Raw genomic sequence first — 46,434 nt, forward strand, 5'->3', positions numbered from 1 at the left:
TCGTCCACGCCGTCGCCGTCGGTGTCGGTGTCGCAGACATCGCCGGTGCCGTCACCATCCAGGTCTTCCTGGCCGGCGTTGGCGGTATCCGGACAGTTGTCGATATCGTTGTTCACACCGTCGCCGTCGCGGTCGTCGTCGCAGGCGTCGCCGATGCCGTCGCCGTCCTGGTCTTCCTGGGACGGGTTGGCAGTGGTGGGGCAATTGTCGCTGCCGTCGTCGACACCGTCGCCGTCGTCGTCGTTATCGCAGGCGTCACCGAGCCCGTCGCCGTCCAGATCCTCCTGGCCGGGATTGTCCACCAGCGGGCAGTTGTCGCTGCCGTCGTCCACGCCGTCGCCGTCGTCGTCGTTATCGCAGGCGTCGCCCTGGCCGTCGCCGTCGGTGTCGGTCTGGTCGGCGTTGGCCGTGGTGGGGCAGTTGTCGCTGCCGTCGTCCACGCCGTCGCCGTCGTCGTCGTTATCGCAGGCGTCGCCCTGGCCGTCGCCGTCGGTGTCGGTCTGGTCGGCGTTGGCCGTGGTGGGGCAGTTGTCTGCACCGTCGTCGATGCCGTCGCCATCGTCGTCGTCGTCACAGGCGTCGCCGATGCCGTCGCCGTCCAGGTCCTCCTGGCCGGGGTTGGGCTCTGTCGGGCAGTTGTCGGAGGGGTCGGGGATGCCGTCTCCGTCGGTATCGGTGTCGCTGTCGCAGGCGTCGCCGATGCCGTCGCCGTCGCTGTCTTCCTGGCCCGGATTCGGTGTCAGCGGACAGTTGTCGCTGCCGTCGTCGATACCGTCGCCGTCGTCGTCGTTATCGCAGGCATCGCCCTGGCCGTCACCGTCGGTGTCGGTCTGGTCGGCGTTGGGTACGCTCGGGCAATTGTCGTTGCCGTCGTCGATGCCGTCACCGTCGTCGTCGTCATCGCAGGCGTCGCCCACACCGTCACCGTCGGTGTCCAACTGGTTCGGGTTGGCGGTGTTGGGGCAGTTGTCGCTGCCGTCGTCGATACCGTCGCCGTCGGAATCGGAGTCGCAGGCATCGCCGATGCCGTCGCCGTCCTGGTCTTCCTGGTCGGGGTTGGGCACTGTCGGGCAGTTGTCCTGGCCATTGGCAATGTCATCACCGTCGATATCGTTGTCGCAGGCATCGCCGATGCCGTCGCCGTCGGTATCGGTCTGGTCGGCATTGGCTGCCATGGGGCAGTTGTCATTGCCGTCGTCGACGCCGTCGCCGTCGTCATCGGAATCGCAGGCATTGCCCTGGCCGTCGCCATCCTGGTCGGCCTGATCCGGATTGGAATCGTCGGGACAGTTGTCCTGGTCATCCGGGACGCCGTCGCCGTCGCTGTCGTTGATAGTGCCGGGGGTGGAGTCGCAGGCATCGCCGACGCCGTCGCCGTCGGTGTCTTCCTGATTCGGGTTGGCGACATCGGGGCAGTTGTCTGCGTCGTCCGCGACGCCATCGCCGTCACTGTCGCCACTTCCCGGCTCGTCATCGCAGGCGTCGCCGGTGCCGTCGTTGTCGCTGTCCTGCTGGTCCGTATTGGGGGTCAGCGGGCAATTGTCGCGGTCGTTGGGGATGGAATCTCCATCCGCATCCGCAAACCCTAGCTGCGAGTTGCTGGCCGATCGACCACCATCGTCGTCGCAGCCGGCGAGAGCCATCGCCAGGGCAATAAATAAAAGGATTGGTATTCGCGTCATAAGTGAGATCTCCGGGGCGCAAGCTTCGTTACTTGCCTGTCAATTGCCAGATATGGCTCGGGCGCGAGGTGTGGTCGTGCGTGGAGACCGTGTTTTCCCGTGACCCTCATGAATGGATTGCGGGGAATTGATGTGTTGCTACGGTCGGTATGCGCAATAACCACGGCTCGGCTTCCCTGTTCAGCCGTGTTTGCCCCGCTCGGGCGGGGATCTAGACCAGGGTTTTTCCTGAACGGATGTACTACCTGTATCCAAAGTTCTAGGCCAGCCCGGACCCGTAGTCTAAAAAGGTGGCGGGTAAATTATGGTCTGATCGATAAGTGAGCAAATCTATTGTGGTGTCGCGATTTTGTTTGCCGGACCTGGCCCGGCGAAGCGAGGTGTGATTGTGCGACATGGCAAACCGCGCTTGTGAGTGCTCCGGATAAGCCGGGGCATTACGGTCGGAATGCGACTCGGTTCCCTATCCAGCCGCGTTTGGCCCTTTAGGAGGGAGTAGATAGGGGATCCCGGTACAGAACTGTAATACTTCTAGATCAGTCCGGAATGGTAGTCTAGAAAATAGCGGGAGAGGCTCCATTACTGAAAATACAGGCGCCACCCGGGAAGGGGTGTCTTATCCACTTCGTGATTTGAAAGATATCTATACCGAATCCACCGTTATTGAGTGATTCATTCGCGCTCAGCCTCTGCAGACTTTTCCTAAGAGAGTACGTAATAAACGCTTTCAGCGTTGAGGGAAACCTGATACAGGGTTGGGTTTCGCTGAAAGCTTCTGCTCCATGAGTGAAGACGACAAGGGGTGATGGCAGCGAAGGCTGCAATGCTGAACGTGGTTTTTACAACGAAAGGCGTAGCAATAAAACCCGCGGGTCAAAGTCTGATCCATATGCCAGTAACTACCGGAAATCCCAAGGCTGTGAGGAGAACCTGGCCTGTCTGGAATATTCATTGATGAAAAACTGGAGCGATTTGATAGCCGGTATCGAGATTAGTTGTGCCGACGGGTGTAGAGAATAAGAGACCGCTATCAGAATACTGGTCGTATTACCGGGGAGCACCGGAACGTGGTTGGCTTGATCAAGAACCACGATACCAGAGACGTCGTAGATATTTTCAAGGGCCTGTAAACGAACCTCATATAGCTATGAACACCTCTCGTTGAAGAGGCTCTGTACTCGGCGTACTTGTAACAAAGGTTATGAACTTAGCCAACGGAATCGCAAGAAGGTCAAAGGTTTATTTTTCTGGGACAAGGCTATATAGCTGGTCTGGCCTGTGGCAGGTGCGAGTGCAATGTTTCAGGTGATGATTGGTGGAAAACTGACCGGAGTGAAGGGGTTACAGGTTCAATATGGCTTGTAGATGGGAACAGGAAGCTTTTTTCATTTTCATCTTGAATTACCAGAAATAGTCAAAAATTATTGAGCTCTTGGTCGTTCTCTTATTGAGAATCGGAATTTTTGGGATTTGAGATTCTGCTTTCAATATCTTGATAGTGATTAAACGCCTGTAAAGACCTGATTTTAATATTTTAATTCGTGGTTTTGGGTAATAGCCTGTGTCCGTTTTTCTCCGAACAATATAAATATAATGGCGTCATTGAAAACCCCGGCATTCATCTATAAGAGTACAATGCTTTTTGCAGTAAGTTAAATATTTTCTACTACTGACAATAAGCGATGGAGAGGTGATATGTTTATTTTTAATTCTGGATTTTTTGGCGGGAGAGATAATGAAGCACTGAAAGGAAACGTTATTATAGATGACACAAATATTTTGACTTATGATGATGTTAGAATAAAAAGTAATGCGGTTGCCAATTTCCTAATAGAGGCAGATATAAAGAGAGGGGACCTGGTACCTATAATATCGGAAAGGTCTGCATACTTTGTTATTGCCATGCTTGGCATTGTGAAAGCGGGTGGAATTTATATTCCTGTTGATGACAGGAATCCAGAGCCGCGGAAAAATACTATTCTGGAATGCAGCAAGGCAAGAATATGCCTGTTATCTGGTGGGGCAAAAAGTGGTTATATAGACGATTCTGGATGCAGAGTAGCTTATATAGAAAATATAGCTGATGATTATAATTCAAAACCTGTATCTATAGATGTTTCTGCTTCGCAAGCTGTGTACGTAGTTTTCACTTCCGGTACAACAGGAACCCCAAAGGGCGTTGTCGTTGAATATGGATCTCTTGACAACATAATTAAGTGGCATAATGAAACCTTCCTTGTGAAGGCTGATAGCCGAATGGTGTCCACCGCGAGTGTCGGGTTTGATGTGTTCCAGTGGGAGGTATGGTCTTCACTGGCCAGTGGTGCATGCCTGTATATACCCAGTGATGAGGTTAGATTGGATCCTGGTCGACTATTAGAGTTCTTTTCTGGCAATGAAATCTCACATGCATATGTTCCAACAGCTATGGTTCCAGATATTGTCAAAAACTCAAAGTCAAACAGTTTGAATTTGAAATATCTGTTCACTGCTGGAGAAAAACTACAGCCTTTGAATACAGATCACATATCGTATTCTGTTGTGGATTACTACGGACCTGCAGAGGCAACAATATTTGCTACATGTAATATTGTTGAAAGCTCCAGTAAGGGTGTTCCTGACTCTATAGGGTATCCTGTGGCTGATACTGAAATTTATATTCTTGATGAAAATCTCGATGTATGCCCTGAAAATGAACATGGAGAAATTTTCATAGCTGGAACCTGTTTGGCCAGAGGGTATTTGCATGATCCAGATCTTACTTGTGAGAAATTTTTTAATCATCCATCAGCTGGTAACAAGCGTATTTACCGTACAGGCGATTTTGGTAAGTGGCTCTCCAATGGGAAAATACAGTTTATCGGCCGTATAGATGACCAAATAAAGATTCGCGGTAACCGGGTTGAAATGGGAGAGATTACCTCATTCCTGAATGGGCAGGAAGAGGTTGAAAGAGCTGTTGTTATAGCAGAAGACACGGATAAGGCAGGAAAGCAGTTAATAGCATTTGTTGTAAAAAAATCTGACTATGACTCAATGCTGGATATTTCTATTTCTCTAAGAAATAGAATAAGTGCTTACTTGCCGGGCTACATGGTTCCAGCAGATATCCTTGTAATCGATAGAATACCATTGACTGTAAATGGTAAATCAGATAGGTCGGCATTGCTTGAGATATACCAAGAATATCTGAGAAAATCTGTTGCCGATAATCAGTTTTCTAATCCTGAAGAATTGAAAATAGCAGAGATCTGGAGAAATATTCTTGGAAGAGAAAGGTTTGGACCAGATGACGACTTCTTCAATACAGGAGGACATTCGTTGCTGGCGGCTCGTGTAATGAAATCTATATCAGAGGTTTTTGAGGTTAAAACCTATATCAGGGATATCTATGAATACAAAACGGTAAGAATGTTGTCTGAAGCTATCTCCAACAGGGCGCAAGGCTTTGATACATCGTTGGACCGGGAGCCGGTTATAGCTCTCACTGATGATGTGTTTTTACCTGAAGGTATTGAGTTTGGAGAATACAGTATAAAGCAAATTTCTGACCCGGAGAATATCTTACTGACTGGAGCCACAGGTTTTGTAGGAGCCCACATGCTCGCAGAACTATTGAGCAGTACCGATTCCAGAATACATTGCCTTGTGCGTGGGATTGACAATCTTCACGCAAGAAAAAGATTGGATAATGCTTTAAAGAAATACCTTATAAGACTGAGTTCAGAGGATGTGTCCCGAGTTGAAGTTTACGCTTCTGATGTTTCTGAGTCTTACTTGGGCATGGAGGAGAATGTTTATCGGGAGCTCTCCCGTACTATTGATATTGTTTATCATTCCGCAAGTTCAGTGAACTTTATCCAACCTTATACCTACATGAAGCACGATAATGTCGAGGGAGTCAGGAGAATAATAACTTTTGCATCAGATTATAGAGTTAAGCCTTTGATGTTGTTTTCCACGATATCTGTCTATAGCTGGGGGCATATACACACGGGAAAAAAAGTTGTTTCAGAAGATGATGATATCGATCAGAACTTGCCAGCGGTTGTAACTGATATTGGTTATGTTCGCAGTAAGTGGGTTATGGAAAAAGTTGCTGACCTGGCTGCCGATAATGGTCTGCCCCTGATGACCTTTCGTTTGGGGTATGCAACTTTGAATAGTCAGACGGGACTATGTGCCGATTACCAGTGGTGGGGAAGATTTGTCAAATCCTGTATAGATTACAATGCGATACCGGATTTGGACCAACTGAGAGAAGGCCTAACTACTGTCGATTATATGGTTCGTGCTATTTCATTCATCACTCGAAATCCTGAAGCCATAGGGAAGAAGTTTAACCTGATTCACCGCGATGAAAACAACCTGACGTTAAAAGAATTTTTCAATAAGCTGGATAATTATTTTGATTTTAATTTCAAAGTTATTCCCTATAAATCTTGGCGAAACCTTTGGGAGAACGATAGTGATTCTCCTCTCTATCCGCTTTTAAGCCTGTTTAGGGATAACATGTATGACGGCCTTTCAACTGTGGAGTTATATCAGAATACTTACCGCTGGAAATGTGACAATGTAGCTGAATTCCTTCGAGGAAGTGGTATCGAGGAGCCGGAATTTGATCGAGAGCTAATGTCACTCTACCTGGAAAGGTTGATGGGAGTTTCATACAAGAGTGTCGCTGTGGATTGATGTCAAGGCTCTACCATGAAATTGCAAGCATGGCGGTTTCGTTAATCGCCATGCTCCTGCACCTTTCAATACTGCATTTAAAGCTTAAAGATCACCATTCGATGCGACCAGAGTCGCTATAGAATCTTGACAAGTTCAATAGGATTCACGAATTTACTTTCCTTCAACTAATGATTTGTTAAGGGTCTTGCTAATCTTTACGCGCGGCCTACTATAGCCCAGTGGCATTCACCGTACATTGCAAAGTGAATTCCGCCTGACTACCCACCGGCAGTGATGGAATCGTGACCCCGGCGCCTGTGAGGTCGGCGACCAGTATGGGATCGGCGGGACAGGTTGCGCCGCCAGCGGCGGTACAGGTGACCGTGGTGCTGGGCGTAGAGCAATCCAGGTTGGCGTCCGGAGTGTCCGTGAGCAGCGAGTTGTCGGCGTCCCGCGGGCCCAGGTTTTCCGCTGTGATGGTGTAGGTCAGTACCTCGCCGCTCAGTACGGGGTCCGGCGAGGCGCTCTTGGTTACCGCCAGGTCGGTGTTCAGCCGGTCATTGGTGAAGGTGCACTCGATATCGGAGTCAGCCGCGGTGGCGGCGGCGTCCAGGGTCACGGTACCGGCACCCAGGTCGGTGGTGAAAGTACCGCCGGTACCCAGGCCGGTGCAACTGATATCGGTCAGCTCATAGGTAGAGGGAATCGACTCGGTGATGGTGGTCTCCGTGTCCGGAGCGTCGAGGAACTGGGTGGTGCCGGTCGCTGGAGAGCCGGCAGTGGTGGTGGTAATGTCCTCCGGATCAAAGCCGTTGGTACCGGTAAAGGAAAAGGTGTCCACGCCGTTCTCGGAGATTTTTACGAGGGTAACGGAGGGCACGCGCTGATCGGTATCGGTGGCCGTATTGTTTTCCGGTGTCGGGTCGGTGAAGCCATCGGGCAGCGACGCTGTGACGGTATTGACCAGGTCGCCGGTATAGTCCGGGGGCACGGTAATGGTGAAGCTGTAAGTAACGCTACCTCCCGGTGGCAAGTCGGGGTTGTCATTGATGGCGCCGGTTCCGCCGGCGGTGCCACAGACGCCACCGGCGGAACCGGTACAGGTCCAGCTGGCCGTGGTGATTCCGGCGGGAAGCGGATCGTCAACCATACCGTTTTGTATGCCAAAGGGGCCGTTATTGCTCGCCACTATGTCGTAGGTCACATCGGTTCCGGGCGTATAAATCAGACTGTTGTCGGTTTTGGTTACGGCGATGTCCGTTTCGAACTCTATCGCCGAGGTCAGGCAGTTGGCGCCGTCGTTCAGGGAGGATCCCGGAGAGCTGGAAATCAGGGTCGGCTCGCCGGTGTCGATATCGAACTGGTAGAAGCCGCTGCCGTCATTGCGCGAACCGAAGACACCGTTGGTCGCACTGAACATCGCGCCTGTGGTGCCGAAAGCGCTGGTGCCGATGGTGGTAATTGTCCCCGTGGTGGGATCCAGGGACTTGAATACGTCGTCGGCATTGTCCACGAAGTAAAAGAGGCCATCGTGCCAACCCAGGTCAATCAGGTTTACCGACTCGCTGAGTGGAACCGCGGTGGCGCTCGGGGCGTCTACATCAATGCGATACACTGTGTTGGTGTCGTCGAGGCTGCCACCAACATACATGAAGCCATCCGCGGCAAAGGCACCGGCGAAATAGGCATTGCCGGCCGGCGGGTCGGGCAGGCCGGCAACAGGCCCCAGAGAGGTCGTTGTACCATCGATATTGACTTGCAGGAGTGTATTGGTGCCGCTTTCGATAGCGTAGAGGGTATCGTTTGCCGGCCGAAAGGATAGGGCGTTGTGGGTCAGGGTCGCGGTCCCGAGGGTGTTGAAGACAAAGGGATTGGTCGAGTGATCGATTTCGATCAGGTCGGTGGGGTTATTCTGGCCCAGGTACATGGTGCCGCAGGTCTGTGCCTGGGCTCCGGAACCCCAGAGGCCGGCGAGCAGCAGGGCACATCCCCAAAGCCGAGACTGTTGCCGCCCGCGCGAAAAAATTACTTTTATTGATTGTCCAGCCATTGCCTCAATGCTCCACATTAGTGGTCAGTAGGACCCCACAAAATTGATGAACCCACCCTGGTGGTCGTAATCGAAATCCGTCAGGTCGTCACTGAAATCTGTCAGGTTGTAGCCGATACCCATGCGGAAATGGTCGGTGATCTTGCGGTCACAGCTTACCAGTCCGCCGTCGCGGGTGCCCCCGTCCTCGACATCCAGCCAGCGGTATTCCGCCATCAGGCGGCAGTGGCCCAGGTCGCGGCGCAACTGCACGGCGCTAAAGCTGGTGGCCGAATCGAACCAGGGGCCGCTGCCGCGGCCCATTCGGACCTCGCCCTCGCGCCGGGCGAGTTTGGCGGCAAACTCCCACTTCGGGTTGAATTTATACACGCCCTCGAAGGCGGCGATAGAGGTTTTCTGATCGTAGCCGGCGCCGCCCCACTGTTCCAGGGTCGCCAGATCGTAGAGGTAGGTGGTGCGGCCGAACAGGCCCCAGCGCTGGCTGTCCCAGGGACGCCAGGCAAAACCGAAGTTGCCCTCGACAAACTTCGCGCCGGCTTCCGGGTTCAGGTCGTCGTCGGTTTCCGAGTAGTTCAGGCGGCCGGCCACACGCCAGCTCTCGTTGATCTTGTGCGCGACGCGGTTGGTACTCACCCATTGCGTGCGCCGTTCGAAGCCGGTGTCTTTGCGCCATTCGATCTTGCTCTGCCAGTCGGTGTGGGGAGATCTCCTGCCGCCGCGGATACTCACCGCCTTGCGGTCTACCTTGCCGTTGTCGATATCGACCAAGTCGCCGGATTGCAGGGTGTAGCCGAGGTTCCAGCCTGTTGCCGGGTAAAAGTCCATGCCGAAGGTGTGTGCAAGACCGGTCTGGTTCGGCTCCTTGAGGTACTGACTCTCGTTGAACAGGCTGACCTGGTTCGACAGCCGAATGCGCTGGCCGAAGGTCCAGCCGCTCTCGCGGTCGGGGTGGAATAGCGATGAATATTCGGTGGTGTCGGTGGAGTAGGTGACGGTGTCGATGGCGTAGGTATAACCCGCGTAGATATCGTAGTCCGGGTTGACACGATACTCGCCGTCGAGGGTCACCGCGTCGCCGCGGTCGCCGCTGGTGATCTCGCCGCCTGCGGAGGAGGCATTACCGAATTGGTAGCGGGTGCCGACGCCGGCCAGGTTGTTGTCCTCGTAGTCGCCACTCTCCTCCAGTGAGCCCTGGAGGAGGCCGTAGAGCTCCAGCGAGCTGCCGAACAGGTGGCTGTATTCGACCGCCCCGAGCAGGCCGGAGCCATCCCTGGCGAAGCTGTCTTCGTCCACGTGGCGGATCTCGCCGCCGAGGGCGTTGCGGTCGTCGATTCTCCAGCGCAAGTTGGCCTGGGTCTGGTTAAAGGTGTCGGGGCCGTTTTCCCTGTCGCTGTGGCGGGCGTAGAGGGTGAGATTGGGGAGGATGTCGCCGAGCACCTCGGCGCCGTACTCGGTAATGCCCAGGCCGGTATCGTAGCGCCGCGCGGCAAAGCCGGGCTCGGTCTCCCGCCACCAGGCGCCGGCACTCCACTGCTGTTGCGTCCAGCCCAGCTCGCGGAAGTTGGCACGGGTTTCCACCAGCTTGCCGTCGCCCTCCAGGTGACCCGGTTCCAGCGGGTCGTTGAGCAGCGCGAAGTTGAAACCGCCGTTGTCGGAGAAGAGCGAGGGCGCGGAGAAGGATTCGGTGTGGGAGTATTCCGCCTTGAGGTAAGTGCCCTTGCCCGCCTGCAGGGTCAGGTCGCCGGCGGCGAGTTCGTAGTCTTCCCCGGCGCGGTTCTCGTCCACATAGGTGGCCCCCAGGGCGACATGGTCGCCGAACCACTGCTTGCCGCGGCCGCCGAGGGTCATCTCATCGTCGTCGAAATCCGATGGCACCCACTCGTAATCGACGATCAGTCGCTGTTCGAAGCCGTCCAGCGGTTCGTCGCGGGTGAGGGTGGGGACATTCTGGCGGGTAATCTGCGACAGTGCGCGGGTGAGGATGATGCGGCCCTGCAGCTCATCGATCTCATAGTCGGCGCCGCGCTCCAGGTTTACCCGTTTCTCTACCCGCCCGGTGGTGGGATCGCGGATTTCCAGTACCACCACGTCGGAGCCGGGCAGGATATCGGTGTGTTTCAGGTAGTAGAGGCTGCCGCCAGTGCCGAGAAATTCATTGTGGCCCGGTGCACTTTCCGGCTGCGAGCCGAACACGCGCACTTCGCTGTTGGAGTCGCCCCAGGCATTGATGCCGAGAGAGCTCCAACTGAATGCGGCGCCGTAGAGGGAGCGCACATACTGGGCATAGTCGGTCCCGGTAAGGCCGGTGGCGTAGTTGCCCCAGAGTGCCTGGTTTTTGTCCCAGTCCACGCGGAAATAGAAGCGCCCCTGGGTATCCACATCCCGGTAGGTGGTGGAGTCGTCGCCGTAGGTGGGATAGTAGAGGTCCGGGTCCAGGCGTCGGAACACGTCCCGGGGGTCTGCCTGGGTAAAATCGTCAAACAGGTCTTCCAGCTCTTTTTCGGTGGTGTCGGCCTGGGCGGTGATCAGGTATTTACCGCGGGTTTTGGCCTTCAGGTAGAAAGCCAGGCGCCCGTCGGTGAGTATGTCATCATCGTAGTGCTCGTCCACCAGAAAGGGGTCCATGGAGCCATTGATATCGTTTTCGGCAATGGTGATATCGGCAATGGCAACGCCGAAAAAATAGCGGCCGGTGACATCCACACCCAACTGGTGGTGTGAGGTTTCACCGCCCTCGCCGGTATTTTGCAGGGCGATATCGAATGAATGCCGCCCCACGGGCATCAGAAACTCGGCCACAAACTGGTCCTCGAAGTCCACCGGGTAGCTGTTGCCATTGATAGACAGTCTCTGGTTGCGGGGAATATCGCGGCCCTGGATACGAACGCGGGAGCCATAGACGGGAATGGTCTGCCGGTGCAATCCGTTGGCGGAAAACACCTGCTCGAGCAGGCTCTGGGTTTCGGCTTCATCGTTGGTGAGTGCCGTGCTCAGGTCCCAGGCAGCGCTGCGTCGCAGGCGCTGGCTGGCACTGGCCGCCTCCTCGGGTCGCACTAATTGCAGGGTGCGCGGATAGGTCTCGTCGTAGTGCCCGTCTTCGCCGTAGGCGCGCAGTACATAGACCAGTTCATCGCCGGCGCGGAACTGGTAGCGCGCCGGCAGCGAGCCATCCCATTCCGTTTCGCTGACTGCCGCGACGGGCACCGGAAGGGTGACGATGGGGTCCACCAGATCGCTATCGCCGCCGCGGTAGATATTGATCTCGAAATGTTTGATAAACGCCGGGTAGTTGCTGCGCACCATAAAATGCACTGTATCGACAATCTGCTGGCCGTCGAATGCTACTACCGGGGGACTGGATATCGACAGTTCCGGGAGGCCGAGCACGGGGTCTTCGGTCGCCCAGACAATACCGCCGTTGGGCAGTGGTGCGGAGAAGTTGCCGCTGGCAGAGGCGCGGCCCGGTTGCATCCGGGCCACGGCCACGCGCCGGTCCGGCTGCAGATCCTCCCCGGAAGAGTGTTCACTGGTGCCCCGGGTCACGGGGCTGTCATAACTGCGGGTCTGTACCTTTAACAGTACGCCTTCTTCTCCCTCGCAGACTCCGTCGGCACAGTCGAATGCCGGTGTCCCATCTATCGCGACCTCGGCCTCCGGCGTTGTACGGGCGGCTTCTTGCGCAGTGAGCGGCGGAGTGATTCCCGTCAGCAGGCCGATCAAGGTGTAATCCAGTGCTTTCATCTTCATCCTTCGTCTCTCACCTTACTTGCGCTTTACACCGGCCGGTGCGCTCGTGGAGTTTGCGAATTCAACGCGGATACCGGCGTGCAATTCCGGTTGCAGCCGCTGGACCAGCGCCCGGTATACCGCCTCGGCCCGGCGCATACCCAGCTCTGCGTTGTATTCGTAGGAACCGCGTTTGTCGGAGTGGCCGACGATGGATACGCGACCGTCGCCAGTGCGGCTGATCTGCTCGGCAATTTTGTCCAGCAGCGGCTCGAATTCGGTGCGAATGCTGGTCTCTCCGGTGTCGAAGAGCACGGCTCCCAGCAGCGTGCAGTCCTTGTCCAGGCCGGCGATCAGGGCGTCCTGCCCATTTGCCTCGGTGCGCAGGCTGATACTCAGGTTTCCGATGGCTTTACTATCCAGCCGGTCGAGCAGCTTTGCCCTGACGGCCGAGGCCCGTTCGAATGCCAGAGCCTCGCTGATTCCGTTGGCCCGGATAATCACTTCGCCACCCCGGTACTCGCGCACCGTCGAGGCCATTTTGTCGATTACCGGCTGGTAGTTTGTTTGTACCTCGGAGCTGCCGGGGGCAAACAGCACTTCACCGAGCTCCATTGAGAACTGTCGCCCGCCGCCCGTTATTTCCTGCGCCGGCATGCGCACGGCGAAATCGAACCGCACCGGCAGGCCCGGGGTTACCCGGCGAATCAGGGGATTGTCGGTGATGAACTCTGTGCCCTCGGGTAGGGTGGAAGGATCCACCTTGAGGATAAAGTTTCGCCCGCGTTCCCAGGTGCCGCCGTCGATGCCGGCCAGGTGATAGCGGCCAAACCGGTCGGTTTCCACGATCAGGCCGTCGACGGATGCGATGCGTACGCCGGGGATACCTTCGTCGATGCCCTGGTTGCGAATGGTGTACTCGACCTCGTAACCATCTGCGACCTGTGCGATCCGGCGCTCGACATGTGGCACCGCGGCCGTGAGCCCCATGGCCGCTTCACCGGTTTTCTCTACCGAAGTATTGCCTGCTGCGTCCATACGCAGGGTGAAACCCTGTGCGCTGGTTAGTACGAAGTCATCGGTGAGCTGCGGTCGATCCAGTAGCTGGCGGATGATTACCTGGTGATGATCCGCGCTGTTGGACTCGGTACTGCGACCGTAGATACTGCCGATGGCCAGGCCGTGCAGCATTGGTGCACTGGCGTCCGCGACTTTTTCGGGACCTGCACCGCGGTACAGTCGGGTGGAGTCGGCGACATAGGCCCCGGGTGCGAATCCGCCCTGAACCCGTACGCCGCTCAACAGTGCGCTGTCCTGCCAGCCGTCGCCGTCCCGGTCATTGAAGACCTTGCCGAAGATCAGCGAATCCTGGGTCAGGGGATCTGCGACCAGTTCCACCTCGGCGGAGGCAAGGTTGGATACCGGCTTGCCGGAGGAGAGGGCCTGAACCTGGTTGCGGTGTACCCCCGGGCGCACGCCGGCGCCGACACGCATCAGGTAGGTGAAGGTGGCGACGTCGCCGGCGGCCACGTCGACGCCGTCGATCTGCAGTGGATTCTCGCTGGCAACGGTTGCTGCGCCGTCGCTATCGTCGACCTGTAGCGAGTTTTTCACGTAAGTGAAGCCCGCCGGCGGGGTATCCTCGATGGTGCCGTTTACCAGATCGCGGTTGCCGATATTTTCGGCGGTAATGGTGTAAACCACGAGATCGCCGATGACGATATCGCTGCGATTGCTGGTCTTGGCCAGGCGGATTTCCGGCGCGATTACCGTGTGGGTGATTTCACAGGTTTCGCAGTCCGGTGTTCCACCGCCGCCACCGCTGGCGATCACGGAATTGCCGACGGTGTCGCCGGCCCCGCTGTTTACCGTGGTGCTGTAGGCAAAGGTGTAAGTTCCGACGGCCGCACCCGCCGGCAGCGTGCACCGGATGTCCTCGCCGTTGAGAGCGCATTCCGGGGGCAGGGTATCGATAGTGAGCCCGGCATCCGGCGTGTCCACCAGGGTCAGGTCTTCCCGGGTGCTTGAGTTTTCCACGGACACGGTCAGGGTGTATTCGAGGGACTGCCCCACTTCGACCTCGGAACCGGACGCCGGATCGGCGGACTTGTTCACCGCAATTGCCGGCGGCGCAACCTGAATTTCGATGTTGCAGTCGCCGCTGCATTGGGGTTCGCCGCCACCACCAGTGCCGAGTACCGCGTTGTCCACCGTGTCCGGGGCATCGTCGGTGACAACGGCGGTGTAGGTCAGGGCATAGGTACCGGGTTCGGTTCCCGCGGGCAGGGTGCATACCAGGGGATTGGAGTCGTTGCAGTCGTACCCTGCGGCATCGGTAACCTCGGTAAATTCCAGGCCGGTGCCCAGAGTGTCGGTCAACGTAAATTCTTCACTCAGGGAGGAGATGTCGACGGTACTGGTCAGGGTGTAGGTAACAGTGTCGCCCACCGCCACTTCACTGGTGTCGGCGGATTTACTGTAAGTCACGCCCGGTATCAGCGGAATACTGATTTCGCAGTCATCCGAGCACTGCGGCTGGCCGCCGCCACCGCCGGAACCGACGACCCCGTTGTCTACGGTGTCACTGGCCTCGTCGGTAACCAGCGCGGTGTAGGTCACGCTGTAGCTACCCGGGTCAGTGCCTGTCGGAAGCGTGCAGGTCAGTGGATTGGCGTCGTTGCAGGTGTAGGCGCCGGGTGCCGTTACCCCGGTCAACTCCAACCCGGCGCCGAGGGTGTCGGTGAGGGTAAAGACCGCGGTGAGAGGACCGTTGCTGATTACCGTTGTCAGCGTGTAGGTGATTGTATCGCCCCGCTCCACTTCACTGGTGCCGGTCGACTTGCTGTAGACAATGGCGGGGGCCACCGGAATGGTGACATCGCACTCGCTGGAGCACTGGGGATCGCCGCCGCCTCCACCGGAACCGGTAACGGCGTTGTTTACCTCGTTGGGAGCCTCGTCGGTTACCACTGCGGTATAGGTGAGGTCGTAGGTCCCTTCCGCCGTGCCCGCGGGCAGGGTGCACTCGAGAGGGTTGTCGGCGTTGCAGGTATAGGCCCCGGCGCTGGTCACCGAGTCGAATTCCAGACCTGTCCCCATGGTATCCGTAAGGGTGAAGGACTCTGTAAGTGACGCCTCACTGACGGTTGTGGTCAGGGTGTAGGTGACCGTGTCCCCGACTTCCACCAGTGCGGTATCGGCGGCCTTGCTGTAGCTTACCACCGGGTCGACCAGCAGGGTTTGGGTTGAGCACTCGCCGCTACACTGGGGAGTGTCACCGCCGCCGCCGGAGGAGGTTACCGCATTGTTGACGTTGTCTTCCGCATCACTGTTGACGGTCGCGGTATAGATCAGCGCGTAGCTGCCGGGGGTGGTATCGGCGGGCACCGTGCACTCGAGCGGATTGCCGGCGACACAGGTGAACTCCGCCGATGTGCCGGGGTCGATCGCGCCGAAGTCCAGGCCGCTGCCGAGCGTGTCGGACAGGGACAGTTCCTCACTCAGTGAGGCGTCGGCGATATTGACGGTGACGGTGTAGGTGATGGTATCACCCACTTCCACTTCGCTGACGTCCGCGGCCTTCTCGTAGGTTACTACCGGATCGATCAGTGGAATCTGCAGGTCGCAGTCTGCGGAACAGAGCGGTTCCTCACCGCCGCCGCCGGTACCGGTAACCACGTTGTCGACGGTGCCTTCCGCCTCGTTGTTGACGACCGCGGTGTACTCCAGCGTATAAGTGCCGGGAGCGGTGCCCGCGGACAGGTTGCAGTTCAGCGGGTTGCCGCTTGTGCCTGCCGGACAGTCGCCGAATTCGGCGCTGGTGGCGGCTGTGACAGTGGCGTCATCCAGACCGGTGCCGAGAGTGTCGGTGAGCAGCACGTCTTCCGCGAGATCGGCATCCGAGACGTTGACGGTGACGGTGTAGGTGATGGTGTCACCCACTTCCACTTCGCTGACGTCCGCGGCCTTCTCGTAGGTCACTACCGGATCGATCAGCGGGATCTGCAGGTCGCAGTCTGCGGAACAGAGCGGTTCCTCACCGCCGCCGCCGCCGGTACCGGTAACCACGTTGTCGACGGTGCCTTCAGCCTCGTTGTTGACGACCGCAGTGTACTCCAGCGTATAAGTGCCGGGAGCGGTGCCCGCGGACAGGTTGCAGTTCAGCGGGTTGCCGCTTGTGCCTGCCGGACAGTCGCCGAATTCGGCGCTGGTGGTGGCTGTGACAGTGGCGTCATCCAGGCCGGTGCCGAGGGTGTCGGTGAGCAGCACGTCTTCGACCAGGTCCGCATCCGCGACGTTGACGGTGACGGTGTAAGTGACGGTGTCACCCACCTCTACAAAAGTCACATCCGCCGCTTTCTCGTAGGTGACCGTCGGCGGGATCACCGGGATCTCCAGATCGCAGTCGTCTGAGCAAGTGGGATCGTCGCCACCGCCGCCAGTGCCGGTCACCGCATTGTCGACAGTGCCGGAGGCTGTGTCGTTGACATTGGCGGTATAGGCGATGGTGTAACTGCCCTGTACGGTGCCGGACGGCAGTGTGCAGTCGAATGGGTTGCCGGCGATACAGTTGAACTCCGGCGAAGTGGCTCCGTCGATGGTGCCGAAGTCCAGGCCGGGGCCCAGGGTGTCGCTGAATAGTGCATCGTCGGTCAGGGGCGCATCCGCGACGTTGACAGTCACCGTATAGGTGATGGTATCGCCCACCTCGACCTCGCTGACGTCCGCGGCTTTCTCATAGGTCAGCAGCGGGTTGAGCGGGATCTGCAGGTCGCAATCCGCATCACAGGAGGGTTCCTCACCGCCGCCACCAGTACTGGTAACGGCGTTGTCGACGGTATCCTCCGCATCGCTGTTGACGGTCGCGGTATAGATCAGGGTGTAGGTGCCGGGTGTGGTGCCGGAGGGCACTGTGCACTCGAACGGGTTGCCGGCGACGCAGGCGAACTCCGGCGAGGTGCCCGGGTCAACGGCACCGAAGTCGAGGCCGGTACCGAGAGTATCGGTAACGAACAGGTCCTCATTGAGGTCGCCATCGCTGATCGTCACCGTCACGGTGTAGGTGATGGTATCCCCAGGGCTTACCGCGGCGACATCCGCTGTTTTGTTGTAAGTAACAATGGGCAGGGGGAGCACTTCGGTGATCACCGTATCCTCATTGTTGTCGGGATTGATATCGATGAGATTCCCGGTAACACTGATTTCCGTGGTGTTTTCCACCTGGGTTTGCGCATGTGCGACGGGGCCGCCGAGAGCCAACCCTGCAAAAAAAGCGAGCGCTAAGATGGCTCGACTGCAGGAAACCCTTGTTTTTTTCAGAAGATCGGTAAGCACTTTAGCCTCTTGGAATAAATACCCGTAACTCTATAAAAACCTAACGAAAGTAATTTTACTGCCGGGAAGGTAGATGGCTCATCTGCTTGAAACCTCAAACAATCCAGAAAAGTTTACCCGGTCCCCAGGCGTGCACGTGCCAAGTGTTAGGGGCCGGTTGTGAGCTGGCTTCAGAAAACCTGGGTTCCCGGGAAAGCCGAGCAGATGTGTGGATCTGAAGGTGCAGTGTCGTATTAATCCTTAGTGCGACAATGCGGGGACTTTCCTCATCCTTCCTCACCATTGAGGTTATACACCGGTTTTTTTTAGGGGGGTGATACGCCGGCGATAATCTGTGCTGTTTACTTGATTTCCCTATTAAAAATTTTTCCATTAAGTTGTATGGAAGGCGCATTGGATGCCCTTCTGTTTTCGGGGTTATATCATTCTAGTCTTTACGCTGAAAGAGATGAGGGGAGCGGTATAGAACTTTTCAAAGGTGTGTTGAGTATATGTGTGGATATTACTTGTTTCCGTCAGGGTTTAATGCATTGAAGTTTTCACTGTATCAACATCTAGCTGAAGCTGTGTAATAGTCAACTTTTTGTTCATTTTTTGTTCGGCTGGGTTTGTAGTGTTGGCTCAGTATTGTTTTCAGCCGAGCTAGTGGGCCGTGTGGGAAGTTCGCGAACAAAGGAGCACAGCCAAAGCGCTCGGATCAAGGCGAGAAAGCGCAGGAATAGCAGCGTTATTTCAAGCTTTCTCAACGAAGAGCTGGGCACTTTGACGCAGCGAACTGTTTGCGAACTTCCCGTACGGCGCACTAGAGATACTGATTTTTCAGCCTTGAAATGAAAAGGTTTTCGAGGAGGATGGTTGTTATTAGGGGGGCATAATTGTATTAACAGTTGTCCAGACTCCCTTCACAACGGGCGAGTCCTATTTTCACTCCATACGATCGTCATTCCGGACTTGATCCGGTAGCGGGATGATGGTCCGGAGGGTGGACTTTGGCCAAAAAAATTTTGAGATGACTGATAAGCTCACGCCGATATCGACGGTACCGGGTAGCGGGTTCAGCCGCGGCGGCTACCGGCGCAATACGTGGCTTGTGTTCCCGCCTAGGGCATTGTCGTTGGTGGCCCCCAGGGTGAGGAACTAGAGATTACTATTAGTTCCGAATATGGCTAGTGTGATTCAGTGGTGGCGCTTAAACTGCGGGGCAACAGAAGGAGACAGCCGTGCAACTCGACCCCGAAATCTGCGCCAGCGCGCGCCTCGCCCGCGACCGGCGCTTCGACGGCCGCTTCTATACCGCGGTTAGGACCACCGGTATCTTCTGCCGGCCCATTTGCCCCGCGCGACCACCGCTGGAGCGTAACGTGACTTATTTCTCGACTGCAGTCGAAGCTGCCAGTGCCGGCTATCGCCCCTGCCTGCGCTGTCGCCCCGACGCGGCGCCGGGAAGCCCGGCGTGGGGACTGGTGTCGACTACCGTGGAGCGGGCCCTGAAACTGATGCGCAGCGAGCGGGAGGCGCAGTCGATCGAGACCCTCGCGGACCGTCTCGGTGTCAGCAGCCGCTACCTGCGCCGCCTGTTTGCGGAGCATCTGGGAATCGGGCCGCTGGCGGTGTGGCAGGCGGAGCGGGCGCTGTTTGCGTTCGGGTTGCTGCAGGATACGAACCTGCCCATTGCCGGGATTGCCCACGAGGCCGGCTTCAACAGCCTGCGTCGTTTCAACAGCGTGTTCAAGCAGATCTACCGGCGCACACCTTCGGATGTACGCCGGGAAGGGGTGGGCCGGCGGGAAGCGTGCGAACGGGAGCCGCGGCCCGGAGATCCGGATGCCGGAGCCCATTCGCACTCGGCAACGCGGCTCTATCTGCACTACCGGCCGCCATTCCACTGGCCGCAGCTGCTGGCGTTTTTCCGTGCCCGCGCGCTGGCGGGAGTGGAGCAGGTGGCTGGGGAGACTTACCGACGGAGTTTCGCGGTGGACGGTGTACATGGCCTGCTACAGGTGGCGGACGATGCGGACAATAAACGCCTGATCGTGGACGTGAGCGGCGAGGGCGGTGCGGCACTCTATGTGATCAACCAGCGTCTGCGGCGGCTGTTCGATCTGGATGCGGATACCGAACAGATCGGCGCCGTGTTGTCGGAAGATCCGCTGCTGGCGCGGGAACTGGCGAAAACCCCCGGTGTGCGCCTGCCCGGCGCCTGGGATCCGTTCGAGTACGCGTTGCGCGCGATTCTCGGCCAGCAGATCTCGGTAGCCGCGGCCACCACCATCGCCGGCCGGGTGGCGGCCCGTTACGGCGAATCGTTGACCGATGATGCCGGCAGGGAATACCGCCTCTTCCCCTCGGCCGAACAACTGGCCGGCGCCGACTTCGAGGGCATCGGCCTGACCCGCGCAAGGGCGCGGACACTGCGGGAATTCGTTGCCGCGACCCTGGATGGCCGGGTGAATTTTGATGAGGCGGAACTGGACGAATGGTGCGCGCAGGTGACGTTGTTGCCGGGTATCGGCGACTGGACCGCCCAGTACATCGCCATGCGCGGCCTGTCGATGCCGGATGCGTTTCCCGCATCGGACCTGGGCATCCTGCAGGCCCTGGGCAGCGGGGGCGAAAAGGCAAAACCGAAACAGGCGCTGGCCCGTGCCGAGAACTGGCGCCCCTGGCGCGCCTACGGCACTCTGCTGGCATGGCAATCACTGAAGACCGGAGACACCTGATGATCAATTACGAAACCTATTCCACCCGCTTCGGTGAAATGAGAATCGCGGCCGGCGAACAGGGGCTGGTGGCACTGTCTTTTCACCGCGGCGAGCGGCCGTTGCCCACCGGCGCGGACTGGCAGCGGCGCGCCACCGCGCTGACCGACGAGGCGGCGCGGCAGTTGGGAGAGTACTTCGCCGGCGAGCGCCGCGAGTTCGACCTGCCACTGGCCCCGCCTGGCACCGAATTCCAGCGCCGCGTCTGGAATGCGCTGCAGCAGATCCCCTACGGCGAGACCCGCAGTTACCGGGAACAGGCGGAAACGCTTGGAGACCTGAAGGCGATCCGCGCGGTCGGCCGGGCCAACGGCGCCAACCCCATCGCGGTCGCGATTCCCTGCCACCGGGTGATCGGTGCCGACGGCAGCCTCACCGGCTATGCCGGCGGGCTGGATATGAAAGCCCGCCTGCTGACGCTGGAGGGAGCCAGGTTCATACAGCAGACCGAGCTGCTTTAGCCGGGAGTGCCGGGCCCCAGTCTGGCAAGCGGGCCACGGGTCTGCCTGAAAATACGCAATTCCCATCCGCTGGCCATAGCCGCTCCCGACCCGGATAATAACCGGCTCGCACCCCTACCGAGCCGGAGGCCAAATGCTGTACAAACTGGGCGAGAAACAGCCGCAACTGGAAGGCGGGGGCCACTACATCGCCCCCGGCGCCCATGTGATCGGCGATGTGCGGATGCTCGGTCACAGTTCCGTCTGGTTCAATGCAGTGGTGCGCGGCGATTGCGACCGGATCACCATCGGCGAGTACAGCAATGTCCAGGACGGCTCGGTGCTGCATACCGACCCGGGCATCCCGCTCACCATCGGCACCGGCGTGACCACCGGCCACAAGGTGATGCTGCACGGCTGCACAGTGGGCGACTACAGCCTGATCGGTATCAATGCGGTGGTGCTGAACGGGGCGAAAATCGGCAAATGCTGTATAGTCGGTGCCAACGCGCTGGTGACCGAAAATACCGAGATCCCCGACTACTCGCTGGTGCTCGGCAGCCCCGGCAAGGTGGTCAAAACCCTGGATGAAGCGACCTTTGAACTGCTTAAGGCCAGTAGCGACCACTATGCGGCCAACGGGCGGCGTTTTGCCGAACAGCTGGAGCCGATTGAAGAATCGTGATGTCCGATAAGTCAGCCGCGGCCGAACGGCCGGTAAAATCCCCCTGTGTCTCCGTGTGCGCGCTGAATGCGCAGGATATCTGTGAGGGCTGTTTTCGCAGTATTGCGGAGATTGGCGGCTGGGGAAGCATGAACAATGATGAGCGCCGTGTGGTTTTGAAAAACTGCGGTGAGCGTGCGCGGCGGATGGGCCGCATTCTGTAAAGAGTTTCACAGTGCCCTGTAGGGCGGGCCTGCGACCCGCGTGCGGAGCCGGAGCTCCGCGGTCCCGGGAGGCCGTTCCCGGCCGGACCGCTCCTGCCTGACAGGGCTCGTTACCAAGAATTAAACGAAAATATGACCCAACCCTTTGTCCATCTCAGAGTTCACTCCGAATTTTCCCTGATCGACGGCCTGGTGCGCGTAAAGCCGCTGGTAGCCCGCGCGGAAGAGCTGGAAATGCCGGCGCTGGCGCTCACCGACCAGGCGAATTTCTACGGCCAGATCAAGTTCTACAAGGCCTGCCTCGGCGCCGGTATCAAGCCCATCACCGCCGCCGATTTCTGGCTCAGCGAGGGCGGTGAGGACAAGCCCACACTGGTCACCCTCTACGCCATGAACGGCGACGGCTACCGCAATATCACCGAGCTGATCTCCCGCGGCTGGATGGAGGGGCAGTATCACGGCCAGGCCTATATCCGCCGCGAGTGGCTGTCGCAATACGCCGAGGGCGTGTTGATGTTGTCCGGCGCCCGGCACGGCGATGTGGGCCGCGCGCTGATCGCCGGCCGCCGGCAGCAGGCGCGGGAACTGGCCGCGGCCTGGGCGCGGGTATTCCCGGGCCGCTATTACCTGGAACTGCAGCGCACCGGCCGCCCCGGGGACGAGGACTACCTGCACGAGGCGGTGGCGCTGGCGCAGGAGCTGGACCTGCCGGTGGTGGCCACCAACGATGTGCGCTTCCTGGAAGAGAGCGAGTTCGAGGCCCACGAGGTGCGCGTCTGCATTCACGACGGCCGCACCCTCGACGACCCGCGCCGCGAGCGCAACTACTCGCCGGAGCAGTATTTCCGTACGCCGGATGAGATGGCGGAACTGTTCAGTGATATTCCCGAAGCGCTGCAGAACACGGTGGAAATCGCCCGACGCTGTACCTCGCCGATCCAACTGGGCAAATACTTCCTGCCGGAATACCCGATTCCCGACGGCATGACCGAGGACCAGTTCTTCGAGAAAGTCTCTTTCGAGGGAATGGAGCGGCGCCTGGAAAAGATCCTCGACAAATCCGCGCCGGACTACGCCGAGCGCCGCGCCGTTTACGAAACACGCCTGCGCTTCGAGCTGGATATCATCCTGCAGATGGGTTTCCCCGGCTACTTCCTGATCGTGATGGACTTTATCCAGTGGGCCAAGGACCACGATATCCCGGTGGGGCCGGGGCGGGGGTCGGGCGCCGGCTCGCTGGTGGCCTACTCGCTGGATATCACCGATCTCGACCCGATGCAGTACGACCTGCTGTTCGAGCGGTTCCTCAACCCGGAACGGGTCTCCATGCCCGACTTCGACGTCGACTTCTGCATGGAGAAGCGCGACCAGGTGATCGGCTATGTGGCCGACTACTACGGCCGCGACGCCGTGAGCCAGATCATCACCTTCGGCACCATGGCCGCCAAGGCGGTGGTGCGCGACGTGGCGCGGGTGCAGGGCAAGTCCTACGGCTTGGCCGACAAGCTCTCCAAGATGATTCCGCCGGACCCGGGCATGACCCTGGAAAAGGCGCTGGAACAGGAAGAGGTGCTGCGGGAATTCCTGGAGAGCGACGAAGAGGGCCAGGAAATCTGGGAGATGGCCGTGCAGCTCGAGGGCGTGGCGCGCAACGTCGGCAAACACGCCGGCGGCGTGGTGATCGCGCCCACCAAACTCACGGACTTCTCCCCCCTCTATTGTGACGAGACCGGCGCGGGCCTGGTGACCCAGTTCGACAAGAACGACGTGGAAGACGCCGGCCTGGTGAAGTTCGACTTCCTCGGCCTGCGCACCCTGACCATCATCGACTGGGCCAAGGACATGGTCGACGAGCAGCGTGCGCACGAGGGCAAGGAACCGCTGGATATCGCCGCGCTGCCGCTGGACGACAAAGAGACCTTCACCATGCTGAAGAAGGCCGAGACCACGGCCGTCTTCCAGCTGGAATCCCGCGGCATGAAGGAACTGATCAAGCGCCTGAAGCCGGACAACCTCGAGGACATGATCGCCCTGGTGGCGCTGTTCCGCCCCGGCCCGCTGCAGTCGGGCATGGTGGACGACTTTATCAACCGGAAACACGGCCACGCCCAGGTGGCCTATCCGGATGCCAAATACCAGCACGAGAAGCTGAAACCCATCCTGGAGCCCACCTACGGGGTGATCATCTACCAGGAGCAGGTGATGCAGATTGCCCAGGAGCTGGCCGGCTATACCCTCGGCGGCGCCGACCTGCTGCGCCGCGCCATGGGCAAGAAAAAGCCCGAGGAAATGGCCAAGCAGCGGGAGATCTTCGCCAAGGGCTCGAAAGAGCAGGGCGTGGACCCGGACCTGGCGATGAAGATCTTCGACCTGGTGGAGAAATTCGCCGGCTACGGCTTCAACAAATCGCACTCCGCCGCCTACGCGCTGGTGTCCTACCAGACCGCCTGGCTCAAGGCCCACTACCCGGCGCAATTCATGGCCGCCACCATGTCCTCGGATATGGACAAGACCGACAAGGTGGTGATCTTTATCGAGGAGTGCCGGGCCATGGGCCTGGAGCTGGTGCCGCCGGACGTGAACCTGGGCAGCTATCAGTTCTCCGTGCCTGTTTCCGAGAACGGGGACAACCGCATCATCTACGGCCTGGGCGCTATCAAGGGCCTGGGCGAGGGCCCGATCGAGAACATCATCGCCGTGCGCGAGGAGGGCGGACCCTTTACCGACCTGTTCGATTTCTGCTCCCGCATCGATCCGCGCAAGGTCAACAAGCGCGCGCTGGAAGCCCTGGTGCGCTCCGGCGCGCTGGACAGCATCGGTCCGGACGCCGGCGGTGCGGACGGCCTGGACTACTCCCGCGCCGTGTTGTTCAACGCCCTGGACGAGGCGGTGAAGGGCGCGGAACAGCAGGCCAAAAATGCCAGCGCCGGCATGATGGACCTGTTCGGCGAAGTGGTGCCCCAGGCCAGCGACGGCGATGTCTACGCCGAATTCCGCCGCGCGCGCCCCTGGGGCATTCGCGAGCGGTTGGAGGGAGAGAAGAACACGCTCGGCCTGTATCTCACCGGCCACCCCATCGATGAATACGAAGACGAACTGCAGCACCTGGTGAAAGCGCGCCTCGCCGACCTGAAGCCGGGCAAGGAGAGCCAGAAAGTGGCCGGCCTGGTCGTGGCCATGCGCGTGATGAAAACCAAACGCGGCGATTCCATGGCGATCGTGACGCTGGACGACCGCAGTGCCCGCATCGAGGCGGCGGTGTTCAGCGAAGCCTTCGGCGAACACCGGGAGAAACTGGCCAAGGACGCGCTGCTGGTACTGGACGGTCCCATCTCCCACGACGACTATAGCGGCGGCCTGAAGATGACCGTCAACAGGGTGGCCACCCTCGACGACCTGCGCCGGGGCAGCGTCAATGGCGTGCGGCTGCAGATCGACACCGCCTCCGCCACCGCGGGGCTCGGCAAGCGGCTGGCCGCCTGCCTGCAGCCCTACGCCGGCGGGCCCGCCAGCAACTGCGGCGTACTGGTGGAAGTGTTGCGCAGCGATGCCCGCGGCACCTACCGGCTGCCGGCGGCGTGGAAAGTGGAACCCAATGACCAGATGGTGCAGTCGCTGCGCGAGCTGCTGGGGCGTGAGCGGGTGACCCTCAACTACACTCAGCGGAATTAGTCTGGCCAGATTGGCCATAGCCTCTTGCGAGATATGCCGATGGGTTGGCTCGACTGGGCAGTCCTATCTGGTTAAGCTAGCCGGCATTTTAAATCGACGATAAAGGGGCGGGCCTGCGGCCCGCAAGCGGAGCTGGAGCTCCGCGCTCCCGGAGAATTCAAGGCGCGGATTTCATGAATTTTAATTTTCTCGAGTTTGAACAGCCGATTGCCGAGCTGGAAGGCAAGATCAAAGAGCTGCAGCATGTGGGCGACGACAACGAGCTGAATATCGCCGAAGAAGTCACCCGCCTGAGGGAGAAGAGCAAAAAGCTGACCGAATCCATCTACGCCGACCTGTCCTCCTGGCAGGTGGTACAGGTGGCACGCCATCCCCAGCGACCCTATTCCAAGGACTATATCGAACGCATCTTCACCGACTGGGACGAACTGCACGGCGATCGCCATTTCGGCGACGACAGGGCCATCATCTCCGGTATCGCGCGCCTGGACGGCAAGCCGGTGGCGGTGATCGGCGAAGAGAAGGGCCGCACGGTGAACGACAAGGTGGCGCGCAACTTCGGTATGCCCAAACCTGAAGGCTACCGCAAGGCCCTGCGCATCATGGAAATGGCCGAGCGTTTCAAGATGCCGGTGCTGACGCTGATCGACACCCCCGGCGCCTACCCGGGCATCGACAGCGAGGAGCGCGGTATCAGCGAGGCCATTGCCCGGAACCTGGCGGTGATGTCGCGCCTGCGCACGCCCATCATCTGCACCGTGATCGGCGAGGGCTCCTCCGGCGGCGCACTGGCCATCGGCGTGGGCGACCAGCTCAACATGCTGCAGTACTCCACCTATTTCGTGATCTCCCCCGAAGGCTGCGCCAACATCATCTGGAAAACCGTGGACAAGGCGCCGCTGGCGGCCGAGGCCATGGGCGTGACCTCCAGCGTGCTGGAGGACCTGGGCATCGTCGACGAGACCATCCCCGAACCCCTGGGCGGCGCCCACCGCGACCCGGACGCCATGGCCGATCGCCTGCGCGACCGCCTGGCGGCGCAGCTGGACCAGTTGCGCGGCGTGCCCATCGAGGAACTGCTGGAGAAGCGTTACCAGCGCCTGATGAGCTACGGCAACATGGCCTGACGCGACGCACAATCCGGTCCACCCGGGTCTGTTGGACTTCGCGTCGCTCACTACCTGCGCGATGGGAGGTGTTGGGGCCGGCCGCCCCCCCTCTCCCTAACCCTCTCCCCAGGGAGAGGGGACTGGTATGGGGTTTGGGAAGGCTCAATGGGTCGACTTTCCCGTACGCTTCCGAAATAGCCCCCCTCTCCCATCGGGAGAGGGGCCGGGGGAGAGGGGCTCGAAGAGCCCGGTGACTTCCCAGGCCCCTTCGTTGGACTTTGCTGCGCGCACTCCTACCTGCGCGATGGGAGGTGTTGGGGCCGGCCGCCCCCCCCTCTCCCTAACCCTCTCCCCAGGGAGAGGGGACTGGTATGGGGTTTGGGAAGGCTCAATGGGTCGACTCTCCCGTACGCTTCCGAAATAGCCCCCCTCTCCCGTCGGGAGAGGGGCCGGGGGAGAGGGGATCGAAGAGCCCGGTGACCTTCCCGGCCGCGCAGGCTTGGGTGAGCTCCGCGAAGCCCAACGGCCGACCCACTCGGATGTGCCGCTGTTCACAAATCCCTCCCCAATCTCAAAATGTCTTTCCCCTCCTTGTGAACTCAACTCCTCCGTCCGCCCGTACGGCGACTGTTTGCCGGGCTCGACAAAGCCTTCCCGGGTAAGAGTTGTGGTCGTGACGAAATATTTACCTGCCGGCGCGAGCCGGATGCGGGCGGTCGGCGATGTGGACGGGAGTTTCACTTCCGCGACTGCTCGGGAAGATTCCGCCTACCAACAGGGCAGGGTGGGCAATGGATTGGCCGGATCCCGGCCGTTGAAGCGTTGCCGGCCGGCGTAAAACTACCGGCGCGGCGGGTTCAACCAAGTAAAAATTTCCGTTGTGTCGTGAATATGGACGACAGTCTGGCCGGCCATTCGCTGAAATGGACCCATACATCGGTACAGGTGGTTGAGCGGGATATCCGCCACTAGCGATATGACTGTGCCAATTGCTCCGGCCGGTGATCACTGCAAGGCGAATTTATTTTATTAATAAAGAAATAAAGCGACTATAGCAGTTCCGGTTGGATCTCCGAAAACGACCTGGTTTTGGTGCGAGCTTGGTGGGGAGCAAAACTCCCCGCCATTTTTTTTGCCTGAAAAAAGTTGAGGAGCCAGCCCTCTGCGCGTACGGCAATATGCAGTATCGGTTAAAGGGCGCGCAAAAACGAGAGCAGCTTTGCACGCCTTCCAGTAATAGTCACGTGTGTTCACATTTTTAGGTTGAAAAAAACGAAATGCCGAATTTTATGTTTACCCGGGCCGGAAGCGCGGGATAGGCTGCGCCGAATCGTTGACTCGATGGCAAAAATAAATCCATCAATAACCCGTGAACAAATAGTTCAAGTGTCATGTTCTTGATGGATAAAAACAGCAAGCCACAGTCAACCTTGAGGTTGTTGCCAGTAAAACAGTAACTGGACTCCTCTTGGAACCTGATCGGGTTCTCAATTAGCGGCAGTGGCCGCTGACCGCTTACTTACCGCACCAAAGCTCGCTGGACGATCGTGTCCTGGACCCTGTCCGGGCACCGTGTTGTTCCGTTGATTGAACAGTAGCTCGAAGGTGCGTATGTCAATTCCGCTCTGTAATCCCTTCGCAAAGGCTGCGGCGCTGTTGTTGCCGCTGTCGATTGTGCCCTGCTTGGCTGTCGCGGATATCGTATTCAGCGCCAAGGTCGCGGGGCCCGTATCCAATATCTATACGCTGGATGATAGCTACGAGCTGCATCGTCTCACGGACAATATCCACTGGCGCGATATCGAGCCGGATATCGCCGCTGACGACACGGTGGTTTTCGCCTCCAATCGCACGGATGAAACCGGGGTCGATCTGGAGCGGCGCTCGGAAAACTTCAATATCTACCTTGTCGCCGCCGGCAAGAAGCCGCGGCCAATAGTGACCAGCGCGCGGCAGGACCTGAAGCCGCGCTTTTCCCCCGATGGAAAAAAGGTTGCATTCCTGCGCCGCGGAGGAGACGGGGTACAACTGGGGCTGGCAGCTCGCGATGGCAGCAGTGAGAGGGAGTTGCTGAGCGCCGACGATATCTTCGATTACACTTGGTCCCCGGATGGAGAACGGGTGGCAGTGACGCTGCGCCGCGGCGAAAAGTTCCTGCTCGGCACGCTTGGGATCGCGACCGGGGATTCGTCCCCCGCCGCTGTCGAAATACTCGAGTCATCTGACGGAACGCCGCCGGTGAACCTGTCCTGGTCGCCCGACGGCCGTCACCTGGCCTATGTGCGCCACCCCTTCGACGGCGGCAGCCGCAGCCTGTGGCTGCGGGACCTGGCCAGCGGCGGCGAGCGAAGAATCTCCGCTGACGGTGTGGAAGTTCAGGCCGCGCCCAGCTGGAGTCGCGACGGACAGCGACTGCTGTTTGCGGCGCTGGTGGACTACAGCTTTCACTACGATGAACAGGCCCACCAGAAAGTCTACCGCGGCGGCATGCAGCTTTTCTCCGCCGACATACGGGGCGGCAGCCGGCAACTGACCGACGGTAAGGCGCTCCACCGGGCGCCGCTTTTCCACGCCGGTGAAAACCGCATCGCCTTTCTCCACGGACAAACACTGGATGCGCGCTCACTCGCGCTCGGCAGCATGGACCTGGAAAGTGGCGAGGTCCGGCAACTGTACGACGGCGTGGCGCAGCGCTCCGCGCTGAGGGCCAATTGATGAACGGTGCTGCACTTTCAAACGGCTTGCGCACCCTGGTGCTGGTAATTGCTGTAGCCCTGGCAGCCGTGTGGCTGTTTGACGATGGCGAGGAATTACCGATGCCGGCAGTCTCCGGGCCCGATCTCGCGCCGCCGTCTGCGAGCGATACACAGGCCGGGAAAACATTGAGCGTGGCGCCGGCTGGCGGACCCGCGCCGGCTGCAGCGCTGCGACCGGATGGAGAACTGAGTGCGGGCCAACCACAGCCGATTGTCGGGCAGTCGCTGCAGTTGCGCGAAATGCGCGGCGAGGGCGGCGCGCTTCGCAACCTCGAATTCGTTTTTCGCCGGGGTGTTCTTCCGCGGCAACTGTTCAACGACGGCCGGCAACTGATCGCGAGCTACCGGCCCCTGCATCGCAACAGCGTCGGCTACGGCGCGTCGACAATATTTTTCCTCTACCAGCTTGTGCGTGAAGACCGCAACGGCGATGGCCGCCTGACGCCCGCCGACGGCATCGACCTGGGGATCAGCAGGCCGGATGGCAGTGATTTCCGGATCCTCGATCGTGCTCTGGAGCAGGTGGAGGGCATAGAACATTTTCCGGCGCGGGGCCGCCTGCAGGTTGCAGTGCGGGTCGATGGCGCTCGGGAGAGCAGGGAGTACGCACTGTCTGATGGTTGATCCGGCAGGGGTATGGATACAGGAGAAGTAGGGTGACCGAGCAGTACACCGAAGGTTCAGCGGACGAGCCGAAAAACGTTCAATAACACCAAGCAGAGATGATGGGAGAACCAAAATGCATCGACTTTTAACAGGAAAGTTGTGGATGCTCTTACTGATTTTATGGATGCCATCCGCCTTCGCGGCCCAGGCAACCATGAATATCGTCAACGATTGGGGAAGCGGCTTCCAGGCCGAAATTGTTGTCGTCAACGACGGCGCCACTGAACTCACCAACTGGTCGGTCGAGTTCGACATGCCGGTGGAAATCGACAATCTGTGGAACGGCGTGATTGTGTCCCATACGGGCGATCACTATGTGGTGAGCGCGACCGACTACAACGGCGGCATTGCCGCCGGCGGCCAGATCAGCATCGGTTTCCTCGGCACACCGGGCGATGTCTCTCCGGTGCCGGTGGTGGTCAACGGGGACGGCGGTTCGTCCAGTTCCTCGAGCAGCTCCAGCTCTTCGAGCAGCTCGAGTTCCAGTTCCAGCTCTTCAAGCTCCAGTAGTTCCAGTTCCAGCAGCTCCAGCTCGTCCAGCAGTTCCAGCTCGAGTTCCTCCAGTTCCTCGAGCAGTGGTGGCGGTCGTTTCCGCGTGGATGACACCGGCAACATCACCAAGAACGGCGAGGTGTTCCCGGTACAGTGCGGTTCCTGGTTCGGCCTGGAAGGCCGTCACGAACCGTCCGACGACCCGGACAATCCCAGCGGCGCACCCATGGAGCTCTATGTGGGCAATACCTTCTGGGCGAACAACAACCAGGGCACTGGTCGCACCATCCAGCAGACGATGACCGAAATCACCGGCATGGGTGTCAACGTCGTGCGTTTCCCGATTGTTCCGCAGACGCTGGATCCGGATAACCCCCAGGGTCAGGAGCCGTACCTGAAGAACCACGAGTCGGTTCTGGTGCCGAATGCGCGCCAGGCGATGGAAGAGTTCATCGTTGCCGCCGATGCCAACAACATCGAAGTGATGTTGGATGTGCACTCCTGCTCCAACTACGTCGGCTGGCGTTCCGGCCGTTTCGATGCCCGCCCGCCCTATGCGGACGCGGATCGGGACAACTACGACTTCTACCGCGAGGACAGCTCCTGTGCGGCCACCAACAACCCGGACGGCGTGACCCGCGTCCAGGCCTACGACAAGACCCAGTGGCTCGACAACCTGCGCGAGCTGGCGTCGCTGGAGCAGCAGCTGGGTGTGGACAACATCATTGGTATCGACATCTTCAACGAGCCCTTTGATTACACATGGGACGAGTGGAAGACACACGTCGAGGATGCCTATGACGTGATCAACGATGAGAACTCCAACCTGCTGCTGTTTGTCCAGGGTATTTCCGCTACTGCAAACGCCCAGGACGGCACTCCGGACTCGACCACTGAAGTTCCGCACGGTGAAGAGTTCAGTAACCCCAACTGGGGCGAGAACCTGTTCGAGGCCGGCGACAACCCGCCCGATATTCCCAAGGACCAGCTGGTCTACTCGCCGCACACCTACGGCCCGTCCGTATTTGTGCAGAAGAGCTTCATGGATCCGGCACAGCCCGAGTGTGAAGGTCTCGAGGGTGACGAAGCCGGCGATGCCGACTGCAATATCGTCATCGACCCCGAAACCCTGCGCCAGGGCTGGGAAGAGCACTTCGGTTACCTGCGCGACCAGGGCTACGCCATGGTAGTGGGCGAGTTCGGCGGCAATCTGGACTGGCCCGACAAGGCCGCGGTTCGCGACCAGGATCGCTGGGATCACATCCAGCCGGGTGTCGTAGACGCCCAGTGGCAGGATGCGTTTGTCGACTATATGGCCGAGCAAAACATCCAGGGCTGCTACTGGTCCATCAACCCGGAATCCGGCGATACGGGTGGCTGGTACGAAACCACCTACGACCCGATTTCCAACGAAGAGGGTTGGGGTGAATGGCTGGACTTCGACCAGCGCAAAACCAACCTGCTTGAAAGGTTGTGGAACGGTAACCAGGAGTAATTCCTGAGTACCAGTGCGCCGATCGTCCCTTTCCGGGAAGTGGTCGGCGCACTTCTAAAAATAATTCTAAAAAGAATGAATCAGCGAGAAGGGAGAAACCATGTACCGATTATTCAACAAAAGCCTGCTGCTTTTGATGTTGTTATTCAGCCTGCCGTCCGCCTATGCGGCCCAGGCCACCATGAATATCGTCAACGACTGGGGCAGCGGTTTCCAGGCGGAAATTGTTGTCGTCAATGACGGTTCCAGTGAACTCACCGACTGGTCGGCGGAGTTCGACATGCCGGTGGAAATCAACAACCTCTGGGGCGGCGTAATCGTTTCCCACACGGGGGATCACTATGTCGTGGCTGCTGCCGGCTACAATAGTAGCATTGCCCCCGGTGGCCAGGTCAGCATCGGCTTTCTCGGCACACCGGGCGATGTCTCTCCGGCACCGGTGGTGGTAACCGGGGATAACGGCTCTTCATCGAGCTCATCGAGTTCGTCCAGTTCGAGCAGTTCCAGCTCCTCGAGTTCATCCAGCTCCTCGAGTTCATCCAGCAGCTCCAGCTCGAGCAGTTCTTCATCGTCCAGCAGTTCCTCCAGTAGCAGTTCCGGTTCTTCCGGTGGCCGCGTGGATAACCCCTTCGCTGCCTCGAGCAACTGGTATGTGAATCCTGCCTGGGCAGCCAATGCCGAAGGCGAGCCCGGCGGCAGTGCCATTTCCGGCTACAGCTCCGCTGTCTGGATGGATCGTATCGGTGCGATCACCGACGGTATCGGCCTGCGCGGCCACCTGGACGAAGCGGTGGCACAGGGAGCCGACCTGTTTACCTTCGTGGTCTACAACCTGCCCAACCGCGACTGCGCCGCGCTGGCTTCCAGCGGCGAACTGCTGATCGCCGAAAATGGTATGCAGCGCTACCAGGAGGAATATATCTCGCCGATCGTGGATATCATTTCCGATCCGGCCTACGCGGATATCAGGATTGCCGCCATCATCGAGGTGGATTCGCTGCCGAACCTGGTGACCAATCTGGATGATCCGGATTGCCAGGAGGCCGACGGCCCGGACGGCTACCGCGACGGCATTCGCTACGCGCTGAACCGCCTGTCGGAAGTGCCCAATGTCTACTCCTATGTGGATATTGCCCACTCCGGCTGGCTCGGCTGGAGCAGCAACTTCGGCCCGGCGGTGGACCTGATCGGCGAGGTGGTGGAAAGCACCGATGCAGGCTGGGACAGTGTGGCCGGCTTCGCCTCCAACTCCGCCAACTATACACCGGTGGAAGAGCCCTACCTGCCGGACCCGAGCCTGAACGTGGGCGGCCAGCCGGTACGCGCGGCGGACTTCTACGAGTGGAACGACTATCTCGCGGAGCTGAATTTCGTGCAGGACTGGCGCGAAGCCATGATCGCCCGCGGTGCGCCGGAGTCCATCGGTATGCTGATCGATACCGGCCGCAACGGCTGGGGCGGACCCGACAGACCCACCGGTGCTTCCAGCAGCACCGATCTCAACACCTACGTCAGTGAGTCGCGCATCGACCGCCGTGTTCATCGCGGCAACTGGTGTAACCAGCCGGGCGGCGTAGGTTTCCGGCCCCAGGCTGAACCGCACGCCGGAGTGGACGCCTATGTGTGGATCAAGCCCCAGGGCGAGTCGGACGGTATCTCGGATCCGGATTTCGAACAGGATCCCAACGATCCCAACAAGAAGCACGACCCCATGTGCGATCCGAACTACCAGGGCAACGAACTCAACGGCAACAGCGCGACCGGCGCAATGCCCAATGCACCGCACGCGGGCCGTTGGTATCCGGAGGCGTTCCAGTTGTTGATGGAGAATGCCTATCCGCCGCTGGATTGAGTGGTTCGCAGATAATGCACTGCAATGTGCATGATTGAGAGCACCGGGCCTTGTCGGCTGCTCTCTCCCGGTTGCATAGGGAGGGGGCCGTTCGATGATCCCGGTGCTCTGTTTCACAGAAGCAGAAAAACAGGAACGAAAATGAAAAAACTGATTCACCAACTGTTCGCTGCAGCCCTGATCCTGGCCGCGGTCAACAGCTGGGCCGGTTTCTCCACGGAGAACGGCCAGTTGCTCGACGCCAACGGCAATCCGTTCATCATGCGCGGCGTCAACCACGCCCACACCTGGTGGCCGAGCCATACCGAGCAGGCGCTGATGGATATCGCCGATACCGGCGCCAACACCGTGCGCATCGTGCTGGCTACCGGCGGCCAGTGGGCGCGTAACGACGGCGCCGATGTAACCGGTATCATCAGCCAGTGTAAATCCCTGGCACTGATCTGCATGCTGGAAGTGCACGATGCCACCGGCTGGGGCGAGGACGATGGCGCGGTGCATATTTCCACAGCGGTGGATTACTGGACCAGCCCGGATATTCTCGACGCGATTCAAGGCGAGGAGGATTACATCTTGGTCAATATCGCCAACGAGCCCTTCGGCAACAATGTGGCGGAAAACAGCTATGTGGAGGACACCGCGGCGGCCATCCAGTCCCTGCGCGACGCCGGCCTCACCCACACCATCGTGGTGGACGCGGCCAACTGGGGTCAGGACTGGGAAGGGTTCATGCGCGACAACGCCGGGACACTGGCGGCTGCGGATCCCCTCGACAACCTGCTTTTCTCCGTGCACATGTACGAGGTCTATGCGGATCGCGACAGCGTGGCCAGTTATATGCAGGCCTTTGAGGAGATGAACCTGCCGCTGATCGTGGGTGAGTTCGGCCACGAGCACAACGGCAACCCGGTGGACGAGGACGCGATACTCGATGAAGCCCGGGCCCGTGGCATCGGCTACCTGGGCTGGTCCTGGTCCGGCAACGGCGGCTGTTGCACGGAACTGGATATGGCCGTCGACTGGAACCCGGGGAACCTCTCCGGTTGGGGCGAGCGCCTGATCCACGGTGTGGACGGTATCGCCGAGACATCCCGGTGTGCCAGCGTATTTCCCGGCTGCAGCGGCACCGGATCCTCGTCCAGCAGTTCGTCCTCCAGCTCCAGCGCATCCTCCAGCAGTTCTTCGTCGAGCAGTAGCTCGTCCAGTTCCAGCAGCTCCTCTTCCGGCGGCAACGGCAGCCTGGCCTGCGACCTCGGCGACGTGAATGACTGGGGTTCCGGCTTCGTACTCAACAGTGTCACCGTGACCAATACCGGAAGCACAGCGGTAAGCGGCTGGGATGTGCAATTGCAGTTCAGCCAGGATGTGAACATCAGCAATGCCTGGGGTGTCCAGCTTGGCGGCAACAGCGGCAGCCTGCTTGCCGGTACCAATGTCGGTTACAACGGCCAGCTACAGCCGGGCCAGAGTGCCAGTTTCGGCCTGCAGGGCGCACCCGGCAATCTGGGGACTGTCACCTGTACAGCGGAGTAAATCGCGGTAATCTATAGGGGCCTGTCTCGAATGGCGCCCGCAGAATAACAAGAGGAACAACCGATGTGCCGCATAAAGCTGCTATCCGCCGGGAGGTCCGCCCGTGTATAGCCAGACAGCCGATGCCGCGGAGCTGACCGCCGGAAAAAGTGAAAACACCTGGATCACCGACCGCGCCTGGCTCAGCGGCCTCGCCGGTGCCCTGGCGGTGGTGCTGCTGGCGGCCTGGTTCAACAGTAAAGACGCCCTGGCGCAGGGGTTGTCGATCGGCGGCTGGCAGTTGACCGACAACCGGCTGGATACGGTGCTGGCGGCGCTGGCGCTCAGCACGCTCGCCATGCTGCTGGTGGAACTGGTGCGCCTCCGGCAGTGGCACGGCCGGGATTTTTTCCGCACGCACCCGGACCTGCGCCGCGGGCTCTGGCTCAAGTTCCTGCTGGACGGTTGCCTGCACTACGGTGTGTACCTGGGGCTTCTGGCACTGGTGACTTTTTTCTTCCACAGCGCCGGCGAGTACGGTTTTGCGCAGCAGAACCCCTACTACCAGCCCTGGTTCCGGCTACTGGAACTGGCCTGGAGCGTCTGGGCCTGGGGCGGGCTGCCCTATGTCCTGCTGACCCGCGCCCTGCGCCACTCGCCGGAGGCCGACCGCATGGATACGGCGGCGATGGCGATCGGCTGGCTGGGGGAATTGTTGCGCGGGCGCAAACCATCGCTCGGCGAGGCGCAGCGCAAGAACCTGCGCGCACTGCTGGTGAAGCTGTTTTTCGCCCCGCTGATGACGGTGTTCTTCGCCGACCAGTTTCCGCACCTGGTGAACAATATGGGCTATGTCTTCGACGGCCTGCCCGCCGCCGTGGAGGCCGGTCGCTACAGTCACAGCCAGTTCAATACGGATTTCTTCAACATTTCCGTCGCATTGGTGTTTTCCATCGATGTGGCCCTGGCCTGGTGCGGCTATGTGATTTCCAGCCGCTGGGTGGACAACCAGACCCGTTCCGCCGAGCCCACCACCCTGGGCTGGCTGGTATGCCTGGTGTGCTACCCGCCGTTCCAGATGTTCCTGGGCCTCTACTACGGCGCGCCGGGAGAGCGGGAAGTACTGCAACTGGGCAACGCCTGGCTGGTCAGCCTGTTCAGCATCCTGATGCTGGCCAGCTACCTGATCTACGTGGCTGCCACGGCGCATTTCGGGGTGCGTTTCTCCAACCTCACCCACCGCGGGATCATCCGCACCGGCCTCTACGGACTGGTGCGCCACCCGGCGTACGCCTCGAAGAACTTCGCCTGGTGGTGCGTGATGTTCCCGGTGATTGTCTACTGGGGTTTCAGCGGCAACTGGCAGCTGGCGCTGGCGCAGACACTGGGCCTGCTGTTGATGACCTGGGTTTACTACTGGCGGGCGATTACCGAAGAGCGGCACCTGGATGCGGACCCGGATTACCGCGACTACTGCAGGCAGGTGCGTTACCGGTTTATTCCCGGGCTATTGTAAGGCCAGACGATAATCACCGCCCTACGAGATCCACTAAAACCTGATACGAAACGCAGTATCTGCAGGGTAGGGCATTTTCCAGAAATTCCGGCGCGAAGTGGAGGTAACGAGAGTACGCCGACAACCATCGAGAGAAAACGGCGATGAGTAAAAACAACGGATTCATTTGCGCCCGCCTGTGGGCCGCACTGATGGCCTGTGGCTGTATTCTGCCGGCACAGGCACAACTTTCCTGTGAAGTGGATTATCCCACTAACGACTGGAACGGCGCTTACCAGGCGGATGTAGGTATCACCAATACCGGAACCGAAGCGATCGCCGGCTGGACCCTGGAGTGGGACCTGGGCGCCGGCGAGACGCACAGCGGCGGCTGGAATGCCGATATAGTGCAGAGCGGCACCCGCATCAGTGCCTCCAACAGCGCCGACCACTGGAACGGCACCATTGCCCCCGGCGCCACCCACCGCTTCGGTGTCCAGCTCGACGACGCCGAGCCGCCGGCCCACCTGCCCGCCGCATTCATCCTCAACGGCACCCTGTGTAGCGGCGGCGCCTCGTCGAGCAGTTCCTCCTCGAGCTCATCCAGCAGTAGTGCCTCTTCCAGCAGCAGCTCCTCGAGTTCCTCCAGCGGCGGCGGTGGCAGTGCCGTTACCCTGCAGGAAAACGCCGCCGGTTTCTGCGGTGTGGACGGCACCATCGACAGCAACCACGAGGGCCATACCGGCAGCGGTTTTGCCAACACCGAAAACCTCTCCGGCACGGGCATCCGCTGGAGCGTCAATGCGGCCGCTGCCGGCGATTACCTGCTGGACTGGCGCTTCGCCAACGGCGCGGACAGCCGCCCCGGCAATGTGCGTGTAAACGGTGCGGAACAGGCCGGTGTGGATTTCCCCGGTACCGGTGCCTGGAACAGTTGGAGCCGGGCCGGCGCCACCGTCTACCTGGAAGCCGGGGCAAACAGTGTCGAGCTAGTGGCCGACGGCAGCGAGGGGCTCGCCAATATCGATTCCCTCACGGTTACCGGATACGCGCCCGCGGCCGGGGAGTGCGCACCCAGTGGCAGCGGCCGCTACCGTATGGAAAGACTCGACCGCGGCGTTTCCGTGGTGCCCACCGGTAGCGGCAACCTGGTGAGCTGGCGCCTGCTGGGCACGGACGATCCGGCCGTGGCCTTCAATCTCTACCGCGATGGCCAGAAAATCAATGGCGACCCCATCGACGGTGCCTCCAATTACCTGGACAGCGGCGCCGACCCGTCGGCGCAGTATTCGGTGCGCGCCATTACCGGCGGCAGCGAAGGCGCGCCGGTGGCCGCGGAAGTGGTGTTCAACGGCAGCGGCTATTTCGATGTACCACTGCAGCGCCCCGCCGACGGCCCCGATTACAGTTACTCCGCCAACGACGCCAGCGCGGCCGATCTCACCGGCGACGGGCAGTACGAACTGATCGTCAAATGGGACCCGAGCAATGCCCGCGACAATTCCCAGAGCGGCCATACCGGTAACGTCTACATCGACGCCTACCGTCTGGACGGCGAGCGCCTGTGGCGCATCGACCTGGGGCGCAATATCCGTGCCGGTGCCCACTACACCCAGTTCCAGGCCTACGATTACGACGGCGACGGGCGCGCGGAAGTGGCGATGAAAACCGCCGATGGCACCGTGGACGGTAGCGGCAACACCATCGGCGATGCCGGTGCGGACTACCGCAACTCCGGGGGCTATATTCTCTCCGGCCCGGAATACCTGAGTATTTTCGACGGTGTCAGCGGCGCCGCCGTGGATACCGTCGACTACCAGCCGCCGCGAGGCGACGTCTGCGACTGGGGTGACTGCTACGGCAACCGCGTCGACCGCTTCCTGGCCGGCACCGCCTGGCTGGACGGCGCAACCCCCAGCCTGGTTTTTTCCCGCGGCTACTACACCCGCTCGGTGATCTGGGCCGTGGATTTCGATGGCGAGAATCTCTCCACCCGCTGGCTTTTCGATTCCAACGAGGCCGGCAGCCAGTACGAGGGGCAGGGGGCCCACAGCCTCTCCGTCGCCGACCTGGATGGAGACGGCCGCCAGGATATCGTCTTCGGCGCCATGGCGATCGGGTCCGACGGCCAGCCGCTGTGGAATACGCGGATGTACCACGGCGACGCACTGCACGTGAGCGATTTTGTCCCCAATCGCCCGGGGCAGGAAGTCTTCATGCCCGGCGAGCACAGCGACCAGCCCTCTTCGCGGCTGATCGGCGCCGATGGCTCGGTGATATTCCAGACCGTACCCAGCGGGGACAACGGCCGCGCCGTGGCCGGCAATATCTGGAGCGGCAATCCCGGCGCGGAATTCTGGTCCTCCCGCGTCAGCGGCCTGCTGGATGCCGGCGGCAACGCCGTGGCGAGCAAGCCCGGCCCCACCAACTTCCTCATCTGGTGGGACGGCGACGGGGAGCGGGAACTGCTGGACGGCACCCGCATCGATCAATACGATCCGGGCCAGCGCCTGCTCACCGGTTCCGGTGTGGCCTCCAACAACGGCACCAAGGCCACGCCGGCGCTGTCCGCCGATCTTTTCGGGGACTGGCGCGAAGAAGTCGTGTGGCGCACCAGCGACAGCTCGGCCCTGCGGATTTACGCCACGCCGCGGACCACCGATCTGCGTATTCCCACCCTGATGCACGACCCGCAGTACCGGGCGGCCATTGCCTGGCAGAACAGCGGCTACAACCAGCCGCCGCATCCCGCCTTCTATATCGGCAGTGAAGTCCTGTCCTATCCCTGGCCCGATATCCAGACCCCCTGAAGGGCCGGCCGGGGCCGCCGCTTTGGCCGGCCCCGGTTGCGGCAGGACTGTGAACGGGTTCGCTCCCGGTGCCTTCCCGCCCCGCAGCGGATCGACAAAGTGGGAGGTTCAACCTCCCGCGGTTCGCGAAGTTGGACCTCGTCTGCGCAATAAATCCACCGATCTCATTTAGTCGGACGCAAGCCCGCTCCGGAGGGGGTAGGGTGAAATGGCTGTATCGACGGAAAAAGGAAGTTCTGAGCGGGCGTTTTGACGCGGTGTGGTTCGGGGATTGGTGAACCGCTGTGTTACCGCCAAGACGGTCCGGGTTTGTCCAGAGCTTCGCAGACAATAAAAATGAGGCTCCTGTATGAAACGATTGATGAGAGTTTGCTATCCACTGTGTGCCCTGGCCGCCGGCGTCTCGGTTGCCGCCAGTGCACAGACCGCCCCCAACTACGGCGAGGCGCTACAGAAATCGATTTATTTTTACGAGGCACAACAGTCCGGTCCCATCCCCGCCTGGAACCGCAACGAATGGCGCGGCGATTCCGGCATGAGCGACGGCGCCGACAATAATGTCGACCTCACCGGCGGCTGGTACGATGCCGGCGACCACGTCAAGTTCGGTTTCCCCATGGCCGCCAGTGCCACCATCCTCGCCTGGGGCGCAGTAGAAAACCGCACCGCCTATGAGCAGACGGGCCAACTGTCACACCTGAAAAACAACCTGCGTTTCGTCGCGGACTATTTCGTCAAGGCGCACACGGCCCCGAATGAACTCTGGGGCCAGGTGGGCGCGGGCAACACGGACCACGCCTGGTGGGGTTCCGCGGAAGTGATGCAGATGGAGCGCCCCTCCTACAAGATCGATGCCAGCTGCCCCGGTTCCGATCTGGCCGGTGAAACCGCCGCGGCGCTGGCTGCGATTTCCATGGTGTTCGAACCCACGGACCCGGCCTACGCCGACGAGCTGCTGACCCACGCGGAACAGCTCTACAGCTTCGCGGACAATTACCGCGGTGAATACACCGACTGCATTACCGATGCATCGGACTTTTACAATTCCTGGAGCGGCTACAACGACGAACTGGTCTGGGGTGCCGGCTGGCTCTATCGTGCCACCGGCGATACCGGTTACCTGGACAAGGCGGTCGACTACTACGACAACCTCAGCAATGAGCAACAGCAGGATGTGAAATCCTACAAGTGGACCCACGCCTGGGACGACAAGAGCTATGGCACTTATGTGTTGATGGCGCAACTGACCGGCGACGCCGAGTACCGCGCCGATGCCGAGCGCTGGCTGGATTTCTGGGCCACCGGCTACGACGGCGACCAGGTCACCTATACCCCCGGCGGCCTGGCGCACCTGGACCAGTGGGGCGCGGCCCGCTACAGCGCGAATACCGCCTTTATCGCGCTGGTCTATTCGGATTTCCTGGAATCGGTGGATCCCGGCAATACGCGGGCGCAGACCTACTACGACTTCGCCTCCGGCCAGATGGAATACCTGCTGGGCGACAACCCGATGAACATGAGCTACCAGATCGGTTACGGCAGTGTTCACCCGGTTTCCCCCCACCACCGCACCGCCCACGGCTCCTGGAACGACAGCCTGGAGGAGCCGGTGGACAATCGCCACACCCTCGTGGGGGCGCTGGTCGGTGGGCCGGACACCAACGACAACTTTGAAAACGACCGCGGCGACTATGTACTCAACGAAGTGGCCACGGACTACAACGCCGGCTTTACCGGCGCCCTGGCGCGCCTGTGGCAGGATTTCGGCGGCGACCCGATTGCCGAGGCCCAGTTCCCGGCACCGGAAACCCGCGACCTGGAATTCTTCGTCGACGCCAAGCTGAACTCCAGTGCCGACCGCCACACGGAAATCAGCGCGCGCCCGCACAACCGCAGCGCCTGGCCGGCGCGGCTCACCGACAACCTGAGCCTGCGCTACTGGATCGATATCTCCGAACTGGAAGACGCCGGCTACAGTGCCGACGACCTGATCCTCTCCAGCGCCTACAGCCAGGGCAGCGACTATACCGGTCCCTACGCCTGGGGCGATCCGGCCGACAATCTCTACTATGTGGAAGTGTCCTTCGAGGGCGTCGATATCTATCCCGGCGGCCAGTCGGAATCCAAGAAAGAGGCCCAGTTCCGCGTCGCCGTGCCCGAGGGCGCGCCCTGGGATCCCACCAACGATCCCTCCTGGGACGACTACGGCAGCAGCCGCGAACAGGCCCCGCTGATCGCCCTCTACGACGACGGCGAACTGATCTGGGGGCAGGAACCCGGCGGCGGCTGTGGCGGCGATACCGGTGTCAATTGTGCGCCCACCGCCGACAGCCAGAACCTGTCCACGCCCTACGAGACCTCCCTGTCGATCACGCTCAGCGGCAGCGATAGCGACGGCAGTATCACCGGCTATACCATCGAGAACGGTCCCGTCGATGGCAGCCTCAGCGGCAGTGGCGCCAGCCGCCTGTACACGCCGGACAGCGGTGCCTTCGGCAGCGACAGCTTCACCTTCACCGTCACCGACGATCGGGGAGCGACTTCCTCCCCGGCCACCGTGACCATCGATGTCGAAGCGCCGCTGGTGCCCGCGGTAAGTATTTCCAGCCCCGCCGACGGCGAGCGCTTCGCGCTGGGCAGCGATATCCCGGTGCAGTACAGCCTGCAGAACGCCGGGGGCGTCAACCTCTATCTGGATGGCGGCCTGGTGGACAGCGGCAGCGGTTCCGGCACCGTTACCGTACCGGCCCCCGCGTCCGTGGGGCAGTACGAACTGGATATCGTCGCCACCGAGAGCGGTGAAGAGCTGGATGCCAGCGACAGTGTGACGGTGGAAGTCCATGAACCCGTCGCCGGAGAGGTAAGCTGCAGCCTCGGCAGTTCCGATGTCTGGAATAGTGGCTTTGTACTGAATGGGATCACTGTTACCAACGAAAGCGATACTGCGGTGGAAGGCTGGCAGGTGACGCTGACCTTCGATGAGCCCGTCGATTTCGTCAATGGCTGGAACGCCGAGTTCGACGGCTCCGCCGACGGCTTCACGGTAACTGCCAGCGATATCGGCTGGAACGGCAACCTGCAGCCCGGAGACAGCGCAAGTTTCGGTTTCCAGGGCAGCCACGGTGGCAACTTCCAGCCGCCGGTGTGCAGCGCCGACTGACGGCAGCAAACGGGCGGCAGCGGCCGCCCGTTTTTCTATCACTCAAGTTCTGGAGTTCGAGGTACTTGTGGGTAGCACCCCGCTTCAGCTCCCGGAACCGAACCCCGAAACTTGAGCTACAACGCTTCTATTTCCCTCGAGCTGTACCTCCAATAGCCAACACGGGACAAACACAATGAACAATCAACAAAGAACAGTTTTTCAGAATCCGTATCGGTGGACCGGTATTGCCGCGATACTGCTGCTGGCGCTGTGCAGCACCGGCGCCTGGGCGGTGGAACCGCTGACGGTCAACGGCAACCGCATACTGGCGGGTGGCGAAGTGCGCAGCCTCGCCGGGCCCAGCTTTTTCTGGAGCAACACCGGCTGGGGTGCCGAGCGCTTCTACAACGAAGGGGCGGTAAGCTGGGTCAAGAGCGACTGGAATGCCAACCTGGTGCGCGCCTCCCTGGGCGTGGACGGCGAGGGCGGTTACCTGGAAGACCCGCAAGGCAACAAGAGCCGCGTGGTCGCCCTGGTGGAGGCCGCCATCGCCAACGATGTGTATGTCATCATCGACTGGCACACCCACCACGGCGAGGACAACACCGCTGAGGCAGTGGCTTTCTTCGAAGAAATGGCGCAGGCCTACGGCCATCACGACAACGTCATCTACGAGATCTACAACGAGCCCCTGCAGGTTTCGTGGAGCAACGTGATCAAGCCCTACGCGGAAACCGTGATCTCCGCCATTCGCGCCATAGACCCGGACAACCTGATCGTGGTCGGCACGCCCAGTTGGTCGCAGGATGTAGACGCCGCCTCTTGGGACCCGATCCAGGGCCACGCCAATATCGCCTACACCCTCCACTTCTACGCCGGCACCCATACACAATACCTGCGGGACAAGGCGCAGACTGCACTGAACAACGGTATCGCACTCTTCGTGACCGAATGGGGCACGGTCAATGCCGACGGCGACGGTGGAGTGGCCCAGGGTGAAACCCAGAACTGGATGGACTTCCTCGAAGCCAACCACATCAGCCACGCCAACTGGGCACTCAACGACAAGGAAGAGGGCGCCTCCGCACTGGTGCCCGGCGCCAGCGCCAACGGCGGCTGGGACCAGAGCCAGCTCACCGAATCCGGCCGGCTGGTGCGGGATATCGTGCGCGGCTGGGATGGTGGGGGCTCCTCCTCGAGCTCCAGCTCTTCCTCCAGTTCCAGCAGCAGCTCCAGTTCCTCATCTAGCTCTTCCTCAAGCTCCAGCTCGGGCGGCAGCGGCGGCATGGGCTGCGACCCGGGCAGCGCCGATGTCTGGAGCAGCGGCTTTGTACTGAACAATGTCAGCGTGAACAATGGCGGCAACTCGGACGTCAGTAGCTGGCAGGTATCGCTGGAATTCCCCCAGCCCATCCAGCTTGCCAATGGCTGGAACGGGGATTTCAACCTCTCCGGGGATGGCAGAATTCTGACGGTCGCCGATATCGGCTGGAATGGCTATCTACAGCCGGGCCAGTCCACGTCCTTTGGCCTGCAGGGAAACTACAGCGGCAATTTCCTGATGCCCGAATGTACCGTTGACTGACCGCGCCGTGCGGCAACAGTATCAGGCCGCCAGGTCGTAGACCGGCAGCGCCTCGGAAATCTCGGGCGACAGCCGGTCTACCGGACTCAGCACCCCCTTGCTGCCACGGTTCACCACATGGGTATAAATCTCCGTCGTGCTGATATCCGCGTGGCCCAGCAGCTCCTGGATCGTGCGCAGATCGTACCCCGCTTCCAGCAGATGTGTGGCAAAACTGTGGCGGAAAGCGTGCGCCCGCGCGGGCTTGTTGATTCCCGCCGCCTTGACCGCGTGGCGGATCTGTCTTGCCAGCGCTGAAGCATGGGCGTGATGGCGGCGGACCTCTCCGGTCCGGGGATCCGGGGCCAGCCGGCTGGCCGGGAACAGGTACTGCCAGGCCAGCGAGTGCGCGGCCCCCGGATATTTCCGCTCCAACGCATTCGGCAAGTGAACGGCCCCATGGCCGTTGGCCAGGTCCTGGGCATGTATCAACCTGACGATATCGATCTGCTGACGCAGCGCCGGGACCAGCGCCTGCGGCAGGATCGTTGCGCGGTCCCTGTTACCCTTGCCACCGCGTACAAACAGGTTGCCGCTGCCGAAATCCAGATCCTTTATCCGCAGGGAAAGCAACTCCGCACTGCGCAATCCACTCCCGTACAGCAGTTCCACCATCAATCGATAATCGCCATTCAGGTGTGCCACTATGGCCTGGACTTCCGTGCCACTGTAGACCACCGGCAGCCGCCGATGCTGCTTGGCGGGGGAATACTGCAGGTTGGAGATATCCCGCTCCAGAAAGCGGTGGTACAGGTACACCAATGCGTTCAACACAATCCGCTGAGTATTGACCGAGCAGTGGCGATCTACCGCCAGGTGGTTGAGGTAGGCCTCTATCTCCCGGGTCCCCAGCTCTTCCGGATGACGCAGGCCGTGAAAATGAATAAAGCGTTTAATCCAGTGGACATACGTCTGTTCGGTACGGTAGGCCAACCCCGCCTCCCGGATATGCCGCCGCAAACGCGGAACAAAGCGATCGGACTCCTGTGGCAGAGCGTGGCGAATATCGTCCATGATTATCTCCTGATTACTGTTTTTATATACAGTCTATGGGCCGATTCCTGGCTGTCAACAGCCATGATCAGAAGCAGGAGGCTTCTATCTACAGGAAAAAACGCGTAAGTTGTTGACTTATAAGGGTGTCGCTATAGGATCAAGAGCGAAGAGATAGATAATACGATAGACAGCTTCGCTTTATAATTCTGTATAAAAAACAACCTTTCTTTCTTATGTTATTGATTTTAAAGGTATTTTTTGAGTTTTCGGTCGGGTGCTCTCTGCAGATAGAAGCGAGGTGATATAGAGCGGCTGGCTTTTGAATTAACTGTTAAGGTTTCTGATGTATCAGTGCCCGAAATGTAAGAAAGCAGAGTTCAGTTTATGGCAGAAGCTTTGGGCAACCAGGGTTTCTCCAAAGTGCTGTCGAAATTGTGGTGTCAGCTGCTTTATACCAATAAGGTATGGATTCTACATATATCTATACATGTTTATTCCATTCTGGACCGTAGTTTCAACTGCGTATTATTTAGAAAATAGGTTAATTTTATGGTCGGTTGTGCCACTTTTGGGTTCACTTTTCTTTCTATACGCAGTTCGTTCGCCGTTACAATGCGGCGACTAAACCTTAACAAGCACAGGCACAGCGACGGCTTTTCCGCTGCGGCTGCGCCTCCGCTACAAAGCCGCGCGTGCTGTGGACGTTAGCGAAATGAAATTAAGAAATGACACACGAAAATTCAAGTATCATTCGCCCATTATCTGAAAGAGAAAAAGAGCTTTTATTCTGGCTTTCTACTCATCCAACATCAGATGTGCATATTCCCGGCAATGAAATTGATGATCTGTCTATTGCTGCGGAGTGTGGGTGCGGCTGTGCAAGTGTTGATTTCGCAATAGGTGGTGAGCCAATTAGTCAAGAAAATGGCATAACGATCGTTGCTGATTATTTGTACAAGTCAAGTGAGCAGAATCAAATGGGATGTTTTCTATTCCTTTCAAATGGGCATTTGGGCGGGATTGAGGTATGGTCTGTAGATGGTGCAGAAACCCCAAAGAACCTCCCTGCCCCCCAAGAGCTATACAGCTATGAGCAAGCGCAGCGCTAACCATTCGTTGCAGGGGACGTGCCACAATATGCACCTTTTGCGCGGGTCGCTACGCTCCCATTATCGCGCAAAAGCTGCATATTGCGTCACGCCCCTGAACTCGGCGTTAATTGCGACATGAAGTCGTATAAATTTCTGTTACACACTCTGA

General features: G+C 59.8%; 22 protein-coding genes. 17 read left to right on the forward strand and 5 right to left on the reverse strand.

The genetic code is table 11. The annotated features are described in order from the left end of the window. Window positions 1-1,682: thrombospondin type 3 repeat-containing protein (locus OQE62_RS15565; RefSeq protein ID WP_265722962.1), on the reverse strand; the 1,682-nt coding region annotated here is incomplete at its 3' end. 1,695 nt (window positions 1,683-3,377) lie between these two features. Here OQE62_RS15565 and OQE62_RS15570 point away from each other — a divergent pair. Beyond that, the gene (locus OQE62_RS15570) at window positions 3,378-6,374 is read left to right on the forward strand and encodes an amino acid adenylation domain-containing protein (RefSeq protein ID WP_265722963.1); all 2,997 of its coding nucleotides are present in this window, start codon (window positions 3,378-3,380) and stop codon (window positions 6,372-6,374) included. A 211-nt stretch (window positions 6,375-6,585) separates the two neighbouring features. On the opposite strand, the gene OQE62_RS15575 is transcribed toward OQE62_RS15570, so the two are convergent. The 3 genes from OQE62_RS15575 to OQE62_RS15585 are packed head-to-tail and all read right to left on the reverse strand — an operon-like array spanning window position 6,586 to window position 17,352. Then, window positions 6,586-8,406: a DUF11 domain-containing protein gene (locus OQE62_RS15575; protein ID WP_265722964.1), complete on the reverse strand. Its 1,821-nt coding sequence runs from the start codon at window positions 8,404-8,406 to the stop codon at window positions 6,586-6,588. Between the two features lie 24 nt (window positions 8,407-8,430). After that, window positions 8,431-12,153, reverse strand: coding sequence for a hypothetical protein (locus tag OQE62_RS15580; RefSeq protein ID WP_265722965.1), 3,723 nt, complete (start codon window positions 12,151-12,153; stop codon window positions 8,431-8,433). Between the two features lie 15 nt (window positions 12,154-12,168). Beyond that, a complete protein-coding gene (locus OQE62_RS15585; protein WP_265722966.1) occupies window positions 12,169-17,352 on the reverse strand; it encodes an isopeptide-forming domain-containing fimbrial protein in 5,184 nt (1,727 codons plus the stop codon). Between the two features lie 1,334 nt (window positions 17,353-18,686). Between OQE62_RS15585 and OQE62_RS15590 the strand changes: the two genes are divergently transcribed. The 15 genes from OQE62_RS15590 (at window position 18,687) to OQE62_RS15660 (ending at window position 44,139) form a co-directional block, all read left to right on the forward strand. After that, entirely contained in the window at window positions 18,687-20,186 is a 1,500-nt protein-coding gene (locus tag OQE62_RS15590) for a DNA-3-methyladenine glycosylase 2 (RefSeq protein WP_265722967.1), read from the forward strand. Then, window positions 20,186-20,686, forward strand: coding sequence for a methylated-DNA--[protein]-cysteine S-methyltransferase (locus OQE62_RS15595; RefSeq protein ID WP_265722968.1), 501 nt, complete (start codon window positions 20,186-20,188; stop codon window positions 20,684-20,686). Before OQE62_RS15590 ends, OQE62_RS15595 begins: the two co-directional genes overlap by 1 nt. 133 nt (window positions 20,687-20,819) lie before the next feature. Next, window positions 20,820-21,350 carry a gamma carbonic anhydrase family protein gene (locus OQE62_RS15600; RefSeq protein WP_265722969.1) on the forward strand — a complete coding sequence of 177 codons (531 nt, stop codon included), beginning with the start codon at window positions 20,820-20,822 and terminating at the stop codon, window positions 21,348-21,350. Continuing rightward, the gene (locus OQE62_RS15605) at window positions 21,350-21,553 is read left to right on the forward strand and encodes a DUF1289 domain-containing protein (protein WP_265722970.1); all 204 of its coding nucleotides are present in this window, start codon (window positions 21,350-21,352) and stop codon (window positions 21,551-21,553) included. Before OQE62_RS15600 ends, OQE62_RS15605 begins: the two co-directional genes overlap by 1 nt. Window positions 21,554-21,685: 132 nt before the next feature. Further along, window positions 21,686-25,225 (forward strand): DNA polymerase III subunit alpha, encoded by a 3,540-nt coding sequence (gene dnaE / locus OQE62_RS15610; protein ID WP_265722971.1) that lies wholly within the window; start codon window positions 21,686-21,688, stop codon window positions 25,223-25,225. A 173-nt stretch (window positions 25,226-25,398) separates the two neighbouring features. Then, window positions 25,399-26,352, forward strand: coding sequence for an acetyl-CoA carboxylase carboxyltransferase subunit alpha (locus tag OQE62_RS15615; protein WP_265722972.1), 954 nt, complete (start codon window positions 25,399-25,401; stop codon window positions 26,350-26,352). 1,593 nt (window positions 26,353-27,945) lie between these two features. After that, a complete protein-coding gene (locus tag OQE62_RS15620) occupies window positions 27,946-29,049 on the forward strand; it encodes a TolB family protein (protein ID WP_265722973.1) in 1,104 nt (367 codons plus the stop codon). Then, a complete protein-coding gene (locus OQE62_RS15625; RefSeq protein WP_265722974.1) occupies window positions 29,049-29,714 on the forward strand; it encodes a hypothetical protein in 666 nt (221 codons plus the stop codon). Before OQE62_RS15620 ends, OQE62_RS15625 begins: the two co-directional genes overlap by 1 nt. Before the next feature lie 145 nt (window positions 29,715-29,859). Then, window positions 29,860-31,743 (forward strand): cellulase family glycosylhydrolase, encoded by a 1,884-nt coding sequence (locus tag OQE62_RS15630; RefSeq protein ID WP_265722975.1) that lies wholly within the window; start codon window positions 29,860-29,862, stop codon window positions 31,741-31,743. Window positions 31,744-31,843: 100 nt separating this feature from the next. Further along, entirely contained in the window at window positions 31,844-33,595 is a 1,752-nt protein-coding gene (locus tag OQE62_RS15635; protein ID WP_265722976.1) for a glycoside hydrolase family 6 protein, read from the forward strand. Between the two features lie 141 nt (window positions 33,596-33,736). Continuing rightward, window positions 33,737-35,128 (forward strand): cellulase family glycosylhydrolase, encoded by a 1,392-nt coding sequence (locus tag OQE62_RS15640; protein WP_265722977.1) that lies wholly within the window; start codon window positions 33,737-33,739, stop codon window positions 35,126-35,128. 103 nt (window positions 35,129-35,231) lie between these two features. Next, complete coding sequence (locus OQE62_RS15645; protein ID WP_265722978.1) at window positions 35,232-36,623, forward strand: methyltransferase family protein; 1,392 nt, start codon at window positions 35,232-35,234, stop codon at window positions 36,621-36,623. A 143-nt stretch (window positions 36,624-36,766) separates the two neighbouring features. Beyond that, the gene (locus tag OQE62_RS15650; RefSeq protein ID WP_265722979.1) at window positions 36,767-39,412 is read left to right on the forward strand and encodes a rhamnogalacturonan lyase family protein; all 2,646 of its coding nucleotides are present in this window, start codon (window positions 36,767-36,769) and stop codon (window positions 39,410-39,412) included. A 361-nt stretch (window positions 39,413-39,773) separates the two neighbouring features. After that, entirely contained in the window at window positions 39,774-42,572 is a 2,799-nt protein-coding gene (locus tag OQE62_RS15655) for a glycoside hydrolase family 9 protein (RefSeq protein ID WP_265722980.1), read from the forward strand. A 175-nt stretch (window positions 42,573-42,747) separates the two neighbouring features. Further along, the gene (locus OQE62_RS15660) at window positions 42,748-44,139 is read left to right on the forward strand and encodes a cellulase family glycosylhydrolase (RefSeq protein ID WP_265722981.1); all 1,392 of its coding nucleotides are present in this window, start codon (window positions 42,748-42,750) and stop codon (window positions 44,137-44,139) included. 21 nt (window positions 44,140-44,160) lie between these two features. Here OQE62_RS15660 and OQE62_RS15665 read toward each other — a convergent pair whose 3' ends face one another. Continuing rightward, window positions 44,161-45,192, reverse strand: coding sequence for an integron integrase (locus tag OQE62_RS15665; RefSeq protein WP_265722982.1), 1,032 nt, complete (start codon window positions 45,190-45,192; stop codon window positions 44,161-44,163). 707 nt (window positions 45,193-45,899) lie between these two features. On the opposite strand from OQE62_RS15665, the gene OQE62_RS15670 reads away from it, so the two are divergent. After that, window positions 45,900-46,283, forward strand: coding sequence for a hypothetical protein (locus OQE62_RS15670; protein WP_265722983.1), 384 nt, complete (start codon window positions 45,900-45,902; stop codon window positions 46,281-46,283). Window positions 46,284-46,434: the final 151 nt, after the last annotated feature.

It is taken from the genome of Microbulbifer halophilus, from assembly GCF_026183675.1.
GTDB classification, from domain to species: Bacteria; Pseudomonadota; Gammaproteobacteria; order Pseudomonadales; family Cellvibrionaceae; genus Microbulbifer; species Microbulbifer halophilus.

Bases quoted from the DNA above. Each gene is read 5' to 3' on its own strand.
- OQE62_RS15605 (WP_265722970.1), top strand. From the start codon at position 21,350: ATGTCCGATAAGTCAGCCGCGGCCGAACGGCCGGTAAAATCCCCCTGT.
- OQE62_RS15575 (WP_265722964.1), bottom strand. From the start codon at position 8,406: ATGGCTGGACAATCAATAAAAGTAATTTTTTCGCGCGGGCGGCAACAG.
- OQE62_RS15635 (WP_265722976.1), top strand. From the start codon at position 31,844: ATGTACCGATTATTCAACAAAAGCCTGCTGCTTTTGATGTTGTTATTC.
- OQE62_RS15570 (WP_265722963.1), top strand. From the start codon at position 3,378: ATGTTTATTTTTAATTCTGGATTTTTTGGCGGGAGAGATAATGAAGCA.
- OQE62_RS15600 (WP_265722969.1), top strand. From the start codon at position 20,820: ATGCTGTACAAACTGGGCGAGAAACAGCCGCAACTGGAAGGCGGGGGC.
- OQE62_RS15670 (WP_265722983.1), top strand. From the start codon at position 45,900: ATGACACACGAAAATTCAAGTATCATTCGCCCATTATCTGAAAGAGAA.
- OQE62_RS15620 (WP_265722973.1), top strand. From the start codon at position 27,946: ATGTCAATTCCGCTCTGTAATCCCTTCGCAAAGGCTGCGGCGCTGTTG.
- OQE62_RS15665 (WP_265722982.1), bottom strand. From the start codon at position 45,192: ATGGACGATATTCGCCACGCTCTGCCACAGGAGTCCGATCGCTTTGTT.
- OQE62_RS15655 (WP_265722980.1), top strand. From the start codon at position 39,774: ATGAGAGTTTGCTATCCACTGTGTGCCCTGGCCGCCGGCGTCTCGGTT.
- OQE62_RS15580 (WP_265722965.1), bottom strand. From the start codon at position 12,153: ATGAAGATGAAAGCACTGGATTACACCTTGATCGGCCTGCTGACGGGA.
- OQE62_RS15660 (WP_265722981.1), top strand. From the start codon at position 42,748: ATGAACAATCAACAAAGAACAGTTTTTCAGAATCCGTATCGGTGGACC.
- OQE62_RS15650 (WP_265722979.1), top strand. From the start codon at position 36,767: ATGAGTAAAAACAACGGATTCATTTGCGCCCGCCTGTGGGCCGCACTG.
- OQE62_RS15640 (WP_265722977.1), top strand. From the start codon at position 33,737: ATGAAAAAACTGATTCACCAACTGTTCGCTGCAGCCCTGATCCTGGCC.
- OQE62_RS15630 (WP_265722975.1), top strand. From the start codon at position 29,860: ATGCTCTTACTGATTTTATGGATGCCATCCGCCTTCGCGGCCCAGGCA.
- OQE62_RS15615 (WP_265722972.1), top strand. From the start codon at position 25,399: ATGAATTTTAATTTTCTCGAGTTTGAACAGCCGATTGCCGAGCTGGAA.
- OQE62_RS15595 (WP_265722968.1), top strand. From the start codon at position 20,186: ATGATCAATTACGAAACCTATTCCACCCGCTTCGGTGAAATGAGAATC.
- OQE62_RS15625 (WP_265722974.1), top strand. From the start codon at position 29,049: ATGAACGGTGCTGCACTTTCAAACGGCTTGCGCACCCTGGTGCTGGTA.
- dnaE (WP_265722971.1), top strand. From the start codon at position 21,686: ATGACCCAACCCTTTGTCCATCTCAGAGTTCACTCCGAATTTTCCCTG.